60 protein-coding genes (2 of these 60 running past the window's edge) are annotated in these 55,045 nt (G+C 66.4%); 40 read left to right on the top strand and 20 right to left on the bottom strand.

The features are described 5' to 3' along the window. The 6 genes from ACT17R_RS06365 to ACT17R_RS06390 all read left to right on the top strand — a co-directional run. Positions 1-925, top strand: the 3' portion of a protein-coding gene (locus ACT17R_RS06365) for an efflux RND transporter periplasmic adaptor subunit (protein WP_444809154.1). The gene continues 266 nt to the left of window position 1, outside the view; only the last 925 of its 1,191 coding nucleotides appear in the window; the start codon falls outside the window, past its left edge; the stop codon is at positions 923-925. Between the two features lie 6 nt (positions 926-931). Continuing rightward, positions 932-4,126 (top strand): efflux RND transporter permease subunit, encoded by a 3,195-nt coding sequence (locus tag ACT17R_RS06370; RefSeq protein WP_444809155.1) that lies wholly within the window; start codon positions 932-934, stop codon positions 4,124-4,126. After that, positions 4,123-5,532, top strand: a complete 1,410-nt coding sequence (locus ACT17R_RS06375) for an efflux transporter outer membrane subunit (RefSeq protein WP_062901642.1) — start codon at positions 4,123-4,125, stop codon at positions 5,530-5,532. The genes ACT17R_RS06370 and ACT17R_RS06375 overlap by 4 nt, the downstream gene beginning before the upstream one ends. A gap of 79 nt (positions 5,533-5,611) precedes the next feature. Next, a complete protein-coding gene (locus tag ACT17R_RS06380; RefSeq protein WP_234178474.1) occupies positions 5,612-6,397 on the top strand; it encodes an ImuA family protein in 786 nt (261 codons plus the stop codon). Further along, positions 6,306-7,850, top strand: a complete 1,545-nt coding sequence (locus ACT17R_RS06385) for a Y-family DNA polymerase (RefSeq protein WP_062901640.1) — start codon at positions 6,306-6,308, stop codon at positions 7,848-7,850. The genes ACT17R_RS06380 and ACT17R_RS06385 overlap by 92 nt, the downstream gene beginning before the upstream one ends. Continuing rightward, positions 7,847-11,131, top strand: a complete 3,285-nt coding sequence (locus ACT17R_RS06390; protein WP_444809156.1) for an error-prone DNA polymerase — start codon at positions 7,847-7,849, stop codon at positions 11,129-11,131. Before ACT17R_RS06385 ends, ACT17R_RS06390 begins: the two co-directional genes overlap by 4 nt. A 121-nt stretch (positions 11,132-11,252) precedes the next feature. Here ACT17R_RS06390 and ACT17R_RS06395 read toward each other — a convergent pair whose 3' ends face one another. After that, positions 11,253-12,071 carry a flagellin N-terminal helical domain-containing protein gene (locus ACT17R_RS06395; protein ID WP_003041418.1) on the bottom strand — a complete coding sequence of 273 codons (819 nt, stop codon included), beginning with the start codon at positions 12,069-12,071 and terminating at the stop codon, positions 11,253-11,255. A 246-nt stretch (positions 12,072-12,317) separates the two neighbouring features. On the opposite strand from ACT17R_RS06395, the gene fliE reads away from it, so the two are divergent. The 17 genes from fliE to ACT17R_RS06480 are packed head-to-tail and all read left to right on the top strand — an operon-like array spanning position 12,318 to position 26,123. Further along, positions 12,318-12,659, top strand: a complete 342-nt coding sequence (gene fliE / locus ACT17R_RS06400; RefSeq protein WP_003041419.1) for a flagellar hook-basal body complex protein FliE — start codon at positions 12,318-12,320, stop codon at positions 12,657-12,659. A 3-nt stretch (positions 12,660-12,662) separates the two neighbouring features. Further along, on the top strand, positions 12,663-14,315 hold the full coding sequence (gene fliF, locus ACT17R_RS06405) for a flagellar basal-body MS-ring/collar protein FliF (protein WP_263587812.1): 1,653 nt from the start codon (positions 12,663-12,665) through the stop codon (positions 14,313-14,315). Then, positions 14,308-15,354 carry a flagellar motor switch protein FliG gene (locus tag ACT17R_RS06410; RefSeq protein ID WP_263587813.1) on the top strand — a complete coding sequence of 349 codons (1,047 nt, stop codon included), beginning with the start codon at positions 14,308-14,310 and terminating at the stop codon, positions 15,352-15,354. The genes fliF and ACT17R_RS06410 overlap by 8 nt, the downstream gene beginning before the upstream one ends. Then, complete coding sequence (locus tag ACT17R_RS06415) at positions 15,347-15,943, top strand: FliH/SctL family protein (protein ID WP_062901636.1); 597 nt, start codon at positions 15,347-15,349, stop codon at positions 15,941-15,943. Before ACT17R_RS06410 ends, ACT17R_RS06415 begins: the two co-directional genes overlap by 8 nt. Next, a complete protein-coding gene (locus ACT17R_RS06420; RefSeq protein ID WP_062901635.1) occupies positions 15,940-17,271 on the top strand; it encodes a FliI/YscN family ATPase in 1,332 nt (443 codons plus the stop codon). The genes ACT17R_RS06415 and ACT17R_RS06420 overlap by 4 nt, the downstream gene beginning before the upstream one ends. Continuing rightward, positions 17,268-17,711 carry a hypothetical protein gene (locus ACT17R_RS06425; RefSeq protein ID WP_263587814.1) on the top strand — a complete coding sequence of 148 codons (444 nt, stop codon included), beginning with the start codon at positions 17,268-17,270 and terminating at the stop codon, positions 17,709-17,711. Before ACT17R_RS06420 ends, ACT17R_RS06425 begins: the two co-directional genes overlap by 4 nt. After that, positions 17,708-19,132: a flagellar hook-length control protein FliK gene (locus ACT17R_RS06430; protein ID WP_444809157.1), complete on the top strand. Its 1,425-nt coding sequence runs from the start codon at positions 17,708-17,710 to the stop codon at positions 19,130-19,132. Before ACT17R_RS06425 ends, ACT17R_RS06430 begins: the two co-directional genes overlap by 4 nt. Before the next feature lie 20 nt (positions 19,133-19,152). Further along, a complete protein-coding gene (locus ACT17R_RS06435) occupies positions 19,153-19,770 on the top strand; it encodes a flagellar basal body-associated FliL family protein (protein WP_444809158.1) in 618 nt (205 codons plus the stop codon). Further along, on the top strand, positions 19,767-20,696 hold the full coding sequence (locus ACT17R_RS06440) for a flagellar motor switch protein FliM (RefSeq protein WP_003041435.1): 930 nt from the start codon (positions 19,767-19,769) through the stop codon (positions 20,694-20,696). Before ACT17R_RS06435 ends, ACT17R_RS06440 begins: the two co-directional genes overlap by 4 nt. Continuing rightward, positions 20,689-21,027 carry a flagellar motor switch protein FliN gene (gene fliN, locus ACT17R_RS06445; protein ID WP_003041437.1) on the top strand — a complete coding sequence of 113 codons (339 nt, stop codon included), beginning with the start codon at positions 20,689-20,691 and terminating at the stop codon, positions 21,025-21,027. The genes ACT17R_RS06440 and fliN overlap by 8 nt, the downstream gene beginning before the upstream one ends. Further along, positions 21,027-21,305 carry a flagellar biosynthetic protein FliO gene (locus ACT17R_RS06450; protein ID WP_003041439.1) on the top strand — a complete coding sequence of 93 codons (279 nt, stop codon included), beginning with the start codon at positions 21,027-21,029 and terminating at the stop codon, positions 21,303-21,305. The genes fliN and ACT17R_RS06450 overlap by 1 nt, the downstream gene beginning before the upstream one ends. Further along, entirely contained in the window at positions 21,295-22,080 is a 786-nt protein-coding gene (fliP, locus tag ACT17R_RS06455) for a flagellar type III secretion system pore protein FliP (RefSeq protein WP_058812233.1), read from the top strand. The genes ACT17R_RS06450 and fliP overlap by 11 nt, the downstream gene beginning before the upstream one ends. 4 nt (positions 22,081-22,084) lie before the next feature. Continuing rightward, on the top strand, positions 22,085-22,354 hold the full coding sequence (locus ACT17R_RS06460) for a flagellar biosynthetic protein FliQ (RefSeq protein WP_058812234.1): 270 nt from the start codon (positions 22,085-22,087) through the stop codon (positions 22,352-22,354). 7 nt (positions 22,355-22,361) lie between these two features. Beyond that, the gene (gene fliR / locus ACT17R_RS06465; protein WP_003041447.1) at positions 22,362-23,141 is read left to right on the top strand and encodes a flagellar biosynthetic protein FliR; all 780 of its coding nucleotides are present in this window, start codon (positions 22,362-22,364) and stop codon (positions 23,139-23,141) included. Positions 23,142-23,143: 2 nt separating this feature from the next. Further along, positions 23,144-24,283, top strand: a complete 1,140-nt coding sequence (flhB, locus tag ACT17R_RS06470) for a flagellar type III secretion system protein FlhB (RefSeq protein WP_062901630.1) — start codon at positions 23,144-23,146, stop codon at positions 24,281-24,283. Positions 24,284-24,339: 56 nt separating this feature from the next. Continuing rightward, positions 24,340-25,722, top strand: coding sequence for a flagellar filament capping protein FliD (gene fliD, locus ACT17R_RS06475; protein WP_062901629.1), 1,383 nt, complete (start codon positions 24,340-24,342; stop codon positions 25,720-25,722). Positions 25,723-25,733: 11 nt separating this feature from the next. After that, positions 25,734-26,123, top strand: a complete 390-nt coding sequence (locus ACT17R_RS06480) for a flagellar export chaperone FliS (RefSeq protein WP_062766132.1) — start codon at positions 25,734-25,736, stop codon at positions 26,121-26,123. 152 nt (positions 26,124-26,275) lie between these two features. On the opposite strand, the gene ACT17R_RS06485 is transcribed toward ACT17R_RS06480, so the two are convergent. The 14 genes from ACT17R_RS06485 to flgB all read right to left on the bottom strand — a co-directional run bounded on the left by ACT17R_RS06485 (position 26,276) and on the right by flgB (position 37,136). Continuing rightward, positions 26,276-27,346, bottom strand: a complete 1,071-nt coding sequence (locus ACT17R_RS06485; RefSeq protein WP_120694154.1) for a sigma-54 interaction domain-containing protein — start codon at positions 27,344-27,346, stop codon at positions 26,276-26,278. A 179-nt stretch (positions 27,347-27,525) separates the two neighbouring features. Continuing rightward, complete coding sequence (locus ACT17R_RS06490) at positions 27,526-28,386, bottom strand: flagellar motor protein MotB (protein ID WP_444809159.1); 861 nt, start codon at positions 28,384-28,386, stop codon at positions 27,526-27,528. Then, positions 28,386-29,249 carry a flagellar motor stator protein MotA gene (gene motA, locus ACT17R_RS06495; RefSeq protein ID WP_003041465.1) on the bottom strand — a complete coding sequence of 288 codons (864 nt, stop codon included), beginning with the start codon at positions 29,247-29,249 and terminating at the stop codon, positions 28,386-28,388. The genes ACT17R_RS06490 and motA overlap by 1 nt, the downstream gene beginning before the upstream one ends. 93 nt (positions 29,250-29,342) lie before the next feature. Then, complete coding sequence (locus ACT17R_RS06500) at positions 29,343-30,173, bottom strand: flagellin N-terminal helical domain-containing protein (protein WP_186402825.1); 831 nt, start codon at positions 30,171-30,173, stop codon at positions 29,343-29,345. A 39-nt stretch (positions 30,174-30,212) separates the two neighbouring features. After that, a complete protein-coding gene (gene flgK / locus ACT17R_RS06505; protein ID WP_062766134.1) occupies positions 30,213-31,541 on the bottom strand; it encodes a flagellar hook-associated protein FlgK in 1,329 nt (442 codons plus the stop codon). After that, positions 31,538-31,840, bottom strand: a complete 303-nt coding sequence (locus tag ACT17R_RS06510; protein WP_186402824.1) for a rod-binding protein — start codon at positions 31,838-31,840, stop codon at positions 31,538-31,540. Before ACT17R_RS06510 ends, flgK begins: the two co-directional genes overlap by 4 nt. Then, complete coding sequence (locus ACT17R_RS06515; RefSeq protein WP_062901626.1) at positions 31,837-32,949, bottom strand: flagellar basal body P-ring protein FlgI; 1,113 nt, start codon at positions 32,947-32,949, stop codon at positions 31,837-31,839. Before ACT17R_RS06515 ends, ACT17R_RS06510 begins: the two co-directional genes overlap by 4 nt. Before the next feature lie 23 nt (positions 32,950-32,972). Then, complete coding sequence (locus ACT17R_RS06520; RefSeq protein ID WP_186402823.1) at positions 32,973-33,656, bottom strand: flagellar basal body L-ring protein FlgH; 684 nt, start codon at positions 33,654-33,656, stop codon at positions 32,973-32,975. Next, a complete protein-coding gene (flgG, locus tag ACT17R_RS06525; protein WP_062901624.1) occupies positions 33,637-34,425 on the bottom strand; it encodes a flagellar basal-body rod protein FlgG in 789 nt (262 codons plus the stop codon). The genes ACT17R_RS06520 and flgG overlap by 20 nt, the downstream gene beginning before the upstream one ends. A gap of 12 nt (positions 34,426-34,437) precedes the next feature. Further along, on the bottom strand, positions 34,438-35,181 hold the full coding sequence (flgF, locus tag ACT17R_RS06530; protein WP_062901623.1) for a flagellar basal-body rod protein FlgF: 744 nt from the start codon (positions 35,179-35,181) through the stop codon (positions 34,438-34,440). 32 nt (positions 35,182-35,213) lie between these two features. Continuing rightward, positions 35,214-36,044 carry a flagellar hook-basal body complex protein gene (locus ACT17R_RS06535; protein ID WP_003041489.1) on the bottom strand — a complete coding sequence of 277 codons (831 nt, stop codon included), beginning with the start codon at positions 36,042-36,044 and terminating at the stop codon, positions 35,214-35,216. A gap of 4 nt (positions 36,045-36,048) precedes the next feature. Beyond that, positions 36,049-36,375: a flagellar hook assembly protein FlgD gene (locus tag ACT17R_RS06540; RefSeq protein WP_003041492.1), complete on the bottom strand. Its 327-nt coding sequence runs from the start codon at positions 36,373-36,375 to the stop codon at positions 36,049-36,051. A 3-nt stretch (positions 36,376-36,378) separates the two neighbouring features. Beyond that, positions 36,379-36,786, bottom strand: coding sequence for a flagellar basal body rod protein FlgC (flgC, locus tag ACT17R_RS06545; protein ID WP_003041494.1), 408 nt, complete (start codon positions 36,784-36,786; stop codon positions 36,379-36,381). Continuing rightward, positions 36,783-37,136, bottom strand: a complete 354-nt coding sequence (gene flgB, locus ACT17R_RS06550) for a flagellar basal body rod protein FlgB (RefSeq protein WP_444809160.1) — start codon at positions 37,134-37,136, stop codon at positions 36,783-36,785. Before flgB ends, flgC begins: the two co-directional genes overlap by 4 nt. Positions 37,137-37,471: 335 nt before the next feature. Here flgB and ACT17R_RS06555 point away from each other — a divergent pair, with 335 nt between their 5' ends. The 6 genes from ACT17R_RS06555 (at position 37,472) to ACT17R_RS06580 (ending at position 42,511) form a co-directional block, all read left to right on the top strand. Next, a complete protein-coding gene (locus ACT17R_RS06555; RefSeq protein WP_062901622.1) occupies positions 37,472-37,978 on the top strand; it encodes a flagella basal body P-ring formation protein FlgA in 507 nt (168 codons plus the stop codon). Positions 37,979-38,147: 169 nt separating this feature from the next. Next, entirely contained in the window at positions 38,148-38,453 is a 306-nt protein-coding gene (gene flgM / locus ACT17R_RS06560) for a flagellar biosynthesis anti-sigma factor FlgM (protein WP_444809161.1), read from the top strand. Then, positions 38,453-38,758, top strand: a complete 306-nt coding sequence (locus tag ACT17R_RS06565; protein ID WP_444809395.1) for a hypothetical protein — start codon at positions 38,453-38,455, stop codon at positions 38,756-38,758. Before flgM ends, ACT17R_RS06565 begins: the two co-directional genes overlap by 1 nt. 78 nt (positions 38,759-38,836) lie before the next feature. After that, entirely contained in the window at positions 38,837-39,658 is an 822-nt protein-coding gene (locus ACT17R_RS06570; RefSeq protein ID WP_444809162.1) for a transglycosylase SLT domain-containing protein, read from the top strand. Next, positions 39,655-41,775, top strand: a complete 2,121-nt coding sequence (gene flhA / locus ACT17R_RS06575; RefSeq protein ID WP_058812245.1) for a flagellar biosynthesis protein FlhA — start codon at positions 39,655-39,657, stop codon at positions 41,773-41,775. Before ACT17R_RS06570 ends, flhA begins: the two co-directional genes overlap by 4 nt. Beyond that, positions 41,765-42,511, top strand: coding sequence for a sigma-70 family RNA polymerase sigma factor (locus tag ACT17R_RS06580; RefSeq protein ID WP_440516052.1), 747 nt, complete (start codon positions 41,765-41,767; stop codon positions 42,509-42,511). The genes flhA and ACT17R_RS06580 overlap by 11 nt, the downstream gene beginning before the upstream one ends. Positions 42,512-42,565: 54 nt before the next feature. Here ACT17R_RS06580 and ACT17R_RS06585 read toward each other — a convergent pair whose 3' ends face one another. Genes ACT17R_RS06585 through ACT17R_RS06600 form a run of 4 tightly spaced genes read right to left on the bottom strand, consistent with a single transcriptional unit; the run spans position 42,566 to position 44,434 of the window. Further along, entirely contained in the window at positions 42,566-43,054 is a 489-nt protein-coding gene (locus ACT17R_RS06585; protein ID WP_186402818.1) for a MarR family winged helix-turn-helix transcriptional regulator, read from the bottom strand. A gap of 30 nt (positions 43,055-43,084) precedes the next feature. Further along, entirely contained in the window at positions 43,085-43,498 is a 414-nt protein-coding gene (locus ACT17R_RS06590) for a hypothetical protein (RefSeq protein ID WP_003041525.1), read from the bottom strand. A gap of 27 nt (positions 43,499-43,525) precedes the next feature. Beyond that, on the bottom strand, positions 43,526-43,906 hold the full coding sequence (locus tag ACT17R_RS06595; RefSeq protein ID WP_444809163.1) for a hypothetical protein: 381 nt from the start codon (positions 43,904-43,906) through the stop codon (positions 43,526-43,528). 48 nt (positions 43,907-43,954) lie between these two features. Next, positions 43,955-44,434 (bottom strand): response regulator transcription factor, encoded by a 480-nt coding sequence (locus ACT17R_RS06600; RefSeq protein WP_231292865.1) that lies wholly within the window; start codon positions 44,432-44,434, stop codon positions 43,955-43,957. 181 nt (positions 44,435-44,615) lie between these two features. Between ACT17R_RS06600 and ACT17R_RS06605 the strand changes: the two genes are divergently transcribed. After that, complete coding sequence (locus tag ACT17R_RS06605; RefSeq protein ID WP_186402816.1) at positions 44,616-45,308, top strand: Crp/Fnr family transcriptional regulator; 693 nt, start codon at positions 44,616-44,618, stop codon at positions 45,306-45,308. 62 nt (positions 45,309-45,370) lie between these two features. On the opposite strand, the gene ACT17R_RS06610 is transcribed toward ACT17R_RS06605, so the two are convergent. Then, entirely contained in the window at positions 45,371-46,042 is a 672-nt protein-coding gene (locus tag ACT17R_RS06610) for an OmpW/AlkL family protein (protein WP_003041537.1), read from the bottom strand. A gap of 171 nt (positions 46,043-46,213) precedes the next feature. Here ACT17R_RS06610 and ccoN point away from each other — a divergent pair, with 171 nt between their 5' ends. From ccoN to hemN, 10 genes are all read left to right on the top strand, one after another. Continuing rightward, entirely contained in the window at positions 46,214-47,872 is a 1,659-nt protein-coding gene (gene ccoN / locus ACT17R_RS06615; RefSeq protein ID WP_186402815.1) for a cytochrome-c oxidase, cbb3-type subunit I, read from the top strand. A gap of 13 nt (positions 47,873-47,885) precedes the next feature. Then, positions 47,886-48,659 carry a cytochrome-c oxidase, cbb3-type subunit II gene (ccoO, locus tag ACT17R_RS06620; protein ID WP_444809164.1) on the top strand — a complete coding sequence of 258 codons (774 nt, stop codon included), beginning with the start codon at positions 47,886-47,888 and terminating at the stop codon, positions 48,657-48,659. Continuing rightward, positions 48,656-48,814 (top strand): cbb3-type cytochrome c oxidase subunit 3, encoded by a 159-nt coding sequence (locus ACT17R_RS06625; RefSeq protein WP_086456482.1) that lies wholly within the window; start codon positions 48,656-48,658, stop codon positions 48,812-48,814. Before ccoO ends, ACT17R_RS06625 begins: the two co-directional genes overlap by 4 nt. Then, entirely contained in the window at positions 48,807-49,748 is a 942-nt protein-coding gene (ccoP, locus tag ACT17R_RS06630; RefSeq protein ID WP_186402813.1) for a cytochrome-c oxidase, cbb3-type subunit III, read from the top strand. The genes ACT17R_RS06625 and ccoP overlap by 8 nt, the downstream gene beginning before the upstream one ends. After that, a complete protein-coding gene (ccoG, locus tag ACT17R_RS06635) occupies positions 49,735-51,207 on the top strand; it encodes a cytochrome c oxidase accessory protein CcoG (RefSeq protein WP_444809165.1) in 1,473 nt (490 codons plus the stop codon). Before ccoP ends, ccoG begins: the two co-directional genes overlap by 14 nt. Next, the gene (locus tag ACT17R_RS06640) at positions 51,204-51,665 is read left to right on the top strand and encodes a FixH family protein (RefSeq protein ID WP_444809166.1); all 462 of its coding nucleotides are present in this window, start codon (positions 51,204-51,206) and stop codon (positions 51,663-51,665) included. The genes ccoG and ACT17R_RS06640 overlap by 4 nt, the downstream gene beginning before the upstream one ends. Continuing rightward, positions 51,662-53,785, top strand: coding sequence for a heavy metal translocating P-type ATPase (locus ACT17R_RS06645; RefSeq protein ID WP_444809167.1), 2,124 nt, complete (start codon positions 51,662-51,664; stop codon positions 53,783-53,785). Before ACT17R_RS06640 ends, ACT17R_RS06645 begins: the two co-directional genes overlap by 4 nt. Then, entirely contained in the window at positions 53,782-53,937 is a 156-nt protein-coding gene (gene ccoS, locus ACT17R_RS06650) for a cbb3-type cytochrome oxidase assembly protein CcoS (RefSeq protein ID WP_058812252.1), read from the top strand. The genes ACT17R_RS06645 and ccoS overlap by 4 nt, the downstream gene beginning before the upstream one ends. After that, positions 53,934-54,161, top strand: coding sequence for a hypothetical protein (locus ACT17R_RS06655; RefSeq protein ID WP_444809168.1), 228 nt, complete (start codon positions 53,934-53,936; stop codon positions 54,159-54,161). Before ccoS ends, ACT17R_RS06655 begins: the two co-directional genes overlap by 4 nt. Positions 54,162-54,226: 65 nt before the next feature. Next, positions 54,227-55,045: the 5' portion of an oxygen-independent coproporphyrinogen III oxidase gene (gene hemN / locus ACT17R_RS06660; protein ID WP_444809169.1), read on the top strand. It continues 507 nt past the right edge of the window; only the first 819 of its 1,326 coding nucleotides appear in the window; its start codon is at positions 54,227-54,229; its stop codon lies beyond the right edge, outside the window.

Below are 55,045 nucleotides of genomic sequence, written 5' to 3' on the forward strand. Positions count from 1 at the left end.
GCTGTTCCAGATCGACGCGAGCCTTTACAAGGCGGCGGTCGATCAGGCCGCGGCCAATCTGGCGAGCGCCCGCGCGAGCGCGCAGGCGGCCGAGGAAAAGGCCAAGCGCTTCGAGCCGCTCGCCAAGATGCAGGCGGTGGCCGAACAAGATTATACCGACGCGCTGGCACAGGCGCGCGTCGCGCGCGCCGCCGTCGCGCAGAGCGCCGCATCGCTCGAAACTGCGCGGATCAACCTGCGCTATTCGACGATCACCGCGCCGATCGGGGGCCATATCGGCCGCTCGCTCGTTACTCCCGGCGCGCTCGTCAGCGCCAGCCAGGCGACGCCGCTCGCGGTGATCCAGCGCACCGACCCCATGTATGTCGACATCCAGCAATCGGCCGCCGACATGACGCGCCTGCGCCAGTCGCTTGCCAGCGGCGGGGTGACCGCCGGCAGCACGAGCGTGCGGCTGAAGCTGGAGGACGGCAGCGATTACGGCCTGTCCGGCACCGTGCAGTTTTCCGAAGTGACGGTGAACGAAGCGACGGGGACGGTGACGCTGCGCGCGCGCTTCCCCAACCCCTCGGGCCTGCTGATGCCCGGCATGTTCGTGACCGCGCTGTTCGACCAGGCGGTGAACCCCGCGGCAATGCTGGTGCCGCAGGCCGCGGTGCAGCGCGATTTCGACGGATCGGCTTTCGTCTATTTGGTCGGCAACGACAATAAGGCCGAACGGCGCAAGGTCGACGCGGACCGCACGGTCGGCGCGAACTGGGTCGTCACCGGCGGGCTGAAACCGGGCGACCGGGTCATCACGCAGGGTGTCGGCAACCTGAAGCAGGGATCGGCGATCAAGCCAGTGCCCGCGACCAGTCCGCAGCGGGTGGGGGCGCCCGCGGGGAAGAGCGCCGACAAGAGCGCCGCGACGAAAGGACAATAACGCCCCATGTCGCGCATTTTCATCGATCGGCCGATCTTCGCCTGGGTGCTGGCGATCGTCGTCATGCTCGGCGGGCTCGGCGCGCTGTTTTCGCTGCCGATCGAACAATATCCCGACATCGCGCCGACGCAGGTCAATATCCGCGCCAGCTATCCCGGCGCCTCCGCCGAGACGATCGAGAACAGCGTCACGCAGGTGCTCGAGCAACAGCTCACCGGTATCGACGGCCTGCTCTATTTCAGCTCGCAGTCGAGTTCGCGCGGGCAGGCGACGATTACTGCCATCTTCGCCAAGGGCACCGATCCCGACATCGCGCAGGTGCAGGTGCAGAACAAGATCGCCTCCGCCATCTCGCGCCTGCCGCAACAGGTGCAGAGTCAGGGCGTGCGCGTCACCAAGTCCAATTCGGATTCGCTGCTGCTCGTCGGCGTCTATGACACCACCGACACGCGATCGAACCAGGATGTGTCCGACTATCTGTCGTCGAACGTGCAGGATCCGCTGTCGCGCGTCGAAGGCGTAGGCGACGTCAATGTCTATGGCTCGCCGCATGCGATGCGCATCTGGCTGAACCCGCAGCGGCTCGCCGCGGTGTCGCTGATGCCCGGCGACGTCGTCACCGCGATCACCGCGCAGAACAGCGAGGTCGCGGCGGGCGAGGTCGGCGGCACCCCGGCGCCCGAGGGACAGATGCTGAATGCGACCGTAACCGCCCAGTCGCGGTTGCAGACGCCCGAAGAGTTCGAGAATATCGTGCTCAAGACGCTGCCCGACGGGTCGACCGTAAGGATCAGAGACGTCGCGCGGGTCGAGGTCGGCGCCGAAAATTACGGCACCATCGTGCGCATCAACGGCCATCCGGGCGCGGGCATCTCGATCTCGCTGTCGCCCGGCTCCGACGCGCTGGAAACCGCCGACCGGGTCAAGACGCGCGTTGCCGAACTGGCGCAGGATTTCCCCGACGGCCTGACCTATGCCTATGCCAACGACGCCACCGCCTTCATCAAGCTGTCGGTGAACGAAGTGCAGAAATCGCTGTTCGAGGCGATCCTGCTTGTCGTGCTGGTGATGTTCGTCTTTCTGCAAAGCTGGCGCGCGGTGCTGATCCCGGCGATCGCTGTGCCGGTCGTGCTGCTTGGCACCTTCGGCGTCTTCTATATCGCCGGTTTCACGATCAACACGCTCACCCTGTTCGGCCTGACGCTCGCGATCGGCCTGCTCGTCGACGACGCGATCGTGGTGGTCGAGAATGTCGAGCGGCTGATGGAAGAGAATCCCGGCATGTCGGCGCGCGAGGCGACGATCCAGTCGATGAAGGAATTGCAGGTCGCCTTGATCGCGATCGCGATGGTGCTGTCGGCGGTGTTTCTGCCGATGGCCTTTTTCGGCGGATCGACGGGCGTCATCTATCGTCAGTTCTCGATCACCATCGTGTCGGCGATGGCTCTGTCGGTACTCGTCGCGCTGATCCTCAGCCCGGCGCTGACCTCGACCCTGCTGAAGCCGCGCAGCCATGGCGGGGACGAGGATCGGCCGCACCGTTTCCCGCGCGTGCACGCCGCGATGATCCGCGCCCGCGACGGCTTCAACACGCGGTTCGACCGCACGGTTCGCGGCTATGTCGGCAGCGTGACCCGCGTCGTCGATCGCAAATGGCTGTTCCTTGGCATTTACGCCATCATTCTGGTGCTGCTGGTGCTGATGTTCGTGCGCCTGCCGACCGGCTTTCTTCCCAATGAGGATCAGGGCCGCGTTTCGGTGCAGTTCCGCTTGCCCGCGGGCGCGACGCAGGAACGCACGCTCGCAGTGCGCGACAGCGTCGAAAAATATCTGCTGAGCCAGGAAAAGGCCAATGTCGGCGCGCTCTTCCTCGTCGCGGGCGGCGGCGGGGGCGGTGCTACCGGCCAGAATACCGGCCAGGGCTTTTTGAATCTCGTCCACTGGGACGACCGTCCCGGCAAGGAAAACACCGCCGACGCGATCGCCGACCGGACGCGCAAGGCGCTGTCGGGCCTGCGCGACGCGCAGGTCTTCGCCCTCGTTCCCGGCGCGGTGCGGGGTCTTGGCGATTCGTCGGGCTTTACGATGGAGTTCCAGAACCGCAGCGGGATGAGCCGCGCCGAATTCGTCGCGGCGCGCGACCGGCTGCTCGACATGGCCAATGCCAATCCCAAGCTCACCTCGGTTCGGCTCAGCGATCTTCCCGATGTCGCGACGTTGAAGGTCGATATCGATACGCAGCGGCTGACCGCCTATGGCCTCAGCAACGGCGATGTGAACAACACGCTGGCGACCGCCTGGGGCGGCCGCTACGTCAACGACTTCATCGACAAGGGCCGCGTCAAGCGCGTCTATGTCCAGGGCGACGCCCCCTATCGCGCGAAGCCCGACGATATCGGGCAATGGTATGTCCGATCGTCCGATGGCGAGATGTCGCCCTTCTCGGCCTTTTCGAGCATCGGCTGGTCAACCACCCCGGCAAGCACGTCGCGCTTTCAGGGCGTCCCGGCGTTCGAAATTTCGGGGCAGGCAGCCGCCGGCGTCAGTTCGGGCGAGGCGATGGATGAGATGGAGCGGATGGCGGCCGAAATTCCCGGCACCAGCGTCGCCTGGGCGGGCGCGTCCTATCAGGAACGCCTGTCATCGGGGCAGGCGCCCCTGCTCTATGGCCTGTCGCTGCTCGTCGTCTTCCTCTGCCTTGCCGCGCTTTACGAAAGCTGGTCGATCCCGCTTGCGGTGCTGCTCATCATTCCGCTCGGGCTGGTCGGCGCGGTTTTCGCGGTGACGCTGCGCGGGCTGGAAAACGACGTCTATCTGCAGATCGGGTTGCTGACGACGATGGGACTGGCGGCGAAGAATGCGATCCTGATGATCGAGTTCGCCGAACAGGAGGAACGCAAGGGTCGCCGCGTTATCGAGGCAGCGGTCGAGGCGGCGCGCATCCGTTTGCGTCCGATCCTGATGACCAGCTTTGCCTTCATCTTCGGCGTCCTGCCGCTCGCCATTGCGACCGGTGCGGGGGCCAACAGCCGCGTCGCGATCGGCACGTCGGTGATCGGCGGCATGCTGACCGCCGCGCTGCTCGCCATTTTCTTCATTCCGCTCTTCTTCGTGCTCGTCCGCCGCGGCGTGCGCGACGGGCTTGCCGCGCTGCGCCAGCGCTTCGGCAAAAAGGACGGCGACGCGGAGGTGACGGCATGAAACGCGCGCCCTTCCTGATGATCGCAGCGCCGCTGATGCTCGCGGGCTGTTCGCTTGCGCCGAAGACGGCGTTACCGCCGCCCCCGGTACCGCAAGGCTGGCCGGTCGGCGACGCCTATCTGATCCAGAGCGAGGCGGCGCTGCCGATCCTGTCCTACAAACAATTGTTTACCGACGCGCGGCTCCAGTCGCTCGTCGAACAGGCGCTCGCGAACAATCGCGACCTGCGCACCGCCTATGCCAATCTGGCGGCGGCGCGCGCGCAGGTGCGGGTCAGCCGGGCGGCGCAATTCCCGGCGATTGGCGTCAGCGCGAGCGGCGACTATGCCGACCGCGGCGGCACCGGCGGCTCCGGCGGCGCGGGCAGTAGTTTCGCGCTTCAAGGCGGGGTCACCGCCTTCGAACTCGACCTGTTCGGGCGCCTCGCCAATGCGAATGCCGCCGACCGCGACCGCGCGCTGGCGACCGAGGCCGCGTCGCGCACCGTGCGGCTGAGCCTGATCGCCGATCTCGCCAATGCCTGGGCCGCCTATGGCGCCGACCGCGACCTGCTCGCCATTGCGCAGGAAACCGCGACCAATGCGCGCGAAAATGTCCGGCTGACGAAGGCGCGGCTCGACGGCGGCGTCGCGCCGCGCACCGACCTCAGGCAAGCCGAACAGATATTGGCGACCGCCGAGGACGCGATCGCGCAGCAGCAGACTGCGATCGCGCAGGACGAAAATCTGATCCGCCTGCTCGTCGGCGGCGATGTCGATCCGGCGCTGTTCCCCGCCAGCCTGGCCGAGGTGACGCCCGCGGTTGCGGCGCCCCCGGCCGGGATGCGGTCGGAAATCCTGTTGCGGCGGCCCGACGTGATCCAGGCCGAATATCTGCTGCGCGCCGCCAATGCCGATATCGGCGTCGCGCGCGCGCGGTTGTTCCCGACGATTTCGCTGACCGGCCTGCTGGGCTTTGCCAGCGACGCGCTGTCGAGCCTGTTCGACAAGGGTTCCTTCGCCTGGTCGGCGGGCGGCGATGCCAGCGCCTCGATCTTCGATTTCGGTGGCCGCCGCGCCGGGGTGGCGGTGAGCGAGGCGCAGCGCGATGCCGCGCTTGCCAGCTATGAAGGCGCGATCCAGACCGCCTTTCGCGAAGTCGCCGACGCGCTCGCGGTGCAAGGGACGATCGCCGAGCGGGTCCGCGCCGCCGCCGCCAACACCGAAGCCGCAGCCGACACGGCGAGACTCAGCGATGCGCGCTACAAGGGCGGGGTCGACAGTTTCCTCGCCAGCCTCGACGCGCAGCGCAGCCTCTATGCCGCGCGGCGCAGCGAAATCGCGACAGGCCTGCTGCTCGTCCAGACCCGCATCGCCCTGTTCCGCGCGCTCGGCGGCGACAGCAGCGCGGGGTCCGCGGCGCCTTAGAGCGCAATCAAGACGCGAATCCCGACTCCGCTTGACAACCCCATCCGCTCGCGCGCTAATAGAACAAATCAGGAACATTATGCGCGAGTCGTCTTCCTCTCTCGCCGCGCTGCGCCAACGCGTCGCCCGGCTCGCCGATAGCGGCGCCCCGTCCGGCGGGGGCGATGGCGGCTGGCTGGCGAGTGGCCATGCGGATTTCGATGCGGCGATCGGCGGCGGGTTGGCGATCGGCAAGACGCATGAATTTTTCGCAGCCAACGCGCTCGATGCGACGAGCGCCGCGGCCTTTGCCGCGTTGCTCGCGCTGCGTACGCCCGGCGCGGCGCCGCTGCTGTGGCTGCGCACCGCCGATGCCGCACGGCGCGCGGGGCATATCTATGCGCCTGGCATCGCCGAGCTTGGCGGCGACCCCGACCGGCTGCTGCTCGTCGAAACCGCCGACCCCAAAATGCTCCTCGCCTGCGCCAATGACGCGGTGCGGTGCGGCGGCTCGGCGGCGGTGATCGTCGAAAGCTGGGGAGCGTGGCCCGCGCTCGACCTGACCGCGGGGCGGCGGCTGGCACTCGGCGCACGCGATGCGGGGACCGTGCTCCTGATGCTGCGACTCAATACGCTTCCCGCTCCCAGCGTGGCGGAAACGCGCTGGACGGTCGCCGCCGCGCCCTCGACGGCGCTCGAGGCCGATGCGCCGGGCGCGCCGGGCTTCACCCTCGACCTGATACGCTGGCGCGGCGGCCCCGCGGGCGCCCGCTGGCAGATGGAATGGAATCGCGATGAGCAAGTCTTCCGGGGGGCGGCGCTATCTGGCGCTCTTCTTCCCGTGGCTCCCGGCCGAACGGCTGTGCCGCGCCGCGCCGCCGCCTGACGCTCCGATCGTCTTTGCCGAAAAGCAGCGCGGGGCACTCCGTCTTGCGAGCGTCGATCCGCACGCCGCGGCGCTGGGGCTCGGCCCCGGCATGCCGCTCGCCGATGCCCGCGCGCAGGTCGGCGACCTTGCCGTCGTGCCGCACGATCCCGTCGCCGATGCCGCCTGGCTCGACCGGCTCGCGCAGGGCTGCGCGCGCTACACGCCGCTCGTCGCGCTCGATGCCCCCGACGGGCTGATCCTCGACATCGCGGGCGCGGCGCATCTGTTCGGCGGCGAAGCAGAACTTGTCGCCGATGTCGAAGAGCGCATGGACCGGCTGGGGATGACGCTGCGCAGCGCGCTTGCCGGCACCGCCGATGCGGCGCGCGCGCTCGCCCGCTACCAGGCGCTCCCCGCCCCCGACGAGGCGGCGGCGGTGCGCCGCCTGCCCGTCGCGGCGCTGGGGCTGGAGGCGGAGGCGACGACCGCGCTCGTCCGCGCGGGGCTCAAGACGATCGGCGATCTTTCGGGCCGCCCGGTCGCCGCGATCGCCGCGCGCTTCGGGGCCGAGGCGGCGAACGCGCTGCGCCGGTTGCTCGGCGATGCACCGAGCCCGCTCGACCCGCGCATCCGGCCCCCGCCGATCGTCGTCGAGCGCCGTTTCGCCGAACCGCTAGGCAGCAGCGCCCATGCCGCTGCTGTGCTCGCCGAGCTTGCCGCCGAGGCCGCCGTCGCGCTCGGCGAACGCGGCAAGGGCGGGCGCCATTTTCGCGCGACCTTCTTTCGCAGCGACGGGCTGGCGCGCAGCATCGCAATCGAAACCGGCCAGCCGACGCGCGACGCCGATCTGGTCATGCGTCTGTTCGCCGAACGGATCGACAGCCTGCGCGATCCGATCGACCCCGGTTTCGGTTTCGACATGATCCGCCTCGCCGTGCCGCGGATCGAGGCGCTGGGTGCCGGCCAGCTCAGGCTCGAGGGCGGCGCGGCGAACACCGCGCCGGGCGCCGCCGCCGTCGACGAACTCGCCGACCGGCTGGCGACCCGGCTCGGGCGCGGGCGCGTCCGGCGGCTGCGCAGCGCCGATACCCATATCCCCGAACAGGCGCAGCTTGCCTTGCCCGCGGTCGAGGCGCCGCCGCCGACGCCCTGGACCGCGACCGAGCCGGGCGAACCGCCGCTGCGCCCCTTTCACCTGTTCGACCCGCCGCAGCCGATCGAAGTGATCGCTGAAGTCCCCGACGGCCCGCCGCAGCGCTTCCGCTGGCGCCGCACGCTCCATGCGGTACGCCGCTTCGAAGGCCCCGAACGCATCGCGGCCGAATGGTGGCGCCGCCGCGACAATGCCGGGCTGACGCGCGACTATTACCGCGTCGAGGATGCGCAGGGTCGCCGTTACTGGCTGTTCCGCCACGGCCTCTACGATGAAAAGCCCGACCCGCGCTGGTATATCCATGGGGTCTTTGCATGAGCGCGCCTTGTCCCGACGCCGATCCCGGTTTCGCCGAGCTGGTCGCTGCGACCAACTACAGCTTCCTGCGCGGCGCCTCGCACCCCGCCGAAATGGTCGCGCGCGCGCTCGAACTCGGCATGACGGGCATCGGCATCGCCGACCGCAACAGCGTCGCGGGGGTGGTGCGGGCCTGGGCCTTCCTGAAAGAGCTGCAGGCCAAGCAGCCGGAGGCGGTAGCGGGATTCCGGCTGGTCGTCGGCGCCCGGCTCGCATTCGCCGACGGCACCCCTGACATTGTCGCCTATCCGGTCAGCCGCCATGGCTGGGGCCGCCTGACGCGCCTGTTGTCGACCGGCAATCTGCGCGCGCAGAAGGGCGACTGCATCCTTCACCTCGAAGATCTGCTCGCCTATTGCGACGATCTGTTGCTGATCGCGACGGAGGGCGACGAGACCCTGCTGCGCCAGCTCAAGCACGCACGTCCCAAATCGCTCTGGCTCGCCGCGACCATGCCCCGGGGAGGTGCCGACGCGCGGCGGCTGGCGCGACTGCACCGTCTGGCGGCGGCGGTGAACGTCCCGCTGCTCGCAACCTGCGATGCGCTTTACGCAACCCCCGCACAGCGCCCGCTCCACGACATCGTCACTTGTATCCGCGAGGGCACGACACTGCACAGGGCAGGCCGGCGTCTCCACGCCAATGGCGAACGCCATCTAAAAGCGCCGGCCGAGATGCGCCGGCTGTTCGCGGCCTGTCGGGGAGCGGTCGAGCAAAGCGCGCGGCTGCTCGACCGTATCGGCTTCGCGCTCGACGAACTGCGCTACGAATATCCGCACGAACCGGTGCCGCCGGGATGGAAGCCCTTCAACTATCTGCACCATCTGGTGAAGACGGCGGCCGAGGCGCGCTACGGCACGCCCTTGTCGGCGAAAGTCCGCAAGCTGATCGGCAACGAACTGCGGCTGATCCGGCGGCGGAATTATGTCTATTATTTCCTCACCGTCCACGACCTCGTCCGTTTCGCGCGCGGCCAGAAGCCACCGATCCTCTGCCAGGGGCGCGGATCGGCGGCCAATTCGATCGTCTGTTTCCTGCTCGGCGTCACCTCGGTCGATCCGATGCAGCACGACCTGCTCTTCTCGCGCTTCGTCTCGGCCGAGCGCGACGAGCCACCCGACATCGACGTCGATTTCGAGCATGAGCGGCGCGAGGAAGTGATCCAATATATCTACCGCCGCTACACGCGCGACCGCGCCGCGATTGCCGCAACCGTCATCCATTATCGCCCGCGCAGCACGATCCGCGAGGTCGGCAAGGCGCTGGGCCTCAGCGAGGATGTCACCGCGCGGCTCGCCGATACGAGCTGGGGCAGCTGGGGCGACGAGGTGCCGGTCGAGCGGCTGGCCGAAGCCGGACTCAACCCCCATAATGGCGAGATCGAGCGATTGCACCGTTTCGTCGGCGAATTGCTGAAGGCGCCGCGTCACCTGTCGCAGCATGTCGGCGGCTTCGTGCTGACCCAAGGGCGGCTCGACGAACTGGTGCCGATCCACAATGCCGCAATGGAGGACCGTACCTTCATCGAATGGGACAAGGACGATATCGACGCACTCGGCCTGATGAAGGTCGATGTCCTCGCGCTCGGCATGCTGACCTGCATCCGCAAATGCTTCGACCTGATGCGGGCGCACGGGCTGGGCGACCATACGCTGGAGGTCGACATCGATTGCGGCGACGAGGCCGTCTATGAAATGCTCCAGCGCGGCGACAGCATCGGGGTGTTTCAGGTCGAGAGCCGCGCCCAGATCAACATGCTGCCGCGCCTGAAACCCAGGATATTCTATGACCTTGTCGTGCAGGTCGCGATCGTCCGGCCGGGCCCGATCGAGGGCGACATGGTCCACCCCTATCTGCGCCGGCGATGCGGCGAGGAGCCAGTTGAATTCCCCGAGCCTGCCCCGCCGCACCCGCCCGACGAACTGCACGACGTGCTCGGCAAGACTTTCGGCGTGCCGCTGTTCCAGGAACAGGCGATGAAGCTGGCGATGGTGGCCGCCGATTTCACGCCCGACGAGGCCAATGGCCTGCGCCGCGCGATGGCGACCTTTCGCAACGTCGGGACGATCGAGAATTTCCGGGACAAAATGATCGGCGGCATGGTGCGGCGCGGCTACACGCAGGATTTCGCCGAACGCTGTTTCAAGCAGATCGAGGGTTTTGGCAGCTATGGCTTCCCCGAAAGCCATGCGCAGTCCTTTGCGCGGCTTGTTTATGTCTCGTCATGGATCAAGCATTACCACCCCGCCGTCTTCACCTGCGGCTTGCTCAATTCGCAGCCGATGGGTTTTTATGCGCCGGCGCAGCTTGTCCGCGATGCGCGCGAGCATGGCGTCGAGGTGCGCGCGGTCGACGTCAATTCCAGCGATTGGGACAGCAGCCTTGAACCCCGCGCCGACGGCAGCCTCGCGCTGCGGCTCGGCTTTCGGCAGGTGGACGGGTTTCGCCAGGAGTGGTCGAAGCTGATCGCCGACGCGCGGAATGCCGCGCCCTTCGCGTCGGTCGAGGAACTCGCGCGCCGCGCGAACCTGCCTCCGCGGGCGTTGCGCCTGCTCGCCGATGCGGATGCATGCCGGTCGATGGGACTCGATCGGCGCCCCGCGCTATGGGACGCGCGGCGCGTCCGTCAGGGGGTGTTGCCGCTGTTCGGTGCGGCGGGCGCCGACGAACTGGGCACCGAAGACGATGCACGCCTGCCGCCGATCCCTCCGGTCGAACAGGTGCTGACCGATTATCAGACGACGCGCCTGTCGCTGAAGGGCCATCCGATGGCCTTTCTGCGTCCCGCCTTCGCGCGCGAAGGCGTGCTGAGCGCGGGCGAAGTTGCGGGGGCAAAGAACGGGTCGATCGTTTGCACCGCGGGGGTCGTGCTGATCCGCCAGCGGCCGGGCAAGGGCAATGCGATCTTCATCACCATTGAGGATGAGGGCGGGATCGTGAACATCCTGCTATGGGCGCGCCATTTCGAACGCTATCGCCGCGCCGTCATGGCGTCGCGGCTGATGCTGGCCGAAGGCGAGGTGCAGCGCAGCAAGGAGGGCGTCATCCACCTGATGGCGACCCGCATCGTCGATCGCACCGCGATGCTCGACGCACTGGGCAGCGATCGCGGCTTCGATCCCGACTTGTGCCGGGCCGACGAGGTCAAGCACCCGCAAATGCCGCGCGACCGCGCGCCGGGCGCGCGGCACGGCCATCCCCGCAATGTCCGCATCCTGCCCAAGTCACGCGATTTTCATTGAAGCGGGGAGGCCTCCGCCCCGTACGCAAAAAGATGCCCCGGCTGTGGGGAGCCGGGGCATCCGATCAGGCTATTAAAGGGACCAACCAAATATAGCCTGAGATGTTTGCGATGTTCCGCGCTTAGCGCAGCAGGTTCATCACACCCTGGGCGCTCTGGTTCGCCTGGGCGAGCATCGCGGTCGAAGCCTGCGACAGGATCTGCGCCGCCGCCAGCTTCGTCGATTCAGCCGAGAAGTCGGCATCTTCGATCCGCGAGCGCGATTCGTCCAGATTGGTGACACGCGACGTCAAATTATCGACAGCCGCTTCAAGACGGTTCTGCTGCGCACCGAGGTTGGCGCGTTCGCCGGCGACCGTGGTGATCGCGGTGTCGAGCGTCGCCAGTGCACCGGTCGCGCCGGAAGCCGTGGCAACCGAAAGCGCGTTGACGCCCAGCGTCGTCGCATCAAGCTTGCCGATCGTGATGTTCACGTTTTCACCGGTGTTGATGCCAGTCTGGATATCGAAGCCTGCGGTGACGCTGCCGTCGAGCAGTTTGTTGCCGTTGAACGTCGTCTGGCCGACGATGTCGCCGATCTGCGAGATAAGTGCGGTAACTTCCTTCTGCACCAGACCGCGGTCGGCATCGCTGAGAGTGCCGGTCGAAGCCTGCATCGCCAGGTCGCGCATACGAACCAGGATGTCCGAAACGCTGCCCGCAGCGCTGTCGGCGGTCTGCGCCAGCGAAATGCCGTCGTTGGCATTGCGGATCGCCTGGGTGAAGCCGCGCGAAGCAGCCTGCATGCGAGTTGCGACGGCGAGGCCGGCGGCGTCGTCCTTGGCGCTGTTGATGCGCTTGCCGCTCGACAGACGTTCCATAGCCTGCGACTGCATGCGATTGGCAACACGCGAGCTGTTCTGGGCGCGAAGCGCGCTCACATTGGTGTTGATGACAGTCATAATGTTCCTTTCCGGCCCCTTGGCCATTCCCGTGGTGTGAGGGCTCAGCGAGCGGTCACGAAAGCTGTAACGGCGGCGGCGGCGGCGGATTAAGCCGGCGCGTCAAAAAAACGCCGCGGAGCGCAGGCGGCGATAGGATCACTCTATCAAATAGCTGTTTTTCAACGAAAATAATTTTTGGCACGAGCTTTGCATTACTCTTTGTGCGTGCGGCGAACCGCCGCGCACCAGGACGGATGAAAGCTTATGAGCACGATTGACCAGAGCCGACTGCTGCAAATGCGCAGTTCGATTCTCAATCAGAACCAGGCGCTGCAGCGCGCCGCCGGCGGCGCGGCTGCGGGCGGCGCCGCGGGTGCCGGTGCGGCACCCGATTTCGGATCGGCGATCGCCAGCGCATTGCAGCAGGTCAATACCCAGCAGGCGAAGGCGAGCGACCTCAGCGAAGCCTATGAACGCGGCGACACGCACGACATCGTCAGCGTGATGATCGAACGCCAGAAGGCCTCGCTCGGCTTCGAAACCACGTTGCAGGTCCGCAACAAGCTGCTGTCCGCCTATCGCGACATCATGAACATGCCGGTGTAATCCATGGCCGAAGCTCAACTCCTCGCCCCCGTTGCCGATACGAACCGGCTGCCCCTTCCTGCGATGGGCGGCCGCTTTGCGCCGGTCCAGCAGTTCGTCCGCCAGCCCGCCGTCCAGCGCGCGCTGCCTGCGATCGCCACGACGACCGCGATCGGCCTGGCCGCGCTCGCCTATTTCATGACCCAGTCGGCGCCGCAGGCGCAGCTTTTCGCGGGGCTCGACGACAGCGACAAGGCCGCCGTCGCCGATGCGCTCCAGTCGCAGGGGATCGGCCACACCATCGATCCGACGACCGGCGCACTGACCGTCGATGCCGACAAGCTGTATCAGGCGCGCATCGCGCTCGCCGGGCAGGGATTGCCCAAGGCGCAGCCTAGCGGCGACAGCCTGATCGCCTCGCTCCCGATGGGGTCGAGCCGCGCGATCGAAGGCGAAACGCTGCGCTCGGCGCGCGAAGCCGACCTGTCGCGTACGATCGAGACGATCGACGCGGTCAAGACCGCGCGCGTCCACATCGCCGCCGCCGAACCCAGCCTGTTCGTCCGCGACGACAAGCCCGCAACCGCGTCGGTGATGCTGACGTTGCAGAACGGCCGCAACCTCAGCGACGCGCAGGTTCAGGGGATCCGTTTCCTCGTCGCCTCCTCGGTTCCCGGCATGAACGCCGACGAGGTCCAAGTGATCGACCAGCGCGGCGCGCTGCTCTCCGACGGCGCCAGCAGCGGCGACATGAAGAGCTTCCAGCTCCAGATGCAGATGGAGGATCGCTTCCGCCGCGCGCTCGAAACGCTGCTCGGTCCGATGCTCGGCTCGGGCAATTATTCGGTCGAAGTTCACGCCGACGTCGACATGTCGGAAAGCCAGGCGACGCGCGAAAGCTTCCCCGAGAACGACCGCGCGCTGAGGACCGAACAGGTGAGCCGGGTCGTCAGCGGCCAGAGCACGCCGCCCGCCGTGGGCATCCCCGGCGCGCTGTCGAACCAGCCGCCGCAGGCGACTACGGTGACGAACAATGCCCCCGCGCCGACGCCCGCCGGCGCGCCGACCACCGACACGCAGAGCAACGAAAATTCCGCCCGCGCCTATGAGGTCGGCCGAGAAATCTCTGTCACGCACCAGCCGCAGGGTCGCCTGAAGCGCCTGTCGATCGCCGTCGCGCTGAACCAGGGCCAGAAGGCGCTGACCCAGGCCGACCTCGCCAAGATCGAGGGGCTGGTGAAAGGCGCGGTCGGATACGATCAGACGCGCGGCGACGTCGTCGCGATCAGCCAGCGTCCCTTTGCGAAGGTCGACGATGTCGCACCCGCCTTCTATGACCAGCCGTGGTTCATGCCGCTCGCCAAGCAGATCGGCGCCGTGCTCGCCGCGCTGCTCGCCTTTCTGTTCATCGGCCGTCCGATGATCAAGTCGGCCAAGCAGCGCGCCGCCGCGCGCGCCGAACGCGATGCAGAAATCGAACAGTCGCTGCTCACCGCCACCGAAAACCGCGCCGCACTCGACGCGCCGCGCGGCGGCAGCGCAATCACGCTCGAGATGATCGAGGCCGCGCCAAGCTATGAAGCGCGCGCCAATCTGGTCCGCGCCTTCGTCCGCCAGGACTCGGCGCGCGCCGCGCTCGTCGTGCGCCAGCTGATGCAGGAGGGTGCCCATGGCTGACGACACCGACGTCGCCGGCGATATCGCACCCGCGGTCGGCCTGCGCCCCGCCATCGAAGGATCGGCCGCCGCCGCGATCCTGCTGATGCTGCTCGAGGAAGGCGACGCCGCCACGATCCTCAAGCATCTCGATCCCGATGAGGTGCGCCTGCTTGCCAAGGGCATGTTCGACGCCGCCAACGCCAGCGAAACGCAGATCGAACAGGCGCTCGACCAGTTCGTCGTGCGCAGCCGCGACGTCAGCGCGCTCGCCATCGGCGCCGAAACGCGTATCCGCACCGTCATCAATCAGGCGGTAGGCAATGTCCGCGCCGACAATATCCTGGCCGCCGTCGCGCCGCAGTCGAGCGCCGCGTCGCTCGAGATGCTGCGCTGGATGGATGTCGAGGCGATCAGCGCGCTGCTCGCCAGCGAACATCCGCAGGTCGGCGCGCTGATCCTGTCGGTGTTGATCCCCGACGTCGCCGCGCGCGCGATCGAAACGCTCGACGAGGTGCTGCAGGCCGATCTGGTGCTGCGCGCGGCGCAGCTCACCACCGTCCCCGCCGCCGCGATCGAGGATCTGGAATCGGTGCTCGCTTCCGCCAATGTCGGCGGCCAGCGCGTCGCCAAGCAGCCGATCGGCGGCCCGAGCGACGTCGCGAAGATCATGAAGAAAATGCCCAAGTCGCTGTCCGAACGCACGATCCGCGCGCTCAAGAAGCAGGACAAGCTGCTGGCACAGGCGATCGAGGAAGAGATGTTCATCTTCGAAAATCTGCGCGAGCTCGACAAGAAGAGCATCGGCACCGTGCTGCGCTCGGTCGATGCAGCGATCCTCGCGGTCGCGCTCAAGGGTACCGACGCCGACATGGTCGATCTGTGCCTGTCGACGATGTCGCAGCGCGCATCGGAAACGATCCGCGACGAAATGGCCGAAATGACGATGGTCAAGCGCACCGACGTCGACGAAGCGCAGAAGTCGATCATGCAGATCGTCCGCCAGATGGCAGCATCGGGCGAAATCATGCTCGCGGGCGGGGGCGACGATTATGTCTGATCTCGCGTCCGAATCGACCGTCGCCGCACTGGCGCATGCGATGGCGCGCGACGGCGGCTTTCGCCCGCTGCAGTTCGGCCAACCGCGCAGCGCTCCGCTAGCGCCGGCCCCCGAAGTGGCGGCCGAGCCAGCCGACGACCCCTTTTCGCGCGGGCTTGCCGAAGGCCAGCGCCTGGCCGAAGCCGCCTTTGCGGTCGAACGCCAGCAATTGCTCGCGATGGTCGCCGCCGCCGAAGCGCTGCAGGACGAACCCAGCGAGGAACTCGCGCAGCTGATCGCCGAAACGGTCGAGCGGCTCGTCCGCCAGATCGTCGAGGCGGCGCCGATCGAGGCCGACTGGCTGCGCGCGCAGGCCGAAACCGCCGCCGCGCTGGTCGCTGAAGCTGACAAGGCGCGCACCCTGTGGGTCAATCCCGCCGACGCAGTGCTCCTCGTCGACGCGCCGATCGCGCTGCCGATCGAAAGCGATCCGTCGATGGCGCGCGGCACCGTCCGTGTCGAAACCTCGGCCGGCTGGATCGAACATGGCCGCGCGGTCTACCTCGACGAGCTGCGTGCCGCACTCGGCGGCCAGGGCGGCGCCGCATGACGCGCCGCCTCGCCATGTCCGCCCGCCAGTTGCTCGACCCCGTCGACCTCAGTGACGCATCGCCGCGCCGCATCGGCACGCTCGTCGCGCACGAAGGCATCATGCTCGAAGTATCAGGCTTTCCCCAGCCGCTCGGCAGCAATGTCCGCATCAAGTCGGCGAACAACGAATATGTGAACGGCGAGGTCGTGGGCTTTCGCGGGCACCGCAGTCTCGTGCTGCCCTTCGACACCAACATGCCTCTCGTCACCGGCGCGCCGGTCGAACCGCATGGCGCGTCGAGCATGGTGACCGTCGGCAAGGCGCTGCTCGGCCGCATCATCGACGCGCAGGGCAATCCGCTCGACGGCCGCCCGCCGGTCAAGTCGCAGTTCCAGTGGCCGCTCGCCGGCCGCAAGGTCAATCCGCTGCGCCGCGGCCGGGTGACCAAACCGCTCAACATGGGCGTGCGCGCGATCAACGGCCTGCTCACCGTCGGGGAAGGCCAGCGCGTCGCGATCATCGCGGGGTCGGGCGTCGGCAAGTCAGTACTGATGGGCCAGATGATCGCGGGCACCGAATGCGACGTGATCGTCGTCGGCCTGATCGGCGAGCGCAGCCGCGAGGTCAGCGACTTCGTTGAGACCAAGCTGCCGCCCGCCGTCCGCAAGAAATCGGTGGTGGTCGCGGTTCCCGCCGACCATCCGCCGCTGCTTCGCCTGCGCGCCGCGATGCGCGCGACCGCGATCGCCGAAGCCTTTCGTCAGGACGGCAAGAAGGTGCTGCTGCTGATCGACAGCCTGACGCGTGTCGCGCACGCGCAGCGCGAGATAGGGCTGACGCTGGGCGAACCGCCGACGATGAAGGGCTATCCGCCCTCGACCTTCGCGCTTATCCCCTCGCTCGTCGAACGCGCCGGCAACGACCGCCTCACCGGCGGGTCGATCACCGCGCTCTATACCGTACTCGCCGATGGCGGCGACATCGAGGATCCGGTCGTCGATTCGGCGCGCGCGATCGTCGACGGGCATATCATCCTCTCGCGCCAGCTTGCCGAACAGGGGGTCTATCCCGCGATCGACATCGCCCGGTCGCTGTCGCGCACCATGGCCGATTCGGTCGATGCCGATCACGCCGCCGCCGCCGCGCGCTTCCGCCAGCTCTGGTCCGCCTATGAAGAGAATCGCGACCTGATGCTGATGGGCGCTTATGTCGCCGGCACCGATCCGGTGCTCGACACCGCCATCGCGCGGCGCGCCGACCAGCTTGCATTCGTTACCCAGCCCGCCGGCACCCAGGTCGATTTCCAGACCGCACGCCAGTCACTCATCGAAGGATATTCTGCATGACCGCCCGCACCGCACGCCGCAAACGTATCATTCGCGTGCGCACCGTCGAACATCAGATGGCGGAGGCCAATCTGGCGCGCGCCAATGGCGAGCTCGCGAGCCTCATCGAGCTGTCGCGCCGCCTCGAGGCGCTGCGCGCCGACCTCGCGGTCGCCCGCGGCGTCGTCGCGGGCCGCGCGCTCAATACGGTCGGCGAACTTGGCATGCGGCTCGACATGGCGAAGGAAAATCTTGCAACCCCGCTGGTCAACGCCAGCGCGCGCCGCGACGAAATGGGCGTGCTTGCGCAGAGCGCGCTGATGAAGGAAGAATCGGCGGTGCGCCTCTATGAACGCAGCCGCAAGTCGGCCGAAGTCGAGATGGAACGCCGCGCCGACGCTAACCGCCCGCACCGCCGCCGCACGATGAGCCTGCGCCTGGTCGAAGGCGGCCCGCAATGATGCCCGGCCTGCCCCAGAGCGCGAGCCAGCCCGGCTTCGCGGCCTTTCTGTCCAATATCGGCCAGGCGCCCGCCAGCGGCGCCAGCGAGGACGGCGGCTTCAGCCAGCTCCTCGCCGCGCTTCCCGGAGCCGCGACGATTGGCAAGACCGGCACGCCCGGCGCTGCGCCGACCGGCGATACTCAGGCGACGGCGACGGCCGCGAGCGTGATCGCGCTCGCAGGCGCCGAAGCGGCGGGCGCGGTAGCGCCGACAGCGGATGCCCTGCCGCCTACGGCCACCAACCCCGACGGCACCACCGCGGCCGGGACGCCGCACGTCGTGACACCCGATTTCGCCGCCATCGTCGGCGGCAAAAAGCCCGCTACCGAGGCCAAGACGGCACCCGCCGCCGATACCGAAGCCGCGCCCGCGATCCCGGCCGACGACACGTCGCCCAAGGCCGCGCCCAAGCGCGGTGGCCCGGAGGTCCCGCAACCCGATGCGCAGGATGCCGCGGCACATGCCGCCAGCCTGCTCGCCGCCCTGACCGGCAAGCCCGCCAAGCCAGCCGTCGATCCGGCGAAGACCGGCACCGACGACGCCGATGCCGAAGCGACCGACGCCGCGCCTACGGCCGACGCTGCCGCGACGGCGAGAACGACGCCTCCCGCCGTGACCCTGCCTCTCAATCCGGCGCCTGCCGCCGCGAATGGCGTGGTGCCCGAAGCCTCCGCGCCGGTTGCCGACAAGCCCGCGAAGGCTGCCAAGCCTGTGCTGGCCCCGGCCGCGCCGCAAGGCCGCGACGCCCCCACCGCACCCGCGGTAACGCCTGCGAAGGCCGAGAGCGCCACCGCTACGCCGGCGCCCGCCGCCGAACCCGCGGCCAAGCCGATCCGTGCCGAAGGCGGCGCTTCCATGACCGTGCTGTTCAATCAGCCCGCCACGCCCGGCGCCACAAGCATCGGCGCCCCGGCACAAGCGGCGCCGCTCGCCGAACGCACGCTCGACTTGACGAGCGATGATCGCTGGATCGCGCAGCTCGCCGCCGATATCGCCGCGACCAAATCGGACAAGGGCGACCTCAGCTTCCGCCTGATGCCGCGCCACCTCGGCCGGCTCGACGTCGCGATGAAACTCGACGGCGACAGCGTGTCGATGAAGCTCGACACCCAGCATGAAAGCACCGCCGCGATCGTCGCCGCCGCACAGCCGCGACTGGTCGAGGATCTCCGCCAGCAGGGCGTCCGCGTTGCCGGCGCCGAAGTGACCTGCACCCCCGATCAGGCCGGGCGCCCGTCGCTTGCCCAGGGTCAGGGACAGGGCCAGAACCAGGGACGCGGCGCTGCGCCCGACGCGAGCCATTTGATCGAAACCGCCAATGATCGCGCCGACGCGCGCGACGACGACAGCGCCGCGAACCGCCGCGGCCGCTTTGCCTGATATCGAAAGGAACCGACGAGATGAGCAAGGACAAGGCCCCCGAAGCAGCGCCCAAGAAGGGCGGCAAGATGAAGAAGCTGCTGGTGGTCGGCGTCGGCGGAACCGCGCTGATCGGCGCCGGCGCGGGCGCGGGCATCTATCTGGGTGGCGGCCTCGGCGAGCATAAGGCGACGCCGCAGGACAATTACCCCAAGTTGGTCGTGCGCAGCGAAAAGGAAGAAGCGGCCTCGGGCGAGGGCGGCGAAGGCGGCGGCGCGCCGCCGCTGAAGGTCGGCACCGTCTCCGTTCCCAACGATCATTACAAGGTCGATCCCCGCAAATATGAGATCACCTATTATCCGATCGAACAGCCCTTCACGACCAATCTGGCCGACGGATCGGGCTTTCTTCAGGTCGGGATCAGCCTGTCGACCTATTATGACGGCAAGCTGATCACCAACATCAAGCGGCAGGAGGTGCCGATCCGGTCGGCCGTCCTGATGACGCTTGCCGAACAGGATCCGGCGCTGCTTTCGACGTCGCAGGGCAAACAGCGGCTTCAACGCCAGTTGACCAATGCGATTAACCAAGTACTGCGCGACAAGGAGGGGTTCGGGGGCATCGACAATGTCTATTTCACAAGCTTGGTGATTCAGTGACGCTAAACGCCAAACCCGTAGCGGCCGCAGACGCCGCGGCGCGGCAGGAGGCCGACGCGCAGGCGTCGCTGCTGCTCCGCCGGTCGGAGGGCAGCTATGCCTTTCCGCTGCTCGACGCCGTGAGCAACCAGTTCGCGCGCAGCCTGCGCGATCTGGTGCGCGCTCTCGGCGCGCCGCTCGTGCAGATCGAGCGCGCGCCCGCCGAAACGATGCGCTTTGCCGACTGGTGCGCCGTCGTCGAACCGGCGATTTTCTGGCGCTATCACGCGCCGCCGCTCAAGGGGCCGGTGCTGATCACCGGCGGCCGCGCGCTTGTCCTCCAGCTCGTCGACATCTTTTACGGCGGCAAGGGTCAGCCCGCGGGCGAGCGCGAGGATCTGACCGACGCCGAAGAACGCTTTGCCGCGCGCCTCGGCCGCGACATGGGGTTGCAGCTCGCCGCCGCGTGGCGCGACAAGCACCCGATCGATCCCGAACTCGATTTCGTCACCACCGAAAGCGCCAAGCTCGCCGCGGTGCGCGCCGACGACGAACTGCTCGTCCAGCGGTTCACGCTGCGCGGCGCGCCTTTCGATGGCAAGACCGTAATGTGCGCTTATCCGCAGGCGGCGCTGCGCGGAATCGCGGGGGCCGAACCGGTGCCCGAAATGCGCGACCTGCCGCAGACCGATCCCGTCTGGTCGAACGCGCTCAACAAGGCACTCAAGGACGTCCGCCTGCCCGTGCGTTCGGTCCTCGCGCGTCCCGAGATCAGCCTTGTCAAACTTCTGTCGCTCGAAGTCGGCGACATCATCCCCATCACCATGCCGCGCCAGGTGCCGGTGACCGTCGCCGGACGCAAATTCGCGCTCGGCAGCATCGGCGAAGCCAATGGCAACGCCGCCATCATGATCGATCAAATCGAAAAAGGACCGGACAATGACTGACCTCAGCGACGCGCCCGCAGCGCCGCAGCGCGACCGCCGCGAAGGCAAGACGATTGCCGCCGCCCCCAATTTCGACCTGCTCGCCGGCGTTTCGCTGCGTGTCTCGGTCGAGGTCGGATCGACTTCGATGACGCTCGCCGAGCTGCTCACGATGACCGAAGGCAGCGTGATCGAACTCGACCGCGCGGCGACCGACCTGCTGGACATCTATGCCAATGGTACGCTGATCGCGAAGGGCGAGATCGTCAGCGTCGAGGGCCGCTACGGTATCCAGGTCGCCGAAGTCGTCGCGCCCGACCGCGGCATCGCCGGCTTCGACCGGAGGGCCTGATGCTCGAATATATCCTGCGCCTGCTGATCCTGCTGCCGATCGTCGGCGGCATGGCCTGGGGCAGCCTGTGGCTGTGGAAGCGCGTCCAGATGGGCGTGCCGCTGGGCGGCGGCGCGAAACAGGATCGGCCGGTCGACCTTGTCGGCGTGCTCCCCCTCGGTCCGGGGTCGAAGCTCGCGGTGGTCGAATTTGCCGGGCAACAGATTTTGATCGCGGTATCGCGCAACGGCATCACGCGCCTTGCCGACAACAGCCAGGGCGATTTTCATGTCGACTGACGCCGCCCCGGCGCGCGGCCGCTGGCTGCGCCGCGCGGCGATTGCCGGCGGCATCGCGCTGTTCGTCGCAGCGGCGCCCGCGGCGCATGCGCAGGCGGCTGACGGCCTGACCCGCGCGGTCGGCGAAATCGGCGGCGACGGCCGCCCATTGAGCCTGTCGCTGCAGATCCTGCTGCTGATGAGCCTGCTGACGGTGCTGCCGTCGCTGCTCCTGATGATGACCAGCTTCACGCGCATCATCATCGTGCTGTCGATCCTGCGCCACGCACTCGGCCTGCAACAGACCCCGCCCAACCAGGTACTCGTCGGGCTCAGCCTCTTCCTGTCGCTATTCGTGATGCAGCCGGTGCTCAGCGAGGTGAACCGCGTCGCGATCACCCCTTATGGTCAGGAACAGATCGACATCGGCGAGGCGGTCGTCCGGTCGGGCGACGCGCTCCACGGCTTCATGATGAAGCAGACGCGCAAGACCGACCTGATGATGTTCGCCAAGATCGCCAAGGCGCCCGAATATGCGAGCCCGAAGGACGTCCCCTTTTCGATCCTGCTGCCCGCCTTCGTCACCAGCGAACTCAAGACCGCCTTCCAGATCGGCTTCCTGATCTTTCTGCCCTTTCTCGTCATCGACCTGATCGTCGCCTCGGCGCTGATGTCGCTCGGCATGATGATGCTGTCGCCGACGGTCATATCGATGCCGTTCAAGCTGCTGCTCTTCGTCCTCGTCGACGGCTGGGCGCTGACGATGGGGTCGCTCGCCTCGTCGTTCGGGACATAGGGCGATGGAGGCCGATTATTTCATCGGTGTCGCACAGCAGGCGCTGTGGATCCTCGCGCTCGCCTCGGCGCCGATCCTGATTCCGGTGCTGGTCATCGGCGTGCTGCTCGGCATGGTCCAGGCGGCGACCTCGATCAACGAACAGACGCTCAGCTTCGTACCAAAGCTCATCATCACCGCCATCTGTCTGGCGATCTTCGGCAGCAGCATCCTGGTCCTGCTTACCGATTTCACCCGCGACCTGTTCGCCCAGATACCCAATCTGGTCCGATAGGGCCGCGATGAACCCGGCCGATATCCCGAATATCGAGGCGATGCTCCAGCTCTGGATGCTGGGGATGATCCGCCCCGGCGCCGCCTTTTTGGCCGCGCCGGTGTTCGGGGCGACCAACGTGCCGGTGCAGCTGCGCCTCGTTATCGCGCTCGCGGTCGGCGTTCCCGCGGTCGCGGCGTCGGGGCTCCATCTGCCGCCCGAAGGGCTCGTGTCCTTCACCGGCCTGCTTCTCGTCGCGGGCGAGGTCGTGATCGGCCTCGCGATCGGCTTCGTGCTCCAAATGGGTCTCGCCGCGGCACTGCTCGCGGGCGAGGCGATCAGCAACGCGATGGGCCTCGGCTTTGCGGCGATGGTCGATCCGATGAGCGGACAGATGAGCTCGGCGGTCGGCCAGTTCCTCTCGATGCTGGCCACCGCGCTGTTTTTGGCGGCGAACGGCCATCTGCTGCTCATCGAGATCATCGTGCAGAGCTATAATGCGCTGCCGCCGGGCAACGCCTTTCCCTCCTATGGCGCGATCGAAGGCATCTTGCGCTTCGGCAGCCTGATGTTCGCGGCGGGGCTGACCATCGCCCTGCCTGTCGGCTTCGTGCTGATCATGGTCCAGATGGTGATGGGCGTCATCGGGCGCTCGGCTCCGGCGATGAACCTGTTCGCCGTCGGCCTGCCGGCGACGCTGCTTGCCGGGGTCATCCTGCTCGGCATCGCGACCCCCGCAATGGCCGAGGCGATCGCCCGCTTCCTCTCCGACGCGCTCGACATGGCGCGCCTGCTCGCGGGGGGCTGACGATGGCCGAACAGTCGGACAAGGACCAGAAAACCGAACAGCCAACCCCGAAAAAGCGCGCCGATGCCGCACGCGAGGGCGATGTGCTGATGTCGCGCGAACTTGCGACCGCGCTGATGATGCTCGCGGGTGCCGGCTGGCTTTTTGCTGCGGGCGGCTGGCTCGTTCAGTCAGCGGGCGACCTCATGAAACGCGGCCTGACGCTCAACGCCGACGATGTCGCGCATTTTGCGCCGGGCGAAGCAGTGATGCGCAACGGGGTCGAGATTCTGCTGCCGCTCGGCAGCCTGTTCGCGCTCGCCTTCGTCGCCGCGATCGCCGCACCCGCGATGCTCGGTTCGCTCGGCTGGCGCGGCAAGGCGCTCAATTTCAAGGGTAACCGCATCAATCCGCTGAACGGCCTCAAGCGCATCTTCGGGCCGCAGGGGTTGATCGAACTGGTCAAGTCGATCGCCAAGGTTCTGCTGCTGGGAACGATCGGCTATTGGCTGATCGCGGTCAATCTGCCCGCGATCATGACCATGGCGTCGACCGACCTCAATGCGGCGATCGGGCTCGCAGGCAGCGCCATCGGCCATTCGATGCTCGCTATGGCGGGCGGGCTGGTGGTGATCGCGCTGATCGACGTTCCCGCCCAATGGTATCAGCGCAACCGGCGGCTGATGATGACCAAGCAGGAAGTCAAAGAGGAGATGCGCCAGTCGGACGGCGCTCCCGAGCTCAAGCAGGCGCAGCGCCAGCGGGCGCATGAAATATTGAGCGGGTCGGCACGCAAGGCGGTGACCGACGCGACGGTCGTGCTCACCAACCCGACGCATTTCTCGGTCGCGCTGCGCTATCGCCCGGGCGTCGATGCGGCGCCGGTCGTCGTCGCCCGCGGGCGGGGCGATGTCGCGCTGGCAATCCGCGAGCTTGCCCGCGGCGCCGACATCCCGATCCTGGAATATCCGCAACTCGCCCGCGCCATCTATTTCACCGTGCGCGCCGGGCGGACGATCCCCGAAGAATTGTTCATCGCGGTCGCCACTATCCTCGCCTTCGTGTTCCAGCTCGAACGCGCGGTCGCCGAGGGACGCAGCCAGCCCGATGTCGAGATTCCGGTGTCGCACCAATTCGATCCCGACGGGCGCCGGCAGGGCTGATTTCGCGCTTAATGTCGCGCGCGTGCGGCCGTTAAGAAGAGCGAAGGATATTTGCCATGGCTCTCACTTCCATTGCCAGTTCGCTCGGCGCCGGGTCGGGGATCGACATTCCCAAGCTTGTCGATGATCTTGCGGCTGCCTCGCGCGAGCCCAAGGTTACGCGGCTCTCGACGCTGGCGCAGCAGAATCAGGCGCGGATCAGCGCCGTATCGCAGGCGCGATCGAACCTTGAAGGCTTTGCCGATTCGCTGGCGCAGATGGTGTCCGACGGCACCTTGCGCAGTACGCCGACGGTTTCGGACGAAAGCGTGATTTCGGCAACGACGCGCGCCGGTATCAACGCCGACAGCTTCTCGGCGACGGTGGTCGTCGACCAGCTTGCCCGGGCGCAGACCGCCTATTCGGCGGTGGTCGCCGACAAGACGGCGGCGATCGGGACCGGCACGATGACGCTCAGCGTCGGCGGCACCGACCATGTGATTACAATCGACGGCACGAACAACAGCCTCGAAGGGCTGGCAAAAGCGATCAACGCCAGCGGCAGCGGCGTATCGGCCTCGATCGTGTCCGACACTGGCGGCAGCCGGATCGTGCTCAAGGGCGCGACGGGAGCGGCGAACAGCTTCACGCTGACTGCCGACGCGGGCGCCGATCCGGCGCTCGCGGCGTTCGGCTATGGTGCGGGCGGCGGCATGACGCTGGGCCAATCGGCGACCGATGCCCAATTCACGATCGACGGCGTGGCCTATAGCCGCAGTTCCAATATCGTCGACGACGTGATTCCCGGCATGTCGCTCACGCTTAAAAAGGCATCGCCAGGCCAGGAGGTGGATGTAGGGGCAAGTCGCCCGCTCGATATGATCCGGCAGACGGTGAAGGATTTTGTCGACGTCTACAACCAGCTCAAGAAGAGCATCACCGATGCCGCCGCGATGTCGGGTGACACGCGCGGCCTGCGCGAGCTCGAGGGCCAGCTGCGCGGCATGATGTCGCAAACACTGACCAGCAGCGGCACCTATACGACGCTCGCCGACATCGGCATCTACACGAACAAGGACGGCCTGCTTGCCGTCGATCAAACCCGGCTGGAAACCGCCCTGACGACCGACGCCGGCGCGGTCGAAGCATTGTTCAATCCGCCGCGCGATGGCGCGCATACCGACGTCAGCGATCCGGGCATCGCCGGTGTGCTTGACGCTCTGCGCGACAAGGCCGTGGGGACAGGCGGTGTGATCGATCGCGTCACCAGGACGCTCGATGCCAAGAGCAAGGATCTTGCCGACGAGCTCGACAAGGTCAACGAGCGCGAAGACGCCTATCGCGCGCGGCTGGAGAAAAAATACAGCACGCTCGACGCAAAGCTGGCAGCCTTCAAGGCGACCCAGGCCTATCTGGAACAGCAGATCCAGATGTGGAACAACCAGAACAGCAATAACTAAGGGTTTTCGCCGTGCCTGCCACCGCCTCGATCGTCCGCGCCACCGGCACCTACCGCCGGCTGCAGCAGGAAAGCCGTGCCGAGGGCGCCGACCCGGTCGAGCTCGTCGCCATGCTCTATGACGAGCTCGAAACGGCCGTTGGCGTGCTCGGATCGATGGCGCGGCAGGGACAGCGCGTCTCCGCCACCGACCCCGCGCACCGCGCGCGCGCGATCCTGATCGGACTCGACGCCAATCTCGATCATAGCGCGGGCGGCGATGTCGCCGCGGCGCTGTCGCGCGTCTATCGCAGTATGCGCCGCAAGCTCGATGAGGCGATCGCCGCCAATCGCGAAGACGGTTTTGCCGAGGTGCTCGACGGCATCCGTACGATTGCCGAGGCTTGGCGCCAGCTTCGCTGACGCGCCCGCGTCGTCTCTTCATTATCGATCGGTAAAAAAGGGTTCGGCACCGGCCGCGGCCCGCGCCGTCGCTATAAGTGGGGACAAGCGACGACTGGGGTGGGGTGCGACCGGTGCCGAATTCAGCGGCGCCGAAACTGGTGGGGTAGTTTTCAGGCGGCCTGCTGCTGAACTCCATATTTGCGCATCTTTTCGATCAGCGTCGTGCGCTTGAGCGACAGGAGGCGGGCAGCCTCCGAAATGATGCCGTCGGCAAGGTCGAGCGCGACGTGAATCTGTTCCAGTTCGATCGTCTCGATCTCGCGCTTGAGGTCGATCGGCTGACCCGGCGCGGGCTTTTTCGCCTGCGCGCCGGCGGCCGCCGGGATGTCCAGCCCGCCGGCTGGTACCGCGACCGTACCCGTGGGGAGGATCGGCCGCGGTGCCAGCGCTGCGGTGGGGTTCAAAAGCATCGCGACATCGTCGCAGCCGAGCGTTTCTCCGCCGAACAGGACGCTGGCACGCTCGACGAAGTTACGCAGTTCGCGGACATTGCCCGGCCAGCGATGCTGCATCAGCATCGCGATCGCAGCGTCATCATAGCGGCACTTGGCGTCGGCCGGCATCTTGCGCTGGAAATGGCGGATCAGCGCGGGAATATCCTCGACGCGGCTTGCGAGACTCGGCACCTGCAGGACGACGACGCCCAGACGGAAGAAAAGATCTTCGCGGAATTTGCCCTCGGCGATCGCCGCGCCCAGATCCTGGTGCGTGGCCGAAATGACGCGGACATCGACCGGGCGGACCTCGCTGCTGCCGACGCGAACGATGGTGCGTTCCTCGAGCACGCGGAGCAGCTTGACCTGCATGTCGAAGCGCATGTCGCCGATTTCGTCGAGGAAGAGCGTACCGCCGCTGGCGACTTCGAAATGACCGATACGGCGCGCCGTGGCGCCAGTGAACGAGCCCTTTTCGTGACCGAAAAGTTCGGATTCGATGAGTTCGCTGGGGATAGCACCGCAGTTGATTGCGGCGAAGGCCTTGCCAGCGCGGACGCCTTCGTCGTGGATGGCGCGGGCAACCAGTTCCTTGCCCGATCCCGATGGACCGCACAGCATGACCGAGGCGTTCGATCGCGCCACCCGGCGGATCATCTCGCGCAGCTGGCTGACCGCCGGGCTGTTGCCGATGATCAGCGCTTCGAGCGCTGCGTTATTGCCCTTGTTCTGCCCCACCTCAGTCATTTTCGTCTCCATGGCGCCCCCCATGGCGCCTTTCCGATGAGCCGAGAGATTGAGGAAAATGGTAAACGAAAGATTATCCAGACTATTACAACCCATTGAAAATAAAGCGTTATTGCCAATATGGTAGCAATGGTGGCGCAATTGCGCTGTTAAGGATTTATCTTACTGCCAATCTGGCACTAATATTTGGCCGCGCTGCCCCAGCCGAGCGTGATCGAAATGCGCCGGTTGCGCGGGTCGAAGCGATTCGACGGGACATAGGGTTCGCGATCGGCGACCCCTTCAATGCGCGAGAAGCGGTTTGAATCGATCCCGCGGAACTGGAGATAGTTGCGCACCACCTCCGCCCGGTCGACCGACAGCCGCCAGTTGTTGGTGCCCGCGCCTGCCGACCAGGGTGCCGCATCAGTGTGACCGCGGATCATCAGCTGGTTCGGCACGCCCCCGATCGCCTCGGCCACTTCCTGGAACAGCCGCACGCCTTCAGGGGTGAGCTGGCTCGTTCCCATCGTGAACATCGAGAAGTCGGCATCGTCGACGACGTCGATGCGCATGCCGTCGGTGGTCTGGGTAAAGCGCAGGTTGCGCGCGAGGCGGCGCAGATCACCCTTGCGCTGGACGCGCTCGGCGAGCGATTTCGCGACCTGCTGGAACTTCTTGGTTTCCTGTTCGCGGCCCGAAGCCTCTTTGGGTCCGCCGACAACGTCGCGCGGGATCGTGATCGACCGCGTTCCCGTCTGCCCGGCGCGATGCGGATAATTGTCGGCCGAAACGATCGAATCGCCGCCGAACATGCCGTTGGACCCGGCGCTTTCCTGCTTGGTCTGGACGATCGTCGGCGCGAAATAGTCGGCAAGCGCCTTGCGCTGCTTTTCGGTGGTGGCGCCGAGCAGCCACATGAGCAGGAAGAAGGCCATCATCGCGGTCACGAAGTCGGCATAGGCGACCTTCCACGCACCGCCATGGTGGCCGCCATGGCCCCCCTCGATCACCTTTTTGACGATGATCGGCCGCGGCGGCGTGTTGGGACGCGCGGCCATCAGCGGCCCCGCATTCCGTCAAAGACCTCGGCGAAGCTCGGCTGGTTCGAATGTTCGACACCCGAACGCGCTGCTTCGATGACGAGCGGCTGCGGGTGGCCGTGGAGCGATGCGATGATGAGCTGCTTCACCGTGTGATAGATGGCGCCGTCGCTTTCGATCACGCTTTTCGCGCGCGTCGCGAACGGGCCGACGAGCCCGTAGGCGAGCAACACGCCGAGGAAGGTGCCGACGAGCGCCGAACCGATCATTCCGCCCAGAATTTCCGGCGGCTTGTCGATCGAGCCCATCGTCTTCACCACGCCAAGCACCGCCGCGACGATGCCGAGCGCGGGGAGCGCGTCGGCGAGATTCTGCAAGCCGTCGGCCGGCTTCATCGCGTGGTGGTGGTGGTTCTTCACCGCATTGTCCATCACGTCCTCGACCGCGTGCGGATCGAGCGTTCCCGACGACACGACGACCAGGCGCAACGTATCGCAGATCAGGTGGACGAGCGTGCTGTCCTTGAGCAGCCTGGGATATTGCTGGAAGATGGGGGAGCTTTTGGGGTCTTCGATATGCGGTTCGACCGCGACCGGGCCTTCGGTGCGCATCATCTTCATCAGCGAGGACACGAGCAGGATGACGTCGAGATAATCCTGCTTCTTGTACTGCGGCCCCTTGAACACCTTGCCGAGCCCGCCGGCGAGCGCCTTCAGGTCGGCGCCCGAATTGCCGATGATCAGCGATCCGACTGCGGCGCCGCCGATGATGAGCATTTCGTGCGGCAGCGCGTGCATGACGGGACCAAGATTGCCGCCCGTCAGCGCAAAACCCCCGAACACCAGCAGGATCAGTACGACGATGCCGATTACGGGAAACATGCGCGCTCAACTCCATCCGGACCCGCCCGGGGTCCGCCTAAACAGGGACGTCTCTTATGCTTAACGGCAGCGGCGCCGGAAACTTGAGGCCGCTCAGCTCAAAAGATCGAACAAACTCTGCCGGTTGATCTTGGCAAAGGCCGCCTGCGCGGCGCCGAGCGTCAGATCGGCAGCGTTGAGCTGCGCGATCGCAACCGAAAGATCGGTATCCTCGACCGACGAGCGTTCATCGGCCAGCGTCACGCCGCGCGCCGCAAGACTGTCGCCGATCCGCTCGAGGCGGCCGGCGGCGAGGCCTATGGCCGCGTTCTGGTCTGCGGTGTGGTTGATTGCGGTGTCGAGAGCGGTCATCGCCCCACCCATCGCCGTCTTGTCGCCTGCCGCCACCGCGGCCGCGGCATCGCGGACGAAAGTCGACAGGCTCGTCCCGCTGACGGCCAGGGCATCGGCCGCAGATGGCACCGGGGCGAATACCGTGTCCGAATCGAACCGCATTGCGCGCGCATTGCCGGTTGCGAAAAGCGGTTCGCCGTTCGCATCGCGCGTCGCGGCCAGCCCGTCGATCTGGTCGGCAATCGCGCTCAATTCCGCGGCGATCGTCGCGCGATCCGCCGGACTCGCGGTGTCGCTCGCCGCATTGAGCGTGAGTTCCCGAGCGCGGGTGAGCAGATCGCTCGTCGATTGCAGAACACCGTCGGCCTGCGCAGCGAGCGCCTTGCCGGTGTTGATGTTGGTCGCCCAGGTGTCCATCGCCGCCTGGGTCTTGCCGATCGTCGCGATCCGTTTCGACGCCACGACATCGTCGGACATGCGCTGGAGCCGCTTGCCGGTCGAAACCTGGATCTGCAGCTTTTCGATCTGTTCGGCGAGCTTTGACTGGCGCGCGATCTCGCGCGTCATGCGGTTGCCGGTGGCGTTAATCATCGTTTTGCCCCTTGTGGCTCATGGCCCCAAATCCTTCGCCTACACCGCGTTCAGCAGCGCCTGCATCGTGTCGCGCGCGACCTGGATCGTGCGCGCCGCCGCCGAATAGGCTTGCTGGAAACGCAGCAGATCGGCCGCCTCGCGGTCGAGATCGATTTCGCTGACCGCGCTGCGTGCCGCCGAGGCGGCGTCGCGGCGGGTCGTCGCAGCGGCGTCCTGCGCGCGCGCCGATGCGGTCGCCTGCGCCTGCGTCGCCATATGCGCCGCCCAGGCGCTTTCGGGATCGTTCGACCCGCGCATCCCGCCGATCGCAAGCATATTGCCGTTGCTGCTCGTCGCATCGGCCGCCGCGACCTGTGCGGTCGTCAACGGCGCCGCGGCCAGTGTCGCAGCGCTGCCGACGCCAGCGAACAGCGGCTGGCCCGGATTGCCATTGGCATCGACGCCCGCCTGGTGCGCGGCATTGACCTGGTTCGCGAACTGCGCCGACATGGTGTCGAGCCCTGCGCGCTGGTCAGCGACATGGTTCGCCGCCTCAGCCAGTCCGGCGAGCGAGCCCGTCGCGGTCGTGAACGGCGATCCGCCGATACTGTAGGACAGCCGGCCGTCGGCCGCAGCGCTGACCGAAATCGGCGTCACGACGCCGCCGCCGACCAGCGTATCGCCGGTCGCCGTTGCGGTCAGCGTCACCGCGCCATGGCTGTCGAAACTCGCGGTGACGCCGGCCTGCGTCGAAAGCTCGTCGAGCAACCGGTCGCGCTCGTCGAGCAGCGATGCCTCGTTGGTCGATCCCGGGCGCGCCTTGCGCAGCCCGATGTTGATCTGTTCGAGGGCGTTCAAATTGGTGTTGAAGCTATCGACTTCGCCCGCCGCGGCGCTCGAAATCCCGTCGGCCATGCTCGAAAGCTGGCCCGCCGCGGTGCGGAAGCCCGACGCGACATCGTCGACCGATTGCAGAAACTGCGCCCGCAGCGTCGGGTTCGACGGATCGGCGGTGAGCAGATCGGCAGTGTTGAACAGCTTGCCCAGCCCGGTCGCGATCCCGTTCGAATCGTCGCTCATTGCGGCCTCGACCTTGTTCATCCAGTCGAGTTTGGTCGCCGAGCGCTCGGCGTCGCCCGACGAAATGCGCGAATCCTGAATGAGCCACTGGTCGACCGAGCGCGTCACGCCCTGGATCGCCACGCCGCCCGGCTTGATCGAACTGCGATAGAGCGGCATGTTGCTCGCCGCCTGATTCTCGACCAGTTCAAGTGTACGCCGCGCATAGCCGGGCGTCTGCGCGTTGGCGATATTGTCGCCGATCGTCGACAGCGCGCGCGAATAGGCGCGCAGGCCGCTGGCGCCGATGTTGAGAAGGTCGCTCACTGCGCGCCTCCGACCCGGGCGCGGAACTGCGCCTCGACCATGTCGGCGATGCCGAACTGGCGCATTGAGGCAATGCTGTCCGCGGTCTTGGCGTCGGCCATTTCGCGGAAATTGTCAGTCGCACTCGATCCGAAGATGTCGTCGCCCAGCTTGGCCTGCCGCATCGACGAGAGGAGTTGACGCAGGATGACTGCCTCGAAGGATTCGGCCGCCTTGCGCAGTCCGCCGTCGCCGCTGCCGGCCCCGCCGGGGGCGGCGCTGGCGGCGGGGGCGCCGATCGAAGAAAGAGGTGTCGTCATATGATCACCAGTTCCGCAGTGAGCGCGCCGGCCTGGCTCAGCGCCTCGAGGATGGCGACAAGGTCGCCGGGAGGAACGCCCATGCGATTGATCGCATCGACGAGCTCGGAAAGCGATGCGGTGGGCTTCACCATCATCACCGGACGATATTCCTGGTCGACGCCGATCTCGCTCGACTGTTCGACCGTCGTTTCCCCGCGGCTGAACGGTGCAGGCTGCACCACCGTGGGCGATTCCTTGACCGAGACGGAGAGCTTGCCCTGCGTCACCGCCGCGGTGCCGACCCGAACCGCACCGTTGATAACGACCGTTCCGGTGCGCGCATTAACAATGACTCTGGCGGGCGGTTCGGCGCGGATAACCTCGAGATTCTCGATTCGGGACATCAGGCGCATGCGATCGTCGCCGCTGCCGCCGGCGCGAATCGAGATGCTCGCACCATCGAGCATCGTCGCCGCACCCGGCCCGACCGCACGGTTGATCGCATCGGTTACGCGCTGCGCGTTGGTCGCATCGAACTGGTGGAGGTTGAAGGTCAGCTGGTCGCCATAGGCAAATCCCGTATCGACCGCGCGCTCGACTGTCGCGCCGCCGGCGATCCGTCCGCTCGACGGCACATTGACCGTCAGCTTGGAACCGTCGGCGGCGTCGACTCCCAGACCGCCGATGACGAGGTTGCCCTGCGCCATCGCGTAAATCTGTCCGTCCGCGCCATAGAGCGGCGCAAGCACCAGCGTGCCGCCGCGCAGGCTCTTGGCCTTGCCGATCGCCGACACGGTGATGTCGAGCCGTTGACCAGGCTTGGAAAAGGGCGGAAGTTCGGCGGTGACCATCACCGCAGCCGCATTTTTGAGCGCCGGGTTAACCCCTGCAGGAAGCGTCATGCCAAAGCGCGACATTGCGCCCTTCATCCCTAGCGTCGAATAATCGAGGCTGTCGTCGCCCGTTCCGGCGAGGCCCACGACGATGCCATAGCCGGTAAGCTGGTTGGCGCGCAGGCCCTGGAACTGGCCCATGTCCTTGATCCGCTCGGCCGACGCCGGCGCCGCGAAGGCGAAGCCCGCGATCAGCAGGAGGAAGAGGGCGAGAAGGGTGGGACGCTTGGTCACGGCACTATCCTTTAAAAAGGCGTTCAGAAGGGGCTGATGATCGAGAAGAAACGCTGCAGCCAGCCCTGCTTGCTGGCGCGGGCGATCTCGCCCTTGCCGACGTAGCGGATCGTCGCGTTGGCGACGCGGGTCGACAGGACGCGGTTGTCGGGGCCGATGTCGATCGGCCGCACGAGGCCAGAGATCTGGACGCGCTCGTCGCCGCGATTGAGCGTCAGCAGCTTTTCGCCGCGCACCAGCATCATCCCGTTGGGATAGACTTCGGCGACGGTGACGCTGATCTCGCCCGACAGCGCGTTCGACTGGGCGGCATCGCCCTTGCCCTTGAACTGCTGGTCGCCGCTCGCGCCGATGTCGCTGGGCGAAAAGAGCGACAGGGGACCGGTCGATGGCGGGGTCAGGCCGATGCTGCCGCCGCGCTGCGTCGTCGCGCTGTTGCTCTTGGTCGCCGCGGTGCGTTCGACGAGCTGGATCGTGACGATGTCGCCGACCCGGCCGGCGCGGCCACCCGAGGTGAGCGGCGTATAGCCCCCTTGGAAGATTGCACCGTTGGGCGTCGGCGGCGGCGCGGGATCGACGGGCATCGCGACGGCAAAGGCGTCGGGTGCAAGCTTGTCCTTCGCCTGCGCAGCGCCCGGTGCCAGCATGCCGAAGGGCAGCAGCAGCGCCGATGCGAGGAGCAGGGCCTTAGAGCGTTTGCGTGGCATTTTTCATCATCTCGTCGGTGGCCTGGATCATCTTCGAATTGACTTCGTAGGCGCGCTGCGTCTCGATCATGTCGACCAGTTCCTCGACGACATTGACGTTCGATCCTTCGAGCATGCCCGACCGCAGGATGCCGCGGCCCTCCTCGCCTGCAGCGCCGACCTGCGGTGCGCCCGAAGCGGCGGTTTCGACGAGCATATTGTCGCCGATCGCCTGCAGGCCCGACGGATTGACGAAGCGCGCGATTTCGATGCGGCCGAGCTCGGTTGCCTCGGCCTGGCCGGGAACGGTCGCCGAGACGGTGCCGTCGGCTCCGACCGACACGCCGGTCGCGCCTTCAGGAACCTGGATGTTGGGCTGCAGCGGCTTGCCGTCGGGCGTGACGATCGTGCCATCGGCCGACATGGTGAAATTGCCGGCGCGGGTATAGCCGGTGCGGCCGTCGGGCAGCAGCACCTGAAAGAAGCCGGCGCCTTCGATCGCCATGTCGAGCCCGTTGCCCGTGGCGTTGAGCGAACCCTGCGTATCGATGCGCGCGGTGCCACCCAGTTCGACGCCGGTGCCGAGGTTGAGGCCGGTCGCGTAGCGGTTTTCCGACGACGAGGGCGCACCCGGCTGGGTCATCATCTGATAGCCCAGCGTTTCGAAATTGGCGCGGTCGCGCTTGAAGCCCGTGGTGTTCACGTTGGCGAGGTTGTTCGCGATCACCTGCATCCGGAAGCCCTGGGCATCCAGACCGGTCCGCGCGACGTGCAAGGCACCGAAGCTCATTGTCTATTCTCCTTAACGGGGGAGCTGCATCAGGTTCGCGGTCGCGCTGTCCATGTCGCGCGCGTCGCTGATGAGCTTGAGTTGCGAATCCCAGCTGCGGCTCGCCTCGATCATCTCGACGAGAGCGCTGGTGGCGGCGACGTTCGATCCCTCGAGCGACCGCGTGACGACGCGCGCTTCGGGATCGTCGGGCAGGATGCCGCCGCCCTTGACGCGGAAAAGATTGTCGAGCCCCTTGACGATGTCCGATCCCGCGGGGGTCGTCAGACGCAGTCGGTCGACTTCCTGCGGGTTCTGCGGATCGCCGCCCGTGGGCACGACCCAGATGCGCCCTTCGCTGTCGATGCTGACCTTGTCGGCGGGCGGAATGGTCACCGGGCCCTGCGCCCCCTGGACGGGGTGGCCGTCGCCGGTGGTGAGCAGCCCGCTCGCCGAAACCTGCAGATCGCCGCGGCGCGTATAGGCTTCTTCGCCATTTTCGGCCTGCACGACGAGAAGCGCGTCGCCGGTCACCGCGACATCGAGGTCGCGGCCGGTGGCGAATACCGCACCGGCGCGCATGTCGGCGCCGATCACTTCCTCCGACGACATGGCACGGGCATTGACGCCGCTGCCCTGAAGCCAGAGCGACTGCGCCTCCGCCATGTCGCCGCGAAAGCCGGGCGTCTGGGCATTGGCAAGATTGTTGGCGATCGCCGTCTGCCGGGCCTGGCTGCCCCGCATCGCGGTGAGGCTGGTGTAGATGAGACGGTCCATCTTCTGGCTCCCGGCAGACGGCTAATCGGAAATTACGAACGCATGTTGATCAGGGTCTGCGTCAGCGTCGACGCGCCCTCGATCGCTTTCGCGTTCGCCTGGAAGTTGCGCTGGGCGGCGATCAGCAGCACCAGCTCTTCGGTGATGTCGACGTTCGAGCGTTCGAGCGCGCCCGAGCGGATCGTACCCATCGGGCCGTTGGTCGCGGCGTCGATCGTCGGCTGGCCGCTTTCGCCCGTCGACTGGTAATGCGCGTCGCCGACGGGGCGCAGCCCTTCCATCGAGGGGAAGCTCGCCATCGCGACCTTGCCGAGCACCTGGCCCTCGCCATTGGCGAAGGTCGCGGTCACAAGGCCGTCGAGGCCGACCGACACATTGACCAGCGCCGAGGTCGGATCCGACGGCGCGCCCGCGGGGAGCACGAAGTCGGTCATGCCGGCAAGCGTGCGGTCGGTGACATTGCCCGACGCATCTACCGGGAGCAGCTGCAGCTTCTGGCCGGTGGTGTCCACGATATGGCCGTCATCAGTCGGGGTGAAGGCGCCGTTGCGGGTGTAGGTCACCTGCTCGCGCGGCGGCTCGCCCTTGACGACGAACATGCCTTCGCCCGCGATCGCGAGATCGAGCGTCTTTTCGCTCGCCTCGAGCGTACCCTGCGTGAACTGCTGGATGATGCCGTTCAGGCGCTGGCCCTGACCTGCGACCATGCGCGTCGACTGGGTCGGCGACGAGGCGAACAGATCGCCGAACTGGGCGCGGCTGCGCTTGAAGCCCGTCGAGCTGGCGTTGGCGATATTGTTCGAGATGACCGACATGTCGGTCTGGGCACCCTTGAGGCCCGAAAGCGAAGTATAGAATGACATGGACTTATCCTTCCTGCGTGGTCGATTGAGTGGCTGCGGCGGCCGCCGCGGCGGCGTCCTGAGCGGTCTTGATGTCCTGAAGCAGCGCGGTCTGCGCCGTGAGCTGGTCCGAGATCGTCTTCAGCGTCGTGTTGGTTTCGGTGACGCCGGCCAGGCTCGAGAATTGCGCCATCTGCGCAACCATCTGCTGGTTGTCGACGGGGTTGAACGGGTCCTGCTGCGACAGCTGAGCGGTCATCAGCCGCAGGAAATCCTGCTGGCCGAGCTGGGTGCCGCTGTTCTTCGGCACCACCGTGATATTGCTTCCGTTAACGGCAGAGGTGGTCGTCATGGCTTATTGTCCCAACCGCAGCGTTTCGTTGATCAGGCCCTTTGCGGTTTCGAGGACCTGGACGTTGTTCTGATACTGGCGGGCCGTCTCGACCATCTCGACCAGTTCGGCGGCGCTATCGACCGCGGCCTCCCAGACGTTGCCGTCCTTGTCGGCGAGCGGGTTCGACGGGTCGTGCCGTTTCGACGGGGCCATTTTGCTGACCGTCACCTGGTCGACCGCGACGGTCGCGCGCCCCGCGCCGTCCATGACGGTGCGGAACACGGGCTTCAGCGAACGGAAGGCTTCCTTTTCGCTGCCCGCGACCGTGCCGGCGTTGGCCAGGTTCGATGCCGTTGTGTTGAGGCGGACTAGCTGCGCCGACATGGCGCGGCCGCTGATGTCGAAGATCGAGAGCGCGCTCATCGTCATTCGCCCTTCAGCGCGCGCGTCAACGTGCCGATCCGGCCCTGCAGAAAGGAAAGGCTCGAGCGGTAGGCGAGCGCGTTTTCGGCAAAGGCGGTCTGTTCAGTCGCCATTTCGACGGTGTTTCCGTCGAGCGTGGCCTGCACCGGCACGCGGTAGGCGATGGCGCCTTCGATCGCGCCGTCGGTCGATGCGCCCTGCTGGGCCAGATCGAGCGCCTTGGTAAAATCAAGGTCGCGCGCCTTGTAATTGGGGGTCGCGGCGTTGGCGATGTTCGACGCGAGCATCATCATGCGCTGGCTGCGCAGCTGGAGCGCTGTCGCATGCAGGCCAAAGAGCTTCTCGGATGCCATCATCACTTTCCTTCGCAAGCCACCTTTCGGTAGCGGGCCTTCGCTTGCCGCCATCAAGTGGCGGGCTTCGATCCGTCGCCCCGCCTCGCTGCCGGCGGTCCGGCGCAGGGGCGCGATGAATCACCAAGGCATGATGCAATCGCCGTGCCAAATTGCATTATCGCTTGTTTTTCAGTGCTCTGGGGCAACGTGGCGGCGGGAGCAGGCCCGGCCCGCCAGGCGCTCGTCAAAAGATTGACGGCAATGGGTGCGCAGGCCGCATATTCGGCGGTTGCCCGCGATTGGCACGCATCCTGCACCGTGACCGGCGACAAAGGACCAGCAAAGGAGATTGGGTCATGTATCGCAGGACGATCGCTGCCCTCGCCGCCGGCATCGCGATGGCGCCCGCCGCAACCGCGCAGCAGGCGACCGAGGATTGGCAGACCATCGACACGCTGACCGCGATGGTCGCAAATGCGATGGGGCGTACCGCGACACCGATCGACCGGCGCATCAAGCTGGCGCGCTGCCCCGAACAGGCATCGATCACCGCGATCGACAGCCAGACGCTCGCTGTGCGCTGCGAATCGCTTGGCTGGCGCTTGCGGGTGCCGATGGCGGCGCAGGCGGGCGCGGCGACCTCCGCCGTCTTCGCCCGCTCCGCCCCGGCCGCCGCGCCGGTCATCCGCCGCGGCGACAATGTCCGCGTCTCGATCGACACCGACAGCTTTTCGGTAAGCTACAACGCCATCGCGACCGAAGACGGCCGCGTCGGCGAAACGATTGCCCTGCGCGGCAATGACGCGAAAAACATGATCAGCGCCACCGTCACCGGTCCGGGCCGCGCGAGCCTTCAGGACTGATTTTCAAACAGTTAAGCCCCACTGGCCCGGTGGTTGTCGATTTTTCGACGCCGCCGGGCCTCTTTTTTTAATTTTTTGGCAACCCGCCCCTTAAAGCGCCGCCCCACCCGCCGTTAAAGGCTCTGAAGCAGTGCCGTCGATTTTCCGACGGTGCATGATGGAGGCTAGGATGGCAGGTGACGACAAACTCGTCCTGCAGGTCGGCGGTGTCACGCGAGCGACACCCGTGCGCAGGACGGCAAGCGGTTCCACCGCTTCGGCGAATCCGCGCACGACGGCCCAGCCCGCTCCGACGGCGGTGCCCGTCGCGCGGCTGATCAGCCTTGCCAACGAAATGGCCGCGCAGGAGCCGCCGGTGGACTATGCCCGTATCGCATCGCTGCGCGCCGCCATTGCGAGCGGCGAATATAGCGTCGATCCCGTCGCGATCGCCAAGTCGATGGCGCTTTTCCACAGCGCGGGCGGCAATTCGTGATGATCGAACAGATGCACGAAGTTCAGGCCAAGCTCGATTTGCTCGTCGACGCGCTCGACGGGCATGATGCCGGGGCGATCGTGTCGGCGACCGAGGATCTGGCGACGGCGGTCATCCTGTTTCGCGGCGCCGGCGTTCCGGCGGGCAGCGAAATGCAGGCACGGGCGCTGATCGGCAAGACGCTGGGCCAGCTCGAAGCGGCCGCGATCCGTATCAATGTCCTGAAGAACTGGACGCGTCAGAGGATTGACATGAACCATGCAATCCGCGGCACGCAACCCAGAGGCCCCGCTTTAACCTATTGATAAGCAAGATTTTCGGGGGCTTTCCCGGAAATGGCACGATGATTGCTTCTCTTCTGCTGAAACAGCGGAACAGAGGCAATGAACGCAATCAACAACCCCCAGGCAGCGAACCGGATCGCCGCACCCGTCATGGATGCGGTGCAGACGGCGTCGGCGCGCACGGGGGTCGATTTCGACTATCTGGTCGATGTCGCCCGCGTCGAAAGCCGCTTCAATCCCGGCGCCAAGGCCGCAACCTCGTCGGCGCGCGGCCTCTATCAGTTCACCAATCAGACCTGGCTCGCAACGCTCGAACGCCACGGCGCCAATCACGGGCTCGCCTGGGCGGCCGACGCGATCCGCCGCGATGGCGCGGGCCGCCTGTCGGTCAGCGATCCGGCGCTGCGCAACCAGATCATGGCGCTGCGCGACGATCCCTTTGCCGCATCGAACATGGCGGCGGCGCTGACCGCCGATAATCGCGAGTTCCTCGAAAGCCGGATGGGCCGCACCGCCGAACCGGTCGATCTCTACCTCGCGCATTTCCTTGGCAGCGCGGGGGCCGCGCGCTTTCTGACCGCGCTCGACGCGAACCCCGACCAGCCGGGCGCCACGCTGTTGCCCGAAGCCGCTGCGGCAAACCGTCCGATCTTTTATGCGCCCGACGGCAGCATGCGCAGCGTCGGCGAGATCCGCCATCTGTTCCGCGCCAAGCTCGACGCCGGCGGCGGGGCACCGCTGCCCGCCGCGGCAGCGCCCGTTTCGACATGGCGCAGCGCCGCAACCAGTTTTTCGGGCGAAGCCGCCGGACGGCCGCCGCTACCGATGATGGATATTCAACCCATGCCCAGGAAATTGTCGATGGACTTTGCCGCCAGTGCCTATCAGCGGCTCGCTTCGCTGTCGGGAGGCACCGCATGACCGGGCTCGACGTCCGCAATGCGGCGCGCTTCGCGACTGCCGCGGCACTGCCCGCGGCGATGCTGATTCTCGTCGCGTTGATGGTGATCCCGGTCACGCCGATCATCCTCGACATCAGCTTCATCGGCAATATCATGATCAGCCTCGCGATCCTGATGGTCGCGCTGTCTGCGTCGAAGCCGCTCGATTTTTCCGCCTTTCCGACCGTCTTGCTGCTCGCGACGCTGTTCCGTCTCGCCCTCAACGTCGCCTCGACGCGCGTCGTGCTGGTCCACGGCCACGAAGGCACGTCAGCGGCGGGCCATGTGATCGAAGCGTTCGGCCAGGTGCTGATCGGCGGCGACTATGTCGTCGGCCTGTTCGTCTTCGGCGTGCTGATGATCATCAACCTTGTCGTCATCACCAAGGGCGCAGGGCGCGTGTCCGAAGTGTCGGCGCGCTTCACCCTCGACGCCCTGCCTGGCAAGCAGATGGCGATCGACGCCGATCTCAACGCCGGCCTGCTGACCCCCGACGAAGCCAAGGCGCGACGTCAGGAAGTCGCAACGGAGGCCGATTTCTACGGCTCGATGGACGGTGCGTCGAAATTCGTGAAGGGCGACGCGGTCGCCGGCCTGCTCATCCTGTTCGTCAATATCGTCGGCGGCCTGATCCTGGGCATGTTCAGCCACGGCCTGTCCTTCTCGCAGGCGGGCAGCACCTATGTCACGCTGGCGATCGGCGACGCGCTCGTCGCCCAGATTCCGGCGTTGCTGCTCTCGATCGCGGCCGCCGCCATCGTCACCCGCGTGTCGTCGCCCCACAACCTGTCGGGCCAGATCGGCAGCCAGTTTGCCTCCCCCCATGTATGGATGGCGGTCGGCGGTATCCTGTTCATCCTCGGCCTTGTCCCCGCGATGCCGCAGATGCTGATCCTGCCTGCCGCGGCGCTGGCCTTCACCATCGGCTGGCAACTCCGGCGCGCGGCAGCCGAAGTCGCTGCCCAGCCCGAACCCGCGGCCCCGGCGCCCGACCCGCATCATATCGAGTGGGCGGACGTCAGCGACATCGGCCCGTGCCAGCTCGAAATCGGCTATGCGCTCGTCAGCCTGGTCGACGAACGCAAGGGCGCGCCGCTGATGACGCGGATCACCGGTATCCGGCGCCAGTTGTCGAAGGAACTCGGCTTCGTTGTGCCGCCGGTGAAGGTCGCCGACGACCTCTCGCTGCCCGGCAACGTCTATCGCATCTCGATCGCCGGGGTGATCGTCGGCGAGGATGAGGTCTTCCCCAACGAAATGCTCGCGCTCGATTCGGGCGAACTGGTGACCAAGGTGACGGGCCGTCCCTGCAAGGATCCGACCTTCGGCCTCGACGCACTGTGGATTCCCAAAAGCGCCCAGAATGACGCGATCGCGGCGGGCTATACCGTCGTCGACCCCGCCACGGTCGTCGCGACGCACCTCAACAACAGCATCATCGCTTCGGCCGCCGAACTGTTCGGCATCGACGATGCCCAGTCGCTGATCGACAATCTCAAGACCCATTATCCGCAGCTTGCGGCGAACCTCAGCCCCCAGGGCTATGCGCTGCCGCGCGTCGCCGCGCTGTGCAAGGCGCTGCTCATCGAGCGCGTGCCGCTGCGCGACTTCCGCAAGATTGCGGAGGCTATGGTGGCGCTCGTCGGCCAGCAGCTCGGCGATGGCGACCTGATCGAAGCGGTGCGCCAGCGCATCGGCGCGCTGATCGTCCAAACGATTGTGCCGAGCCGCATGCCGCTGCCTGTCGTGACCTTCACCCCCGATATCGAAGTACTGCTCAATCAGGCGGTGCGCGCAAATCCGGGCGCCGAATGGCCGTTCGAACATGGCATGGCGATGAAGATCGTCGAACAGATCGGCCAGGCGGTCGAGCCGCTGCTGCTCCAGACGCGCAGTTTCGCGCTCGTCGCATCGCCCATCTGTCGCCCGGCGCTGTCGCGGCTGGTGCGCGCGACATTCCCCGATGTTGCGGTGATCTCCTACCTAGAAATCCCGGCGACCAAGGCGACCGAAATCGTCGCGACGATCGGTGCCGATCAACCGCGGTTGACCAGCGGCGAAGAAGCCTATCAGAAGGACGAGCCCCATGAAAATTGAGCCCGCCGAGCAATTTGCGGGAAAGACCGCGCACGCCCTACGGCCGCACGGCTATGGCGAGAATGTCGAGGCGCTGATCGCCGAACATGCGCCGCTCGTGCGCAAGATTGCCTGGCAGGTTCATTCGCGCGTGTCGCGGACGAGCGATCTTGAGGATCTGATCCAGGTCGGGCTGATCGCGCTGATCGAAGCGAGCCGTACCTACGAGGAGCGCGGCTTCGCCTTCACCACCTATGCATCCACGCGTATTCGCGGCGCAATGATCGACCAGCAGCGGCGCGAGGCCGATGTCGGGCGCGCCGCGATGGCGGCCGCCAAGCGGCTCGCGGCGACGCGCGCCGCGCTCGAACAACAGCTGATGCGGGCGCCGGGCGCCGCCGAAATGGCCGAGGCGATGGGGATGGGTGCCGAGGAATATTTCGAGTTCGAACGCAGCGCGACCCACGGCCGCTCGACCTCGCTCGACGAAATGATGAACGAAGGCGATTTCCTGTTCGCCGACGACCGGCTCGGGGCCGGCGAGCTGCTCGAACAGGAAGGAATGCTAGACGCGCTGCGCGCCTGCATCGGGCGCCTGTCGGACCGTGAACAGATGGTCCTGCAGCTCTATTTCTTCGAAGAGCTCAATCTGCAGGAGATCGGGCTGACGCTCGACGTCAGCGCGGCGCGGGTCTGCCAGATCAAGCGCGACGCGATGGCCAGGATCGACCGCATGATGCGCGAAATGACCGAATGACGCGAACGGCCGGATGCGGCGGCGACCAGCAGAAGCCGCATCCGGCCGCGCCGGTCAACCTGCGCGATTGCTCCGCAGCGCCAGGCCGACCTTCTCGAAATAGCTGGCCATTCGCTCGGTCCCCGCATCGGTCAGGCGAACGATGGTCCGGCGGCGATCACGTTCGTCGATCGACCGTTTGACGAGCCCCATCGCCTCGAGCGAGGCGATCATCCGCAGCCCCGACGACAACGGCACGCCGGCCCCCGTCGCGAGATCACTCGCGCTCAGGATTCGGCCGTTGGCATTGGCCAGCATCAGGTCGAGCATCATGTCCCACGTTGGACCCGACATCTGCGCGCTGCCGAAATGATGGCGCCGCATTCGGCGAGCCTGGATGCTGAACGACAATTGGTCGACCAGCCGCGGCGCCGCCACGTCGCTGCGCGGTTCGAGCTCGACGCGAACCGGCGGCTCGTCGCCGCCGCGCGCGGCTAGCAGCTCGTGAATTTCGTCGATACGCGATTTCAGATCGGCAATTTCTTGGTTGGAAAATTGCTGCATGTGATGGGACCCCTGGTGCGCCTTCAGACGCTACACACCGACACCACCCCGCCGTCTGGTCGAACCCGATGCGTACAGAATGACGAACAAGATCGGGTAAGAGATATACATTGAAAGCAGCGCGTAGGGACGCGCCAATATCTCCGAAAACATCAGCTTCTGGACATGGCCGAAAATGGCGATCAACTGCCATCCGGTGATCCAATAGGGCCAGAAACGCTGCGTTTTCAATGCGATGAACCAAAAGCTCGCGAGCGCGACCAGGTCTATCGCAAAGATATTATATTCAATGTGCGACCAATCCGGATTGGGTGCGAGGAGGGTGGTGCACACCGACGCGAGCAGGGCCGTATAGGCGGCCCAGCGCTCGAGGGGACCGCCGCGCCACATCGCGACGGCCACCGTGGTCAGCAGAACCGCATAATAGCCCGCTACGGTCCACATGTGGTTCGTCCACCCCCGCTCTTGAACTTACGACGCTTTGGCGAGCGGCAGCTGCGCCACCGCGGCATCGCCGTGATCGTTACTGCCATCCTCGACCAGCGTTGCCGCCGGCGGCTTGACACCCGCACCGAACATGCGCGTGCCGAGACCGAGCTGCTTTTGCGTGATGCTGAGCGCAAGATGCGCGTCGGTCAGCAGCTGGCGGACTTCGCCGGCCGCGGCGAGCGCCTGCGCAACCTTGGCCATCGCTTCCTGGCCGACGATCGCCGACATATTGGTATCGCGGCGTGCGGTGGGCAGCGTCGCGGCGAGGCGCGCGATGCTGATCATCGTATCGTCGATCGCATCTTCGGCCTGATGGAGGTCCGAGGCGATCTTCTTGGCGGCAGACATGCGTTCATTCAGCATAATCCTGGTCCTTGTATACGAATGCCGACGGAATCCCCCCCGCAGCATTCAGGTCAAAACACGACCAAGACCGACAAGGATCGAATAGAGGGCGGAAAAAGCCAAAATGGTCGCAAATGCGATCAGGATTGGCCAGATAATCCTTTCCATCAACCCATGCCGGTTGGCCGGCTGGGACGCGGTAGGAAATGGCGAACCGATATCGAAAAGCCGCCGGATCGAACTGCGCCCCACACCGGCTTCATCGGCGGGCGCCTCGTCGCCTAGGCTGATCAATTGATATCTCAATGGCTGATAGGGAGTAACTTGGTCGAATACACCGTTACGTGCTAAAATCGTCGCAGCCTCTATCCTGTTGGATGCATTGAGTTTTTTCAAAGCGCGCCGCACACGCTCATCGACCGTGTGCGGGGATACATCCATAATGCGAGCAATCTCTTTGGAATTTTTGTGCTCAAAAACCAGCCGCAGCGTTTCAATTTGCGCGGCCGAAAGGAGACTGATGTAATTGTCTGGGTCACCCTGCACACAAAAGGGCATAGAGGATCACGATTCGAAATCAAGTTACGAGGAGCGCGACAGGCGTATCATCCTGCGTCACCGGCACGCCCGAGGCGCGAATTTCCGGGATTCCGCAGCGCCGCTTCATCCAGCCAGACCGAAAGCTCTCGCTATTTCCAAATGCCGCGCATTCAGCTAGGCGAACGGCGTGACCGACTGTGCATCCTGCGTCGTGCGGAACCGCGCGATCTGTGCGAGCCTCAATCCCGAGGAGCTGTTGCTGCTCGGCAAGATGGGGCGCAAGCAGCGCGTCAAGGCGGGCCAGACGCTGCTCTGGGAAGGCGACGACGCACCCGTGGTCGCCAATGTCCTCGAAGGCGTGCTCAAACTGGTCGTCGCGACCGCCGACGGGCGCGAGCAGATCGTCGGCATCGTTTTTCCGTCGGATTTCATCGGCCGCCCGTTCGGCAAGGAAAGCCCGTACAGCGTTACCGCGATGACCGATGCCGAGGTCTGCATTTTCAACCGCAACGCCTTCGACGAATTTGCGGGCAATCATCCCGACCTGCAACAGAAGCTCTTGCGCCGCACGCTCGACGAGCTTGACCGGGCGCGGCACTGGATGATGCTGCTCGGCCGCAAGTCGGCGTCGGAAAAGGTCGCCTCCTTCCTCCTCGAAATGTCCGAACGGCTCTCGGGGCAGGGATGCCAGGTTGGCGGCATGCGTAACGGTTTCGAGCTACCCTTCGGACGCCAGCAAATCGCCGACATATTGGGGCTGACGATCGAAACGACGAGCCGTCAGCTCACCCGGATGCGCTCCGACGGTCTCCTCGACCTCCCCTCGCGCCGCGAGATCGTGATTACCGATCGCGACGCGATGGAAGCGATGGCAGGATAGCCGACTGCGTCGGCGACACACCCCGCGCCTCGGCGGGGGGCATGTCGCCGATCAGCGCCGCTTCAGAAGCGGAACGCCACCCCGGCGCTGATCACCCACGGGTCGAGCTTGTGCTTGGTCTGCAGTACTTCGGTCGTACCTGCATACCAGGTCGCGGTCGGGCGCAGGAAATAGCGCTTCGCATCGAACGAGACCGCCAGCCCCTTGTCGTTCACCGGAATATCGATCCCGGCCTGCACCGCGGCGCCGAACTTGTCGTTGATCTTCTGCCGCGTCGCGCCCAGCCCGCGCGTCGTCACGCCCGGCTTTTCGTCGATGAAGAAGAAATAGCTCGGGCCAGCGCCGACATAGGGCTGAATCCCGCCGTCGCGGCCGAAATGATATTTCAGCGTCAGCGTCGCGGGGATGATCTTGACGTCGGACACGAGCTCGGCACCCGCCAGCGCCCCGGCGCCGTCGACATCATGCTGGGTCACGCCCGCAATGGTTTCGAGCGAAACATTGTCGGTGACGAAATATTCGACCGCGATCGTCGGCGTGACATTGTCGTTCGCCTTGCTCTGCGTCCCGGCCGGCAGGCTGAGGCCGTCATATTTCACGTCGGTGATCTTGCCGTCGGGCGCGACGAGGGTCGCGAGCAGCTTCACCTGAACGTCCCCGGCCTTGGCCTGGGCCTGGCCCGGAACCACCATGGCAGCGGCCAGGGCAGCGAGGGAGAGATAATGCGTCTTCATGTCGTGACTCCTTGCGTTGACGAGCGCCTCCCTGCGCTTGCCCGCCGCGCCGCGCATTGATGGAACGCAAAAAATTACTTGATCCTGGTCAATGTTTTGGCGGCCGCCCCCGTCCATGAGCGGTTCCCAGCCGTGCGGTCGAAGGGACCGCGCCAAGCAGGGACAAGCAATATGGACGGTGTGGTTTTAAAGGCGGGTGGCTGGCTGGCGCTGGCCATCCTCGCGCTCATTATGGCAGCGCTGGCGGTCGATGCGCCCTTTGCGGTGCATATGGGGATCGTCGCGATCGCCTGTCTCGCCGTTCTGTGGGCAACCGTCTCGCGCGCCGATTTCGACGGTATCGCGCGCGGCATATTGAAAATGCCCGGCGATGAAGGCGTCTATGACGACGACCCGATCCGCTGGGGCGTGATCGCAACGCTGTTCTGGGGCACCGCGGGCTTCCTTGCCGGCCTCTATATCGCGCTGCAGCTCGCCTATCCCGCGCTCAACCTCGGCTTCGAATATACGACCTTCGGCCGGCTGCGCCCGCTGCATACCTCGGCAGTGATCTTCGCCTTCGGCGGCAACGCGCTCATCGCGACGAGCTTTTACGTCGTTCAGCGCACTTGCCGCGCGCGGCTCGCCTTGCCTTCGCTCGCCCGCTTCGTCTTCTGGGGTTATCAGCTGTTCATCGTGCTGGCTGCCACCGGCTATCTGATGGGCGTGACCGAGGGCAAGGAATATGCCGAGCCCGAATGGTATGTCGACCTGTGGCTGACCATCGTCTGGGTCGCCTATCTGGCGGTGTTCGTCGGCACGATCATCAAGCGGCGCGAACCCCATATCTATGTCGCCAACTGGTTCTACCTCAGCTTCATCCTGACGATCGCGATGCTGCACATCGTCAACAATCTGTCGCTGCCAGCCACGATCTTCGGGTCGAAGAGCTACGCCGCCTTCGCAGGGGTCCAGGATGCGCTGACGCAATGGTGGTACGGCCATAATGCGGTCGGCTTCTTCCTGACCGCCGGCTTCCTGGCGATGATGTATTATTTCGTGCCCAAGCAGGCCGAACGCCCCGTCTACAGCTATCGCCTGTCGATCATCCACTTCTGGTCGCTGATCTTCCTCTATATCTGGGCGGGTCCGCACCATCTGCACTACACCGCGCTACCCGACTGGGCGCAGACGCTGGGCATGGTCTTTTCGATCATGCTGTGGATGCCGAGCTGGGGCGGCATGATCAACGGCCTGATGACGCTGAACGGCGCATGGGACAAGATCCGCACCGACCCGATCATCCGCATGATGGTGATGGCGCTCGCCTTCTATGGCATGAGCACCTTCGAAGGCCCGATGATGTCGATCAAATGGGTCAATTCCATGTCGCACTACACCGACTGGACTATCGGCCACGTCCATTCGGGCGCGCTCGGCTGGAACGGCATGATCACCTTCGCCAGCCTCTATTATCTCATCCCGCGCCTGTGGGGCCGTCAGCGGCTCTACAGTCTGCGCATGGTCAACTGGCACTTCTGGCTCGCGACCGTCGGCATCGTTTTCTACGCCGCCTCGATGTGGGTTGCGGGGATCATGCAGGGGCTGATGTGGCGCGAATATGGCCCCGACGGCTATCTCGTCTACAGCTTCGCCGAAAGCGTTGCCGCAATGCATCCCATGTATCTGATCCGGGCGACCGGCGGCGCGCTCTACCTGTCGGGCTTCGTGATCATGCTGATCAACGTCGGCTACACCCTCGCCGGCCGCGTCCGCGACGAAAAGCCGATGACCGAAACGCCCCACAACGCCGCGACGGATCGCCCGCTCGCGCCCGTTCCCGCCGAATAAGGAGGCCCCGACCATGGCAACCCAACCCGCCGAAAAGGGCTTCAGCCACAAAAAGCTCGAGCGCAACGTCAGCCTTCTCGGCCTCTTTGCGCTCGTCACCGTGGCGATCGGCGGTCTCGTCGAGATCGCACCGCTCTTCTGGATCGACAATACGGTCGAAAAGGTCGACGGCATGCGGCCCTACACCCCGCTCGAACTCGCCGGCCGTAACATCTACATCCGCGAAGGCTGCTATCTGTGCCACAGCCAGATGATCCGTCCCTTCCGCGACGAGGTCGAACGCTATGGCCACTACAGCCTCGCGGCGGAAAGCATGTACGACCATCCCTTCCAATGGGGGTCGAAACGCACCGGGCCCGACCTCGCGCGCGTCGGCGGCCGCTATTCGGACGAATGGCACCGCGCGCACCTGATCGATCCGCGCAGTGTCGTACCCGAATCGATCATGCCGCCCTACGCCTTCCTCGCCGAAAACGACCTCAAGACCGATGATCTGCGCAACGACCTGACCGCGCTCTATCGCGTCGGCGTCCCCTATACGGAAGAGGACATCGCCAAGGCGAACGAGGATCTGAAGGCGCAGGTCGACCCCGCCTCAGCCGCCGATCTGCAGAAGCGCTATCCCAAGGCGCAGGTTCGCGATTTCGACGGCGATCCGACCCGTCTGACCGAAATGGACGCGCTCGTCGCCTATCTCCAGATGCTCGGCACGCTCGTCGATGTCGAAAAGGCGGCGCCGCAGGAGCAGGCGCATGTCGCCGACGCCCCGCAGGGGAAGGCGCCATGACCTATAATGATTTGAGGCACTTCGCCGACAGCTGGGGCCTGCTTGGCATGGCCCTGCTGTTCCTCGGCCTGATCGCCTGGCCCTTTCGCAAGGGCGCTGGCGACCGCAATCGCGAGGCCGCAACGATGATCTTCGAGGACGACGACCATGGCTGACAAAAGGCGCATCGACGAAGCCACCGGCACAAGCACGGTCGGCCATGAATGGGACGGGATCGAGGAGCTCAACACCCCGCTGCCGCGGTGGTGGCTGTGGACCTTCTATCTCACCATCATCTGGGCGCTCGGCTACGCAATCCTCTATCCCGCCTGGCCGATGTTGCACAGCGCGACCAAGGGCGTGCTCGGCTGGAGCAGCCGCGGCCAGCTCGAAAAGGAACTCGCCGCCGAGGCGCAGCGGCGGGCGCCGATCGTCAATGCGATCGCCGCCACCCCGATCGCCGAACTGCCCGCCCGGCCGCAACTGATGCAGGCCGCGATCCAAGGCGGGGGCGCGGCGTTCCGCGTCCATTGCGTTCAGTGCCACGGTGCCGGAGGCGCTGGTGTAAAGAAGCTCTATCCCAATCTGACCGACGATGACTGGCTGTGGGGCGGCGACCTCGCCGCGATCCACTATACGATCACCAACGGCATCCGGAATCCGGACGTGAAGACGACGCGGACCAGCCAGATGCCCGCCTTCGGCCGGGACGGCATCCTCGACGCCGCGCAGATCGACGATCTGGTCAGCCATGTGCGTGTCATCAGCCGTCAGGAAAAGCCCAGCGCCTCGTCGGCGCGCGGCGCGGCGCTCTTCTCGGCCAATTGCGCGGTCTGTCACGGCGCCGGCGGCGAAGGCGGCCGCAGCGTCGGCGCGCCCAAGCTGACCGACGCCATCTGGCTCTATGGCGGCGATCGCGCCAGCCTGACCGCGACGATCAACCAGCCGCGCAACGGCGTGATGCCGCACTGGGGCGAACGGCTCGACCCGGTGACGATCAAGATGCTCGCCGCCTATGTTTATTCGCTGGGCGGCGGCGAAAAGGCGCCGGCACCCGCGGCGGTGGCCGCAGCCGCCCCGGAAGGGCAGGGAGCCGATGGCCAGCCCTGACGATCTGACCGGCGGCAAGACGTCGCTCTACGCCGCCCGGAAGGCCGTCTATCCCAAGCGGGTGGACGGCCCCTTCCGCCGCCTGAAGTGGGCGATCATGGCGGTGACACTGGCGATCTATTACGGGACGCCGTGGATCCGCTGGGACCGCGGCCCCTATGCACCCGACCAGGCGGTGCTCGTCGATCTTGCGCACCGGCGCTTCTACATGTTCCAGATCGAAATCTGGCCGCACGAATTCTATTATGTCGCCGGGCTGCTCATCATGGCTGGCATCGGCCTGTTTCTGGTGACGAGCGCGGTCGGCCGCGCCTGGTGCGGCTATGCCTGTCCGCAGACCGTGTGGACCGACCTGTTCCAGCATGTCGACCGGCTGGTCGACGGCGATCGCAACGCACAGATTCGCCTCGCGCAGGGGCGGTGGACCGCCGAAAAGATCGGCAAGCGCGCGCTCAAATATGCGATCTACCTGACCATCGCCTTCTGGACCGGCGGCGCATGGATCATGTATTTCGCCGATGCGCCGACGCTGACGCATGACTTCTGGACCGGTCAGGCGGCACCGGTCGCCTATGGCACCGTTGCGGTGCTGACCGCGACGACCTTCGTCCTTGGCGGCTTCATGCGCGAACAGGTGTGCATCTACATGTGCCCCTGGCCGCGCATCCAGACCGCGATGATGGACGAAAAGTCGCTGCTCGTGACCTATCGCGAGTGGCGCGGCGAACCGCGCGGCAGCACCAAGAAGGCGATGGCGCACCCCGGCGCCTTCGGCGACTGCATCGATTGCAACCAGTGCGTCGCGGTCTGCCCCACCGGCATCGACATCCGCGAGGGACCACAGATCGGCTGCATCACCTGCGCGCTGTGCATCGACGCCTGCGACGGGGTGATGGCACAGGTCGGCCGTCCGCGCGGCCTGATCGACTATTGCACGCTCGAGGATGTCGCGGCGGAAAAGGCCGGCGGCACCGCGCGGCCGGTACGCAAGACGCTGTTTCGCCCGCGCACGATCATCTATTTTTCGATCTGGTGCGCGATCGGCGCCGCCATGCTGTTCACGCTGGGCCAGCGCACGCGGCTCGACCTCGCCGTCCAGCACGAACGCAGCCCGCTCTACGTCCAGCTTTCGGACGGACATATCCGCAACAATTACACGCTCAAGCTGCGCAACATGGAAACGCGCCCGCGCGCGGTCGAGGTGACGGTCAGCGGGCTCAAGGATGCCGCGCTTTGGACCGAGGAGGGCTCGCGCGACAAGGCGGCGCAGCGGATTACGCTGACCCTCGCGCCCGACAGCGTCACCCGCGTCAAGCTGTTCGTCGCCGCCCCCGCCGCGGGCGCGGCGCGGCAGGATTTCACGATCGCGACGCGCGGCCTCGACGGCGACCCGCGCGGCGACAGCGAAACCATCCAGTTCGACCGGCCGCCGGTCGACAATCAGGAGCCCGGACAATGAGCAAGGCGCGCCGCTTCACCGGTTGGCACATGACGACGATCCTCGTCGCCTTCTTCGCGGTCGTCATCACCGTGAACATCGTCATGGCGCGATTTGCCCTCTCGACTTTCGGCGGCACCGTCGTCGAAAACAGCTATGTCGCGAGCCAGCATTACAATGAATGGCTTGCCCGCGCCGCTGCGCAGGACCGACTGGGCTGGGACAAGAGCGCCACGCTCGATGCCGACCGCCACATCGAACTCGCCGTCGGCAGCCAGGGCAAGCCGCTCGACGGGCTGGCGACGACCGCGACGCTCAGCCACCCGCTCGGCCAGTTGCCAGCGCGCGCGGTGCATTTCGCGCCGGCAGCGGGCGGCCGCCTGATCTCGCGCGAAACGGTCCCGGCGGGCCACTGGCGGCTCGACCTTTCGGTCCGGCACGGCGCCGACGAAGCCCGCTACCGGATCGATCTGCAATGAGCGTTGCCACCGCCTCGCCACTGGTCGAGCGCGACTTCGCGGTTCCCGATATCCGCTGCGCGGGCTGCATCTCGAAGCTCGAACAAGGGCTGGTCCGCGATCGGCGCATCGCCTCGGCGCGCGTCAACTTCACCGAAAAGCGCGTCCATATCGCCTGCACCCCGGACGCCGAGACGCCTGATCTGGTTGGCGCCTTCGCGCTGCTGGGGTTCGAGGCGCATCCGATCGGCGACGCCCCCGGCGAAGGCGATCCCGAAGCGGCGAGCAGCCGCGAATTGCTGCGTGCGGTCGCCGTCGCGGGTTTCGCAATGATGAATGTCATGCTGCTGTCGGTATCGGTCTGGTCGGGTGCCGAGGGCGCGACGCGCGACCTGTTCCACTGGCTGTCGGCGGCGATCGCGCTGCCGACCATCGCCTATTCGGGGCGCCCCTTCTTCCGCTCGGCATGGCGCGCGCTGCGCCACGGCGGAACCAATATGGACGTGCCGATCAGCATCGGCGTCGTCATCACCAGCGCGCTCAGCGTCTACGAAACCGCGACGCACGGCCAGCACGCCTATTTCGACGGCGTCGTCATGCTCCTCTTCTTCCTGCTGTGCGGACGCTGGCTCGACAGCGTGATGCGCGACCGCGCCCGTGGCGGCGTTACCGCGCTGCTCCGCAACATGGGCACCGGCGCGACGGTGCTGCGCGGCGAAGGAAGCGGCCACTGGGTCGATGCAACCGCGCTTCAGCCGGGCATGGTGATGCTGGTCGCTGCCGGCGAACGGCTTGCCGCCGACGGGGTCATCGCCGCGGGGTCGAGCCAGATCGACCTGTCGCTGCTCACCGGCGAAAGCGCGCCGCAGGCGGTGCATGTCGACGACCATGTCCACGCCGGTACGCTCAATCTCGGCGCTCCGATCCGCGTCCGGATCACCGCCGCGGGCGCCGACACCGCCATCGCGGATATCGCGCGGCTGATGGGCGAGGCGGCGCAGGGCAAGTCGCGCTATGTCCGCATCGCCGATCGCGCCGCCCGCTTCTATGCGCCCGCGGTCCACACGCTCGCGCTGCTCGCATTCGCGGGCTGGATGATCGCCGGCGCAGGCTGGCATCATAGCCTCCTGATCGCGGTCGCGGTGCTCATCATCACCTGCCCCTGCGCACTCGGCCTTGCGGTTCCGGCGGCGCAGATCGTCGCAGCGGGGGCGCTTATGCGCGTCGGTGTGCTGATCAAGGACGGCTCGGCGCTCGAACGCATGGCCGAGGTCGACCGGGCGCTGATCGACAAGACAGGAACGCTGACGCTCGGCCGGCCGGTCGCCACCGATCTCCACGCCGTCGATCCCGCCCATCGCCCGCTGCTCCTCGCGCTGGCGCAGGCCAGCCGCCACCCGCTCAGCGAAGCGCTGACGCGCGGCCTGTCGGCGCTCGGCGTGGCGCCCGAAACGGTCCAGAATATCCGCGAAACGCCGGGCTTCGGTATCGAGGCGGACTGGCATGGGCACAAAGTCACGCTCGGACGCCCGCAAAGCCCCGCGGCGGGCACCGCGCTGGCCACCGAACTCGCCATCGACGGCGATCCGCTTGCGACGATCCGCTTCGCCGACCAGCTTCGCCCCGACGCGCGTGCCGCAATCGACGCACTGGCGGCCGAGGGTATCAACGCGACGATCCTGTCGGGCGACCGGGCCGAGGCGGTGGCACCCGTCGCCCGCGAGCTCGGCATCACCGCCCAGACCGGCATGACGCCGCAGGACAAGCTCGCCGCGATCGCCCGCCATGCGGGCGCCGGACACCGGGTGTTGATGATCGGCGACGGCCTCAACGACGGCCCGGCACTGGCCGCCGGTCATGCCTCTATGGCGCCGGGATCGGCAAGCGACGCGGGCAAGAATGCCGCCGACTGCATCTTCCTCGGCGACCGGCTGACGCCGGTGGTGCAGACGGTGCGCATGGCGCGCCGGACGCAGCGGATCGTGAAGCAGAATTTCGCGCTCGCCATCGGCTATAATATCGTCGCGGTGCCGCTCGCCATCTTCGGCCATGTGACCCCGTTGATCGCGGCCATCGCGATGTCGGGTTCGTCGCTGATCGTGGTGGGCAACGCGTTGCGCCTGAAGGCGGCGATCCGGTGAACGGTTTGCTTTTCCTGATCCCGATCGCGCTCGGGCTGGGACTGCTCGGTCTTGCGGCCTTCTTCTGGTCACTGCGCCACGGCCAGTTCGACGATCTCGACGGCGCCGCATTGCGCATCTTCGTCGAGGATGAAGAGGACGCCGCGCCATGATCCTGCGCCCGCTCGCCTCGCTCGCCGCCGCCACCGGACTCGCCTTCGCGCCGCTTGCCAGCGATGCTCAGATCTTGCTGCTTCCCGCATGCGGCGGCGGGACGCATCTGCTCGTCGTTCCCGGCGCCCCGGACAAGCCCGGCGACCACCCCTGTTCGAAGCCCTGCCATGCCGTGACCGAGCGGCGCAGCAAGCCGACCGACGACAAAAAGGGTTGTTGCTGACATGGCCGCAGCCGCTTTGACCTTGGTCAATGCGGCAAAGACCGCCCGCCCGTAGGACCGTGGCCATGTGGACCTATTATCCCGAGCTGCTCGCAAAGCCCGTGCCGCGCTACACCAGCTATCCCACCGCGGTGGAATTTGGCGAGGCGGTGGGCGAAGCCGATTATGCGCGGGCGCTTGATGCGATCGAGCCGGCCACGCCGCTTTCGCTCTATGCCCATATCCCCTTTTGCGAACAGATTTGCTGGTATTGCGGCTGCAATACCGGGGCCGCAGGCCGCAAGCAGCGGCTCGCCGACTATCTCGTCGCGCTACGCGCCGAAATCGCGATGGTGGCGAAACGGATCGGCGGCCGCGCGCGCGTCCAGCATATCGCTTTTGGCGGCGGCAGCCCCAATGCGGTCGCGCCCGTTGAATTCGTCCGCATCCTCGACCGCCTGCTGACCGTCTTCGACGTCAGCCGGCCCGAAATATCGATCGAGATCGATCCGCGCGGCTTCACGACCGAATGGGCGCTTGTCCTCGCCGCGTCGAACGTCACGCGTGTCAGCCTGGGCGTTCAGACCTTTGCCCCGCACATCCAGCAAGCGATCGGCCGCGTCCAGCCGCTCCGCGATATCGAGGCGACGGTCGCGGCGCTGCGCCTGCGCGGGATCGACGCGATCAATTTCGATCTGATGTACGGGCTGCCGGGGCAGACCATCGCCGATCTCGACGCGACGCTCGACGAAACGATCCGCCTCGCTCCCAGCCGGATCGCGTTGTTCGGCTATGCGCATCTGCCCGCGATGTTGCCCCGGCAACGGCGCATCGACGCGACCGACCTGCCCGACGACCGGTTGCGCTTCGAACAAGCGGCGCACGGTTTCGAACGGCTGACCGCG

This window comes from Sphingopyxis sp. Q841 (assembly GCF_052384365.1).
GTDB classification, from domain to species: Bacteria; Pseudomonadota; Alphaproteobacteria; order Sphingomonadales; family Sphingomonadaceae; genus Sphingopyxis; species Sphingopyxis terrae_A.

Excerpts from the sequence above, each read along its gene's own strand:
- ACT17R_RS06370 (WP_444809155.1), top strand. The coding sequence starts at position 932 with ATGTCGCGCATTTTCATCGATCGGCCGATCTTCGCCTGGGTGCTGGCG.
- ACT17R_RS06375 (WP_062901642.1), top strand. The coding sequence starts at position 4,123 with ATGAAACGCGCGCCCTTCCTGATGATCGCAGCGCCGCTGATGCTCGCG.
- ACT17R_RS06380 (WP_234178474.1), top strand. The coding sequence starts at position 5,612 with ATGCGCGAGTCGTCTTCCTCTCTCGCCGCGCTGCGCCAACGCGTCGCC.
- ACT17R_RS06385 (WP_062901640.1), top strand. The coding sequence starts at position 6,306 with ATGAGCAAGTCTTCCGGGGGGCGGCGCTATCTGGCGCTCTTCTTCCCG.
- ACT17R_RS06390 (WP_444809156.1), top strand. The coding sequence starts at position 7,847 with ATGAGCGCGCCTTGTCCCGACGCCGATCCCGGTTTCGCCGAGCTGGTC.
- ACT17R_RS06395 (WP_003041418.1), bottom strand. The coding sequence starts at position 12,071 with ATGACTGTCATCAACACCAATGTGAGCGCGCTTCGCGCCCAGAACAGC.
- fliE (WP_003041419.1), top strand. The coding sequence starts at position 12,318 with ATGAGCACGATTGACCAGAGCCGACTGCTGCAAATGCGCAGTTCGATT.
- fliF (WP_263587812.1), top strand. The coding sequence starts at position 12,663 with ATGGCCGAAGCTCAACTCCTCGCCCCCGTTGCCGATACGAACCGGCTG.
- ACT17R_RS06410 (WP_263587813.1), top strand. The coding sequence starts at position 14,308 with ATGGCTGACGACACCGACGTCGCCGGCGATATCGCACCCGCGGTCGGC.
- ACT17R_RS06415 (WP_062901636.1), top strand. The coding sequence starts at position 15,347 with ATGTCTGATCTCGCGTCCGAATCGACCGTCGCCGCACTGGCGCATGCG.
- ACT17R_RS06420 (WP_062901635.1), top strand. The coding sequence starts at position 15,940 with ATGACGCGCCGCCTCGCCATGTCCGCCCGCCAGTTGCTCGACCCCGTC.
- ACT17R_RS06425 (WP_263587814.1), top strand. The coding sequence starts at position 17,268 with ATGACCGCCCGCACCGCACGCCGCAAACGTATCATTCGCGTGCGCACC.
- ACT17R_RS06430 (WP_444809157.1), top strand. The coding sequence starts at position 17,708 with ATGATGCCCGGCCTGCCCCAGAGCGCGAGCCAGCCCGGCTTCGCGGCC.
- ACT17R_RS06435 (WP_444809158.1), top strand. The coding sequence starts at position 19,153 with ATGAGCAAGGACAAGGCCCCCGAAGCAGCGCCCAAGAAGGGCGGCAAG.
- fliN (WP_003041437.1), top strand. The coding sequence starts at position 20,689 with ATGACTGACCTCAGCGACGCGCCCGCAGCGCCGCAGCGCGACCGCCGC.
- ACT17R_RS06450 (WP_003041439.1), top strand. The coding sequence starts at position 21,027 with ATGCTCGAATATATCCTGCGCCTGCTGATCCTGCTGCCGATCGTCGGC.
- fliP (WP_058812233.1), top strand. The coding sequence starts at position 21,295 with ATGTCGACTGACGCCGCCCCGGCGCGCGGCCGCTGGCTGCGCCGCGCG.
- ACT17R_RS06460 (WP_058812234.1), top strand. The coding sequence starts at position 22,085 with ATGGAGGCCGATTATTTCATCGGTGTCGCACAGCAGGCGCTGTGGATC.
- fliR (WP_003041447.1), top strand. The coding sequence starts at position 22,362 with ATGAACCCGGCCGATATCCCGAATATCGAGGCGATGCTCCAGCTCTGG.
- flhB (WP_062901630.1), top strand. The coding sequence starts at position 23,144 with ATGGCCGAACAGTCGGACAAGGACCAGAAAACCGAACAGCCAACCCCG.
- fliD (WP_062901629.1), top strand. The coding sequence starts at position 24,340 with ATGGCTCTCACTTCCATTGCCAGTTCGCTCGGCGCCGGGTCGGGGATC.
- ACT17R_RS06485 (WP_120694154.1), bottom strand. The coding sequence starts at position 27,346 with ATGACTGAGGTGGGGCAGAACAAGGGCAATAACGCAGCGCTCGAAGCG.
- ACT17R_RS06490 (WP_444809159.1), bottom strand. The coding sequence starts at position 28,386 with ATGGCCGCGCGTCCCAACACGCCGCCGCGGCCGATCATCGTCAAAAAG.
- motA (WP_003041465.1), bottom strand. The coding sequence starts at position 29,249 with ATGTTTCCCGTAATCGGCATCGTCGTACTGATCCTGCTGGTGTTCGGG.
- ACT17R_RS06500 (WP_186402825.1), bottom strand. The coding sequence starts at position 30,173 with ATGATTAACGCCACCGGCAACCGCATGACGCGCGAGATCGCGCGCCAG.
- ACT17R_RS06510 (WP_186402824.1), bottom strand. The coding sequence starts at position 31,840 with ATGACGACACCTCTTTCTTCGATCGGCGCCCCCGCCGCCAGCGCCGCC.
- ACT17R_RS06520 (WP_186402823.1), bottom strand. The coding sequence starts at position 33,656 with ATGCCACGCAAACGCTCTAAGGCCCTGCTCCTCGCATCGGCGCTGCTG.
- flgG (WP_062901624.1), bottom strand. The coding sequence starts at position 34,425 with ATGAGCTTCGGTGCCTTGCACGTCGCGCGGACCGGTCTGGATGCCCAG.
- flgF (WP_062901623.1), bottom strand. The coding sequence starts at position 35,181 with ATGGACCGTCTCATCTACACCAGCCTCACCGCGATGCGGGGCAGCCAG.
- ACT17R_RS06535 (WP_003041489.1), bottom strand. The coding sequence starts at position 36,044 with ATGTCATTCTATACTTCGCTTTCGGGCCTCAAGGGTGCCCAGACCGAC.
- ACT17R_RS06540 (WP_003041492.1), bottom strand. The coding sequence starts at position 36,375 with ATGACGACCACCTCTGCCGTTAACGGAAGCAATATCACGGTGGTGCCG.
- flgC (WP_003041494.1), bottom strand. The coding sequence starts at position 36,786 with ATGACGATGAGCGCGCTCTCGATCTTCGACATCAGCGGCCGCGCCATG.
- flgB (WP_444809160.1), bottom strand. The coding sequence starts at position 37,136 with ATGATGGCATCCGAGAAGCTCTTTGGCCTGCATGCGACAGCGCTCCAG.
- ACT17R_RS06555 (WP_062901622.1), top strand. The coding sequence starts at position 37,472 with ATGTATCGCAGGACGATCGCTGCCCTCGCCGCCGGCATCGCGATGGCG.
- flgM (WP_444809161.1), top strand. The coding sequence starts at position 38,148 with ATGGCAGGTGACGACAAACTCGTCCTGCAGGTCGGCGGTGTCACGCGA.
- ACT17R_RS06565 (WP_444809395.1), top strand. The coding sequence starts at position 38,453 with ATGATCGAACAGATGCACGAAGTTCAGGCCAAGCTCGATTTGCTCGTC.
- ACT17R_RS06570 (WP_444809162.1), top strand. The coding sequence starts at position 38,837 with ATGAACGCAATCAACAACCCCCAGGCAGCGAACCGGATCGCCGCACCC.
- flhA (WP_058812245.1), top strand. The coding sequence starts at position 39,655 with ATGACCGGGCTCGACGTCCGCAATGCGGCGCGCTTCGCGACTGCCGCG.
- ACT17R_RS06580 (WP_440516052.1), top strand. The coding sequence starts at position 41,765 with ATGAAAATTGAGCCCGCCGAGCAATTTGCGGGAAAGACCGCGCACGCC.
- ACT17R_RS06585 (WP_186402818.1), bottom strand. The coding sequence starts at position 43,054 with ATGCAGCAATTTTCCAACCAAGAAATTGCCGATCTGAAATCGCGTATC.
- ACT17R_RS06590 (WP_003041525.1), bottom strand. The coding sequence starts at position 43,498 with ATGTGGACCGTAGCGGGCTATTATGCGGTTCTGCTGACCACGGTGGCC.
- ACT17R_RS06595 (WP_444809163.1), bottom strand. The coding sequence starts at position 43,906 with ATGCTGAATGAACGCATGTCTGCCGCCAAGAAGATCGCCTCGGACCTC.
- ACT17R_RS06610 (WP_003041537.1), bottom strand. The coding sequence starts at position 46,042 with ATGAAGACGCATTATCTCTCCCTCGCTGCCCTGGCCGCTGCCATGGTG.
- ccoN (WP_186402815.1), top strand. The coding sequence starts at position 46,214 with ATGGACGGTGTGGTTTTAAAGGCGGGTGGCTGGCTGGCGCTGGCCATC.
- ccoO (WP_444809164.1), top strand. The coding sequence starts at position 47,886 with ATGGCAACCCAACCCGCCGAAAAGGGCTTCAGCCACAAAAAGCTCGAG.
- ACT17R_RS06625 (WP_086456482.1), top strand. The coding sequence starts at position 48,656 with ATGACCTATAATGATTTGAGGCACTTCGCCGACAGCTGGGGCCTGCTT.
- ccoP (WP_186402813.1), top strand. The coding sequence starts at position 48,807 with ATGGCTGACAAAAGGCGCATCGACGAAGCCACCGGCACAAGCACGGTC.
- ccoG (WP_444809165.1), top strand. The coding sequence starts at position 49,735 with ATGGCCAGCCCTGACGATCTGACCGGCGGCAAGACGTCGCTCTACGCC.
- ACT17R_RS06640 (WP_444809166.1), top strand. The coding sequence starts at position 51,204 with ATGAGCAAGGCGCGCCGCTTCACCGGTTGGCACATGACGACGATCCTC.
- ACT17R_RS06645 (WP_444809167.1), top strand. The coding sequence starts at position 51,662 with ATGAGCGTTGCCACCGCCTCGCCACTGGTCGAGCGCGACTTCGCGGTT.
- ACT17R_RS06655 (WP_444809168.1), top strand. The coding sequence starts at position 53,934 with ATGATCCTGCGCCCGCTCGCCTCGCTCGCCGCCGCCACCGGACTCGCC.